At 68.8% G+C, this 55558-nt stretch carries 49 protein-coding genes and 5 pseudogenes (2 of these 54 only partly in view); 33 read left to right on the top strand and 21 right to left on the bottom strand.

The genetic code is table 11. The features are described 5' to 3' along the window. Positions 1-495, top strand: the 3' portion of a protein-coding gene (locus tag ACFVYF_RS16545) for a carbohydrate ABC transporter permease (protein ID WP_389455909.1). 375 nt of this gene lie to the left of the window's left edge; 495 of the gene's 870 nt are visible here — the last part of the coding sequence; its start codon lies beyond the left edge, outside the window; the stop codon is at positions 493-495. Positions 496-688: 193 nt separating this feature from the next. Here ACFVYF_RS16545 and ACFVYF_RS16540 read toward each other — a convergent pair whose 3' ends face one another. Next, entirely contained in the window at positions 689-1837 is a 1149-nt protein-coding gene (locus tag ACFVYF_RS16540; RefSeq protein ID WP_389455908.1) for an FAD-dependent oxidoreductase, read from the bottom strand. 164 nt (positions 1838-2001) lie between these two features. Here ACFVYF_RS16540 and ACFVYF_RS16535 point away from each other — a divergent pair, with 164 nt between their 5' ends. Further along, positions 2002-2610, top strand: a complete 609-nt coding sequence (locus ACFVYF_RS16535; RefSeq protein ID WP_389455907.1) for a TetR/AcrR family transcriptional regulator — start codon at positions 2002-2004, stop codon at positions 2608-2610. A 100-nt stretch (positions 2611-2710) separates the two neighbouring features. Here the strand turns inward: ACFVYF_RS16535 and paaK are convergent, their stop codons facing one another. Further along, on the bottom strand, positions 2711-4057 hold the full coding sequence (paaK, locus tag ACFVYF_RS16530; protein WP_389455906.1) for a phenylacetate--CoA ligase PaaK: 1347 nt from the start codon (positions 4055-4057) through the stop codon (positions 2711-2713). Then, positions 4054-4488: a hydroxyphenylacetyl-CoA thioesterase PaaI gene (gene paaI / locus ACFVYF_RS16525; RefSeq protein WP_389455905.1), complete on the bottom strand. Its 435-nt coding sequence runs from the start codon at positions 4486-4488 to the stop codon at positions 4054-4056. The genes paaK and paaI overlap by 4 nt, the downstream gene beginning before the upstream one ends. A gap of 93 nt (positions 4489-4581) precedes the next feature. On the opposite strand from paaI, the gene ACFVYF_RS16520 reads away from it, so the two are divergent. From ACFVYF_RS16520 to ACFVYF_RS16465, 12 genes and pseudogenes are all read left to right on the top strand, one after another. Next, the gene (locus tag ACFVYF_RS16520) at positions 4582-4707 is read left to right on the top strand and encodes a hypothetical protein (protein WP_389455904.1); all 126 of its coding nucleotides are present in this window, start codon (positions 4582-4584) and stop codon (positions 4705-4707) included. Next, positions 4707-5930: a thiolase family protein gene (locus tag ACFVYF_RS16515; protein WP_389455903.1), complete on the top strand. Its 1224-nt coding sequence runs from the start codon at positions 4707-4709 to the stop codon at positions 5928-5930. The genes ACFVYF_RS16520 and ACFVYF_RS16515 overlap by 1 nt, the downstream gene beginning before the upstream one ends. Continuing rightward, positions 5927-6688 (top strand): enoyl-CoA hydratase/isomerase family protein, encoded by a 762-nt coding sequence (locus ACFVYF_RS16510; RefSeq protein ID WP_389455902.1) that lies wholly within the window; start codon positions 5927-5929, stop codon positions 6686-6688. The genes ACFVYF_RS16515 and ACFVYF_RS16510 overlap by 4 nt, the downstream gene beginning before the upstream one ends. Then, a complete protein-coding gene (locus tag ACFVYF_RS16505) occupies positions 6685-7536 on the top strand; it encodes a 3-hydroxyacyl-CoA dehydrogenase family protein (protein ID WP_389455901.1) in 852 nt (283 codons plus the stop codon). Before ACFVYF_RS16510 ends, ACFVYF_RS16505 begins: the two co-directional genes overlap by 4 nt. 177 nt (positions 7537-7713) lie before the next feature. Then, positions 7714-8700 carry a 1,2-phenylacetyl-CoA epoxidase subunit PaaA gene (paaA, locus tag ACFVYF_RS16500; protein ID WP_389455900.1) on the top strand — a complete coding sequence of 329 codons (987 nt, stop codon included), beginning with the start codon at positions 7714-7716 and terminating at the stop codon, positions 8698-8700. Beyond that, positions 8697-8999, top strand: a complete 303-nt coding sequence (gene paaB, locus ACFVYF_RS16495; RefSeq protein ID WP_389455899.1) for a 1,2-phenylacetyl-CoA epoxidase subunit PaaB — start codon at positions 8697-8699, stop codon at positions 8997-8999. Before paaA ends, paaB begins: the two co-directional genes overlap by 4 nt. 9 nt (positions 9000-9008) lie before the next feature. Beyond that, the gene (gene paaC, locus ACFVYF_RS16490) at positions 9009-9839 is read left to right on the top strand and encodes a 1,2-phenylacetyl-CoA epoxidase subunit PaaC (RefSeq protein WP_389455898.1); all 831 of its coding nucleotides are present in this window, start codon (positions 9009-9011) and stop codon (positions 9837-9839) included. Next, on the top strand, positions 9833-10348 hold the full coding sequence (gene paaD, locus ACFVYF_RS16485; protein ID WP_389455897.1) for a 1,2-phenylacetyl-CoA epoxidase subunit PaaD: 516 nt from the start codon (positions 9833-9835) through the stop codon (positions 10346-10348). The genes paaC and paaD overlap by 7 nt, the downstream gene beginning before the upstream one ends. Beyond that, the gene (paaE, locus tag ACFVYF_RS16480; RefSeq protein WP_389455896.1) at positions 10348-11457 is read left to right on the top strand and encodes a 1,2-phenylacetyl-CoA epoxidase subunit PaaE; all 1110 of its coding nucleotides are present in this window, start codon (positions 10348-10350) and stop codon (positions 11455-11457) included. Before paaD ends, paaE begins: the two co-directional genes overlap by 1 nt. 111 nt (positions 11458-11568) lie before the next feature. Next, entirely contained in the window at positions 11569-12423 is an 855-nt protein-coding gene (locus tag ACFVYF_RS16475) for an alpha/beta fold hydrolase (protein ID WP_389455895.1), read from the top strand. Between the two features lie 81 nt (positions 12424-12504). Then, a pseudogene (locus tag ACFVYF_RS16470) lies at positions 12505-12833 on the top strand (M20/M25/M40 family metallo-hydrolase); the annotation flags it as partial. A gap of 265 nt (positions 12834-13098) precedes the next feature. Then, positions 13099-13689 (top strand): DUF6461 domain-containing protein, encoded by a 591-nt coding sequence (locus tag ACFVYF_RS16465; RefSeq protein ID WP_389455894.1) that lies wholly within the window; start codon positions 13099-13101, stop codon positions 13687-13689. 291 nt (positions 13690-13980) lie between these two features. On the opposite strand, the gene ACFVYF_RS16460 is transcribed toward ACFVYF_RS16465, so the two are convergent. Both ACFVYF_RS16460 and ACFVYF_RS16455 read right to left on the bottom strand, forming a co-directional pair. Continuing rightward, a complete protein-coding gene (locus tag ACFVYF_RS16460) occupies positions 13981-15126 on the bottom strand; it encodes an RNA polymerase sigma factor (protein ID WP_389456244.1) in 1146 nt (381 codons plus the stop codon). Between the two features lie 8 nt (positions 15127-15134). Continuing rightward, positions 15135-15542: a YciI family protein gene (locus tag ACFVYF_RS16455; protein ID WP_389455893.1), complete on the bottom strand. Its 408-nt coding sequence runs from the start codon at positions 15540-15542 to the stop codon at positions 15135-15137. A 172-nt stretch (positions 15543-15714) separates the two neighbouring features. Here ACFVYF_RS16455 and ACFVYF_RS16450 point away from each other — a divergent pair, with 172 nt between their 5' ends. Then, positions 15715-16389 carry a class I SAM-dependent methyltransferase gene (locus tag ACFVYF_RS16450; protein ID WP_389455892.1) on the top strand — a complete coding sequence of 225 codons (675 nt, stop codon included), beginning with the start codon at positions 15715-15717 and terminating at the stop codon, positions 16387-16389. A 91-nt stretch (positions 16390-16480) separates the two neighbouring features. On the opposite strand, the gene ACFVYF_RS16445 is transcribed toward ACFVYF_RS16450, so the two are convergent. From ACFVYF_RS16445 to ACFVYF_RS16435, 3 genes are all read right to left on the bottom strand, one after another. Continuing rightward, the gene (locus tag ACFVYF_RS16445) at positions 16481-17311 is read right to left on the bottom strand and encodes a class I SAM-dependent methyltransferase (protein WP_389455891.1); all 831 of its coding nucleotides are present in this window, start codon (positions 17309-17311) and stop codon (positions 16481-16483) included. Next, positions 17308-17508, bottom strand: coding sequence for a hypothetical protein (locus ACFVYF_RS16440; protein ID WP_389455890.1), 201 nt, complete (start codon positions 17506-17508; stop codon positions 17308-17310). The genes ACFVYF_RS16445 and ACFVYF_RS16440 overlap by 4 nt, the downstream gene beginning before the upstream one ends. Before the next feature lie 246 nt (positions 17509-17754). Beyond that, positions 17755-19002, bottom strand: coding sequence for an MFS transporter (locus ACFVYF_RS16435; protein ID WP_389455889.1), 1248 nt, complete (start codon positions 19000-19002; stop codon positions 17755-17757). Positions 19003-19125: 123 nt separating this feature from the next. Here ACFVYF_RS16435 and ACFVYF_RS16430 point away from each other — a divergent pair, with 123 nt between their 5' ends. The 6 genes from ACFVYF_RS16430 to rph all read left to right on the top strand — a co-directional run bounded on the left by ACFVYF_RS16430 (position 19126) and on the right by rph (position 27357). After that, entirely contained in the window at positions 19126-20142 is a 1017-nt protein-coding gene (locus tag ACFVYF_RS16430; RefSeq protein WP_389455888.1) for a LysR family transcriptional regulator, read from the top strand. A gap of 203 nt (positions 20143-20345) precedes the next feature. Then, positions 20346-21011, top strand: coding sequence for a GntR family transcriptional regulator (locus ACFVYF_RS16425; RefSeq protein ID WP_389455887.1), 666 nt, complete (start codon positions 20346-20348; stop codon positions 21009-21011). Positions 21012-21203: 192 nt separating this feature from the next. Beyond that, positions 21204-22388: a Gfo/Idh/MocA family protein gene (locus ACFVYF_RS16420; RefSeq protein WP_389455886.1), complete on the top strand. Its 1185-nt coding sequence runs from the start codon at positions 21204-21206 to the stop codon at positions 22386-22388. Continuing rightward, positions 22385-23344 (top strand): PmoA family protein, encoded by a 960-nt coding sequence (locus ACFVYF_RS16415; RefSeq protein ID WP_389455885.1) that lies wholly within the window; start codon positions 22385-22387, stop codon positions 23342-23344. The genes ACFVYF_RS16420 and ACFVYF_RS16415 overlap by 4 nt, the downstream gene beginning before the upstream one ends. A 12-nt stretch (positions 23345-23356) precedes the next feature. Further along, entirely contained in the window at positions 23357-24073 is a 717-nt protein-coding gene (locus ACFVYF_RS16410; RefSeq protein WP_389455884.1) for a cupin, read from the top strand. Positions 24074-24753: 680 nt separating this feature from the next. Next, the gene (gene rph / locus ACFVYF_RS16405) at positions 24754-27357 is read left to right on the top strand and encodes a rifamycin-inactivating phosphotransferase (RefSeq protein WP_389456243.1); all 2604 of its coding nucleotides are present in this window, start codon (positions 24754-24756) and stop codon (positions 27355-27357) included. A 165-nt stretch (positions 27358-27522) separates the two neighbouring features. Here rph and ACFVYF_RS16400 read toward each other — a convergent pair whose 3' ends face one another. Continuing rightward, positions 27523-28308 carry a TioE family transcriptional regulator gene (locus tag ACFVYF_RS16400; protein WP_389455883.1) on the bottom strand — a complete coding sequence of 262 codons (786 nt, stop codon included), beginning with the start codon at positions 28306-28308 and terminating at the stop codon, positions 27523-27525. A 58-nt stretch (positions 28309-28366) separates the two neighbouring features. On the opposite strand from ACFVYF_RS16400, the gene ACFVYF_RS16395 reads away from it, so the two are divergent. Next, entirely contained in the window at positions 28367-29569 is a 1203-nt protein-coding gene (locus ACFVYF_RS16395) for an erythromycin esterase family protein (protein ID WP_389455882.1), read from the top strand. A gap of 222 nt (positions 29570-29791) precedes the next feature. On the opposite strand, the gene ACFVYF_RS16390 is transcribed toward ACFVYF_RS16395, so the two are convergent. Beyond that, the gene (locus ACFVYF_RS16390; protein ID WP_389455881.1) at positions 29792-30571 is read right to left on the bottom strand and encodes an NAD(P)H-dependent oxidoreductase; all 780 of its coding nucleotides are present in this window, start codon (positions 30569-30571) and stop codon (positions 29792-29794) included. Between the two features lie 153 nt (positions 30572-30724). Between ACFVYF_RS16390 and ACFVYF_RS16385 the strand changes: the two genes are divergently transcribed. Further along, on the top strand, positions 30725-31573 hold the full coding sequence (locus ACFVYF_RS16385; RefSeq protein WP_389455880.1) for a helix-turn-helix transcriptional regulator: 849 nt from the start codon (positions 30725-30727) through the stop codon (positions 31571-31573). Between the two features lie 48 nt (positions 31574-31621). Continuing rightward, a pseudogene (locus tag ACFVYF_RS16380) lies at positions 31622-31841 on the top strand (IS701 family transposase); the annotation flags it as partial. Positions 31842-31850: 9 nt separating this feature from the next. Here ACFVYF_RS16380 and ACFVYF_RS16375 read toward each other — a convergent pair. Further along, positions 31851-32789, bottom strand: coding sequence for a serine protein kinase RIO (locus tag ACFVYF_RS16375; protein WP_389455879.1), 939 nt, complete (start codon positions 32787-32789; stop codon positions 31851-31853). 476 nt (positions 32790-33265) lie between these two features. Beyond that, complete coding sequence (locus ACFVYF_RS16370) at positions 33266-35005, bottom strand: glycoside hydrolase family 6 protein (RefSeq protein ID WP_389455878.1); 1740 nt, start codon at positions 35003-35005, stop codon at positions 33266-33268. An 845-nt stretch (positions 35006-35850) separates the two neighbouring features. Here ACFVYF_RS16370 and ACFVYF_RS16365 point away from each other — a divergent pair. From ACFVYF_RS16365 to ACFVYF_RS16355, 3 genes are all read left to right on the top strand, one after another. Next, positions 35851-38769, top strand: coding sequence for a glycoside hydrolase family 48 protein (locus tag ACFVYF_RS16365; RefSeq protein WP_389455877.1), 2919 nt, complete (start codon positions 35851-35853; stop codon positions 38767-38769). Between the two features lie 234 nt (positions 38770-39003). After that, complete coding sequence (locus tag ACFVYF_RS16360) at positions 39004-40137, top strand: cellulose binding domain-containing protein (RefSeq protein WP_389455876.1); 1134 nt, start codon at positions 39004-39006, stop codon at positions 40135-40137. Between the two features lie 343 nt (positions 40138-40480). After that, positions 40481-41503, top strand: coding sequence for a LacI family DNA-binding transcriptional regulator (locus ACFVYF_RS16355; RefSeq protein ID WP_389455875.1), 1023 nt, complete (start codon positions 40481-40483; stop codon positions 41501-41503). A 173-nt stretch (positions 41504-41676) separates the two neighbouring features. On the opposite strand, the gene ACFVYF_RS16350 is transcribed toward ACFVYF_RS16355, so the two are convergent. Both ACFVYF_RS16350 and ACFVYF_RS16345 read right to left on the bottom strand, forming a co-directional pair. Further along, positions 41677-42240: a YcxB family protein gene (locus ACFVYF_RS16350; RefSeq protein ID WP_389455874.1), complete on the bottom strand. Its 564-nt coding sequence runs from the start codon at positions 42238-42240 to the stop codon at positions 41677-41679. A 582-nt stretch (positions 42241-42822) separates the two neighbouring features. Then, complete coding sequence (locus ACFVYF_RS16345) at positions 42823-43290, bottom strand: hypothetical protein (protein ID WP_389455873.1); 468 nt, start codon at positions 43288-43290, stop codon at positions 42823-42825. Between the two features lie 228 nt (positions 43291-43518). On the opposite strand from ACFVYF_RS16345, the pseudogene ACFVYF_RS16340 reads away from it, so the two are divergent. Next, positions 43519-43698: pseudogene (locus ACFVYF_RS16340) on the top strand (hypothetical protein); the annotation flags it as partial. A 794-nt stretch (positions 43699-44492) separates the two neighbouring features. Here ACFVYF_RS16340 and ACFVYF_RS16335 read toward each other — a convergent pair. Then, positions 44493-45029, bottom strand: coding sequence for a dihydrofolate reductase family protein (locus ACFVYF_RS16335; RefSeq protein WP_389455872.1), 537 nt, complete (start codon positions 45027-45029; stop codon positions 44493-44495). A gap of 46 nt (positions 45030-45075) precedes the next feature. Here ACFVYF_RS16335 and ACFVYF_RS16330 point away from each other — a divergent pair, with 46 nt between their 5' ends. After that, a complete protein-coding gene (locus ACFVYF_RS16330) occupies positions 45076-45573 on the top strand; it encodes a hypothetical protein (protein WP_389455871.1) in 498 nt (165 codons plus the stop codon). A 64-nt stretch (positions 45574-45637) separates the two neighbouring features. After that, positions 45638-45830, top strand: a pseudogene (locus tag ACFVYF_RS16325) (transposase); the annotation flags it as partial. Positions 45831-46385: 555 nt separating this feature from the next. Here ACFVYF_RS16325 and ACFVYF_RS16320 read toward each other — a convergent pair. Continuing rightward, entirely contained in the window at positions 46386-46859 is a 474-nt protein-coding gene (locus tag ACFVYF_RS16320; RefSeq protein WP_389455870.1) for an ATP-binding protein, read from the bottom strand. A 521-nt stretch (positions 46860-47380) separates the two neighbouring features. On the opposite strand from ACFVYF_RS16320, the gene ACFVYF_RS16315 reads away from it, so the two are divergent. The 3 genes and pseudogenes from ACFVYF_RS16315 (at position 47381) to ACFVYF_RS16305 (ending at position 49442) form a co-directional block, all read left to right on the top strand. Then, a complete protein-coding gene (locus ACFVYF_RS16315) occupies positions 47381-48595 on the top strand; it encodes a PP2C family protein-serine/threonine phosphatase (protein ID WP_389455869.1) in 1215 nt (404 codons plus the stop codon). Positions 48596-48619: 24 nt separating this feature from the next. Next, positions 48620-48835 (top strand): annotated as a pseudogene (locus tag ACFVYF_RS16310) (LysR family transcriptional regulator); the annotation flags it as partial. Positions 48836-49058: 223 nt separating this feature from the next. Next, positions 49059-49442 carry a hypothetical protein gene (locus tag ACFVYF_RS16305; protein ID WP_389455868.1) on the top strand — a complete coding sequence of 128 codons (384 nt, stop codon included), beginning with the start codon at positions 49059-49061 and terminating at the stop codon, positions 49440-49442. A gap of 325 nt (positions 49443-49767) precedes the next feature. On the opposite strand, the gene ACFVYF_RS16300 is transcribed toward ACFVYF_RS16305, so the two are convergent. From ACFVYF_RS16300 to ACFVYF_RS16280, 5 genes are all read right to left on the bottom strand, one after another. After that, positions 49768-52050 carry a catalase gene (locus ACFVYF_RS16300; RefSeq protein ID WP_389455867.1) on the bottom strand — a complete coding sequence of 761 codons (2283 nt, stop codon included), beginning with the start codon at positions 52048-52050 and terminating at the stop codon, positions 49768-49770. A gap of 348 nt (positions 52051-52398) precedes the next feature. Beyond that, positions 52399-53583, bottom strand: a complete 1185-nt coding sequence (locus tag ACFVYF_RS16295) for a zinc-dependent alcohol dehydrogenase (protein ID WP_389455866.1) — start codon at positions 53581-53583, stop codon at positions 52399-52401. 29 nt (positions 53584-53612) lie between these two features. Next, positions 53613-54404 carry an SDR family oxidoreductase gene (locus tag ACFVYF_RS16290; protein WP_389455865.1) on the bottom strand — a complete coding sequence of 264 codons (792 nt, stop codon included), beginning with the start codon at positions 54402-54404 and terminating at the stop codon, positions 53613-53615. Between the two features lie 388 nt (positions 54405-54792). Then, positions 54793-55098, bottom strand: a complete 306-nt coding sequence (locus tag ACFVYF_RS16285) for a helix-turn-helix domain-containing protein (RefSeq protein ID WP_389455864.1) — start codon at positions 55096-55098, stop codon at positions 54793-54795. 218 nt (positions 55099-55316) lie between these two features. Further along, positions 55317-55558 carry the 3' portion of a DUF1360 domain-containing protein gene (locus tag ACFVYF_RS16280; protein WP_389455863.1) on the bottom strand. The gene runs 160 nt beyond the window's last position, so only the last 242 of its 402 coding nucleotides appear in the window; its start codon lies off the right edge, out of view — the gene reads right to left on this strand; the stop codon is at positions 55317-55319.

Raw genomic sequence — 55558 nt, 5'->3', positions numbered from 1 at the left:
ACGCTCTTCCTGCCGCACGGCTACACGATCATCCCGGTCTTCGACCTGATCCAGCGGCTCCATCTCCTCAACACCCTCTGGTCGGTGGTCATCGTCCAGTCGGCGGGCGGGATGGTCTTCGGCACCTTCCTCTTCATGGGGTATTTCACGACGATCGACCGGGGTCTCGAGGACGCGGCCCGGGTGGACGGGGCGAGCTTCCACCAGATCTTCTGGCGGATCATGTTGCCGCTGTCCGGGCCGATGCTGGCGACCGTGGGCCTGTTCGCCTGCATCAACGCCTGGAACAGCTTCTTCATCCCGCTGGTCTTCACCCTCTCCCGCCCCGAACTGCACACCTTGTCGGTGGGCATGTTCAACTTCATCGGCCAGAACTCCACCGCCTGGACCCTGGTGTGCGCGGGGTCGGTCATCACCCTGCTGCCCATTGTCCTGATCTTCATCGTGCTGCAGCGGTTCTTCATCAACGGGCTGGCCGGGGCGGTCAAGCAGTAGGGAGGAGCAGCTGCCGGCCGGGTGGCCGAGCCGACGGAGGTGCCTGTGAGCACCCCGTCGTACGCCGCTCCGACCGCATGCTTCCCCTGATCTCGGCGCGGGCTCGCCACCAGCCACCGTTGACGGGAAGGGCAACACCGGAAGTGCTCCCGCCACCTGCACGACCGCAGATCGCGGTGCACGCTGAACGTGTTCAGGAGCGGCCCTGACCGGACCGCGCGATCTCGTCGGAGTCGGACACCGACAGGAGATGCTCAGCTCCGCCCTCGAGCGTCTGGGCCGTCGCGACCGAGCGCGGCACCATCGTCTTCTCGTAACTGAGGACAGCGTCGTTGATGGTGACTGCGTGGACGAGGGCGAGCGCGAGTTCGCCGGCGTCGAGCATGGCGAGGTTGACGCCGACGCCGAGCGGTGGCATGAGGTGGGCGGCGTCTCCCAGGAGTGTCACCGTGGGGGAGTGCTCCCATGTGTGCGGCACCGGCAGGGCGAAGAGGGGACGGTCGACGTAGGGGCCGTCGTTGTCGGTGATCATCCGGAGTGTCTGCGGTGACCAGCCCGCGTACTCGTTCAGCAGATGCGCGCGGATGCCCTCGGTGTCCTCGGGGCGCAGCCCGTTCGCCGTGATCCAGTCCACCGGGACGCGCTGCATGAGGTAGACGCGCATGTGGTCGCCGCTGTTGCGCTGCGCGAAGAGACCGCGCTCGCCGTCGGCGATATGGGCGCTGCCCTTGCCGACCAGCTCGGAGAGCTCGGGGTGCGCGGTCTCCATGTCGTCGAACCAGGCCTCGAGAAAACTGACCCCGGTGTAGCGCGGTGTCGCGGGCGACAGGGCGGTGCGGACCCGGGAGGAGGCGCCGTCCGCACCGATCACGAGATCCGCTTCGACGGTCGTCCCGTCGGTGAACGTCAGCGTGCGCGGCCCGTCGGCAGGTCCGCTCACTGATGCGAGAGTGCGCCCCCACTGAACCGTCCCGGCCGCGAGTGAGCCCAGCAGGAGCTCGCGAAGCTGTCCGCGGTCGATCTCGGGGCAGGCCGTTTCACCCTCGTCCGGCAGGTGGTGGGCAAGGACGCGCCCTGCGGGGTCCAGGCGGCGCATCTCCTGACCCTCCAGCCTGGCGAGCGCGAAGAACTCCTTCAGCAGGCCCGCTTCGCGGAGTGCGAGCTGGCCGTCTTCCTCGTGCAGGTCGAGTGAGCCTCCCTGGTTGCGGGAGCTCCCGTCCGGATCGCGGTCGTACACCGTCACCGGAATGCCGTGCTGCTGCAGGATGCGGGCGCACGTAAGCCCGCCCGGGCCGGCTCCGATGATGCTGATCCGAGCGTTTGCGGGCGTCGGAGAGTCCACGGTGGGTTCCTTTCGTCGGTGGGGTCCCGGTGACGCCACGGCATGGCGGTGCCCGGTGCCGCGCCTCTGGGGGCGGCATCCCTGGACCACCAAAGCAGAAGCGAGTCCATAAGTGCAACTGTTACAGTTTCTGCTTCAGTTCACCTATGGGGTAGAGTGGCGTCATGCCCGAGACCCCGACTGTTGGCCGCCGCGAGCGCAAGAAGGCCGCGACTCGGCAGGCCATCGCCGACGCCGCCCTGGAGCTCTTCCTGGAGCACGGTTTCGAACGAGTGAGCGTTCGTGACATCGCCGAGAAGGCCGATGTGTCGACGACGACCCTCTTCGCGCACTTCCCGAGCAAGGAGGCGTTGGTCTTCGACCGCGAGGAGGAAGTCGAGGCGGCGCTGACCGCCGCCGTCCGCGAACGGCCCAAGGGGCAGGGTGTGGTCGAGGCGTTGCGCGCCCACGCACTGACGTCCTGGGTGGCGATCGCGTCGGACCCGCGTCTGGACCGGTTCACCGCACTGGTGGACCGAACGCCCGCGCTGCGCGAGTACGGCGAGCGTATGTGGATGCGGCACGCGGACGCCCTCAGCGCCGTCCTCGCGGAGGAACTCGGCCGGGAGGCGGACGATCTCGCATGCTCGGCACTCGCGCGCTTCGTCCTGGAAGTCCCGATCTTGGCCAAGGGCCGGCACGATCCACGCGCGACCGTGGAAACAGTGTTCGACCTCCTGATCCACGGTTGGCAATCACAGCATGATGCCAAAAACGCCGGCACCGGCTCGTAGGCGAGCTGACCCGTTGAGTTAGGTCGACCCGGCCGAAAAGGGGCGGGCGCCGGGACCCGGCGACCGCCCCTTTTCGGCGACTACGGAGAGTCCTCGCGACTCAGTGCCGGCGCGTGTCCTTGACCCGGCGGAGCTTTCCCAGCGATCGCTCCAAGGTCTCCGGATCCACGATGGCGACTTCGACGGTTACCCCGACACCGTCCTTGACGCCCTGCGTGATGATCCTCGCGGCCGCCTCGCGCTGGCCGGGGCCGGTGTCAGGCTTGGCCTCCACCTGGACCGTCATGTGATCCATCCGTCCCCGCTGACTGAGCTGGATCTGGAAATGAGGAGCCACGCCAGGCGTGCGCAGCACGATCTCCTCGATCTGGCTCGGGAAGACGTTCACGCCACGGAGGATGATCATGTCGTCGCAGCGGCCGGTGATCTTCTCGATCCGGCGGAAGCCGGGGCGGGCGGTCCCGGGCAGCAGCCGAGTCAAGTCGCGCGTGCGGTAGCGGATGATCGGCAGGGCTTCCTTGGTCAGCGAGGTGAAGACCAGTTCGCCGCTCTCGCCCTCGGCCGGCGGCTCGTCGGTGAGCGGATCGACGACCTCTGGATAGAAGTGGTCCTCCCACACGTGCAGTCCGTCCTTGGTCTCCACGCACTCCTGTGCGACGCCGGGGCCGATCACCTCGGACAGGCCGTAGATGTCGACGGCGTGGATGTCCAGGCGCTCCTCGATCTCGCGGCGCATCTCCTCCGTCCACGGCTCGGCGCCGAAGATCCCGATCTTGAGCGAGGTGGACCGGGGATCAACGCCCTGGCGCTCGAACTCGTCGAGCAGGGTGAGCATGTAGGACGGGGTGACCATGATGATCTCAGGCTGGAAATCCTGGATGATCTGCACCTGACGTGCGGTCATGCCGCCCGATGCGGGGACGACGGTGCAGCCGGCCCGTTCGGCGCCGTAGTGCGCGCCGAGTCCGCCGGTGAACAGGCCGTAGCCGTAGGAGATGTGGACCTTGTGCCCCGGGCGGCCGCCGGCGGCCCGGATGGAACGGGCCACGACGTCGGCCCACATGGACAGGTCGTTGTCCGTGTAACCGACGACCGTGGGACGGCCGGTGGTCCCGCTGGAGGCGTGTACGCGCCGCACCTCGGACATCGGGACGGCGAACATGCCGAAGGGATAGCTGTCGCGCAGGTCGGCCTTGGTGGTGAAGGGGAAACGGGACAGATCCTCGAGGCTGCGGCAGTCATCGGGCCCGACCCCGGCCTCGTCGAACTTGCGCCGGTACAACTCGACGTTCTCGTAAGCGTGTTGGAGTGTGCTGCGCAGCCTGGTCAGCTGGAGAGATCTGATCTCCTCACGTGACATCCGTTCGGCGTCATCCAGCAATGCCTCGGGAAGCGGGTCTCCCCGGCGGGCTTCCAGGCGCTCGGGCACGATGACTTCGCTGCTCATTGCGGCTCCTCATGTTGCGTGCTGCGGAGCGTCCGGCTGCGGCCGCGGAACTCCGCGATCACTTCGTCGCCGCGCAGGACACTCGCGTCGTAGATGCCGCTGCGGCCGAACCGGGTGCGCTCGCGTGCGGTGGCCACCAGGACATCGCCTTCGTGCGCGGGAGCGACGAAGTCAATGTCTGCGGCCGCGGCGACCGTCACGGGTCCGTGGCTGTTGCAGGCGCAGGCGAATGCCGTGTCCGCGAGGAGGAACAGGTAACCGCCATGGGCGATCCGGTGGCCGTTGACCATGGCAGGGGTCACGGTCATCCGGACCACGGCTGTCCCTTCGCCGTACTGCAGCAGCTCGATGCCAAGCCGTCGCGAGGCCTCGTCAGCGGCGAACATCTTCTCGACAGGGCCCGGAGTCATGCCGGGCAGCTGGGTCGTCATTCCCACCACCTTGTGGACCGACCGAACATTCGGTTAGCGTGCGGCACGGCCAAGTAATCCAGCAAGACCCCTGCCTGTCAAGAGGTGGCCCGCATGCCGCAGAAGAACCCCAAGAATCTCGACTGCTTCGCACGTCACCGCACCTTGCTCGCCTTCGTCGCCGACCGCTTCGCGATCCTGCCGTCGCGCCGGCCCGCCCCTGTTGAGGAGTCTGTCTGATGTCGGACGAGGTCTACCTGATCGACGGCGCCCGGACCCCGCAGGGTCGCTACGGCGGCGCCCTGGCCTCCGTACGCCCTGACGACCTGGCGGCCCTCGTCGTCGGCGAGGCTGTGCGCCGCTCCGCCGTCCCGGGTGAAGCCGTGGACGAAGTCATCCTGGGAGCCGCCAACCAAGCGGGCGAGGACAACCGGGACGTGGCACGGATGGCCGTGCTGCTCGCCGGGCTGCCGCACTCCGTGCCCGGCTACACCGTCAACCGGCTGTGCGCCTCGGGCCTGACAGCCGTCGCGGCAGCCGCACAGAGCATCCGCGCGGGAGAAGCGGATCTCGTGGTCGCCGGGGGAGTGGAATCCATGACCCGGGCTCCCTGGGTCATGGCGAAGCCCGGTACGCCCTGGGCCAAGCCGGGGCAGGTGCACGACACCGCCCTGGGCTGGCGGTTCACCAATCCGCGCTTCGCCGCCGCCGACAGTGGTGTAGCCGAGGGCGCCGGACCCCAGGCAGCCAAGATCACGCTGTCCATGGGGGAGACCGCTGAGGAGGTCGCAGCCCTGGACGGCATCACCCGAGCCGAGTCCGACGCGTTCGCCCTGCGCAGCCATCAGCGTGCCCTGGCCGCCCAGGAAGCGGGCCGCTTCGACCGCGAGATCGTGCCCGTCCCGGTGGGAGATGGTGAGGTGAGCCGGGACGAGGGTCCGCGCCCCTCCACCACCCTGGAGAAGCTGGGTTCCCTGCGGACCGTCTTCCGTAAGGACGGCATCGTCACGGCGGGCTCGTCCTCACCGTTGTCCGACGGGGCCGCGGCCCTGGTGATAGCGGGCAAGGAGGCCGTGGACCGCTACGGGCTCACGCCGCGGGCGCGGATCGTTGCCTCCGCCTCCGCGGGTGTGCAGCCCAACCTCATGGGGCTGGGCCCGGTTCCCGCCAGTGAAAAGGCTCTGGCCAGGGCCGGATGGCAGGCAGGTGATCTGGACGCCGTCGAACTCAACGAGGCGTTCGCCGCCCAGGCGCTGGCCGTCATCCGCCGTCTCAAGCTGGACGAGGCCAAGGTCAACGCCGATGGCGGCGCCATCGCCCTGGGGCACCCGCTCGGCTGCTCCGGTGCCCGCATTCTGCTGACCCTGGTCGGCCGGCTCGAACGCGAGAACGGCCGCCGCGGCCTGGCCACGCTGTGCGTGGGCGTGGGCCAGGGTGTCGCACTGCTGGTCGAGCGCATATGACTGCCCCTACTGATCACCTGCCGTACGACACCTTGCTGGTGGAGGAACGAGCCGACCGGGTCGTCGTCACGCTGCACCGCCCCGAGGCCCGCAACGCCATCAGCGGCCGCATGATCAGCGAGCTGCACCAGGTGTGTGAACTGCTGGAGCGCGAGCCCAAGTTGTTGCTGCTGACCGGTCATGGCGGCGTTTTCGCAGGCGGCGCCGATATCGCCGAACTGCTCGAGCGCGGCCGGGACCAGGCACTGCAGGGCATCAACAGCCGTCTGTTCGAACGGGTCCGGCGGCTGCCCATGCCCACGCTCGCCGCGGTGGAGGGCTGGGCCCTGGGCGGCGGTGCCGAGCTGGCCTACGCCTGCGACCTGCGCATGGCCGGCCCCGGTGCCGTTTTCGGCAATCCCGAACCAGGCCTCGGCATCCTCGCGGCGGCCGGCGCCTGCTGGCGTCTGCCGGAACTGGTCGGCGAGTCGGTCGCCAAGCAGATCCTCCTGGCCGGCCGCAATCTCGATGCCCGGGAAGCGCACGCCGTGGGCCTGGTCATCGATGTCGTCCCTGCCGAGCAGCTGCTGGAGCAAGCCCACGCACTGCTCGATCGCATGGCGCGCTCGTCGGCCACGGCCCTGCGGCTGACGAAGCTCGTCGTCGACTCGCCCGGAGCCCACCCCGTCGCCGACGACCTGGCACAGGCGGTGCTGTTCGAGGGTGAGGACAAGAGGGACCGCATGACACGCTTTCTTGAGAAGAGGAGCCGGGTATGACGTCGTCGCCCAGGACCGTCGCAGTCATCGGGGGCGGCCGCATGGGCGCGGGCATCGCCCAGTCCTTCGCCGCCGCCGGCTCGGTCGTGACCGTGGTGGAGAGCGGGGGAGAGGCTGCCGCCGCAGCGATGGACCGCATCGCCGCCGGCCTGAAGCGCGCCGAGGAGCGAGGCCATCTCGGTGAGTCCGCCGGGGACGTGGCCCGCCGCGTGGCCGTCGTCCACACGGTGGATGCCCTGTCCGCGGACACCGAGCTGGTCGTGGAAGCCGTACCGGAGGACCCCGCGCTCAAGTCCCGCGTGCTGAAGGCCGTCGAGGAAGCAGTGGACGATACGACGGTCCTGGCCACCAACACCAGTTCGCTGTCCGTCACTGACCTCGCCGCCGTCCTCCGCCGCCCGGACCGCTTCCTGGGCATGCACTTCTTCAACCCGGTGCCCGCCTCGGCGCTGGTCGAGATCGTGGTCGCCCCTGAGACCGCTCCGCAGACCGTCCAATCCGCTCTGGAATGGACCAAGGCGCTCGGCAAGCAGGACGTCGTCGTCAAGGATTCCCCCGGCTTCGCCAGCAGCCGTCTCGGTCTGGCCCTGGGTCTGGAGGCCATGCGCATGGTCGAAGAAGGCGTCGCCGCGCCCGAGGCCATCGACGACGCGATGCGGCTCGGCTACAAGCACCCCATGGGACCGCTGCGCCTCACAGACCTAGTGGGCCTCGACGTACGGCTCGCCATCGCCGAGTACCTCCACGCCACCCTCGGTGACCGCTTCGCGCCACCGCAGCTCCTGCGGGACAAGGTGGCGCGCGGCGAACTCGGACACAAGACGGGACAGGGCTTCTACACATGGTGACCCGCGGCACAGGAGCACCTGGCTGCCACGGAGGGCCACCGCAATGCCGTACGCGCTTTCCTCGCCGGACAGCCGCCGTACTTCGCCGGGCACTGATGCTTGCTCGGTGCTTGCCAGACAGGGGAGCACTCGCCGTATGATGGACCGAACGAATGGTCGGTAGGGAAGGTGGCAGAGATGACCACGGCACGCCCCGCGGTACCACCCGACGGTGACGCCGCACAGGAACTGAAGTCCGACTTCGAGGCGACGATCGCTCGTGACCAGCGGATCGAGCCGCGCGACTGGATGCCGGAGGGCTACCGCAAGACGCTGATCCGGCAGATCGCCCAGCACGCCCACTCCGAGATCATCGGCATGCAGCCCGAGGGCGAATGGATCACCAGGGCCCCGTCGCTGCGCCGCAAGGCGATCCTGTTCGCGAAGGTCCAGGACGAGGCCGGCCACGGGCTGTATCTGTACTCGGCCGCCGAAACCCTGGGAGCCGACCGGGAAGACCTGACGCAGCGGCTGATCGAAGGCCGCCAGAAGTACTCCTCGATCTTCAACTACCCGACCCCCAGCTTCGCCGACATCGGCGTCATCGGCTGGTTCGTGGACGGCGCGGCGATCTGCAATCAGGTCCCTCTCTGCCGCAGTTCGTACGGGCCCTACGCCCGCGCGATGGTCCGGATCTGCAAGGAGGAGTCCTTCCACCAGCGTCAGGGCTACGAGCTGCTGATGACGATGATGCGCGGCACCGAGGAACAGCGGGAGATGGTGCAGGACGCGGTGAACCGCTGGTGGTGGCCGTCCCTGATGATGTTCGGCCCACCCGACGACGACTCACCCAACTCCGAGCAGTCGATGGCCTGGAAGATCAAGCGGCACAGCAACGACGAACTGCGCCGGCGCTTCGTCGACATGACGGTGCCGCAGGCGGCCAAGCTCGGTGTGACCCTGCCCGACCCCGAGCTGCGCTGGAACGAAGAGCGCGGTCACCACGACTTCGGAACTCCCGACTACTCCGAGCTCAAGGAAGTGATCAGCGGCAACGGCCCGTGCAACACGCAGCGGATGCAACGCCGCCGCGCCGCCCACGAAGAAGGCACGTGGGTGCGTGAAGCCGCCGGCGTCCACGCCGCCAAGGTGGCCGCCCGAGTTCGTGAGGAGGCAGCAGTATGAGCAGCCCGGAGAAGGACACCCGCAGCTGGCCTCTGTACGAGGTGTTCATCCGCGGGAAGCGCGGTCTCAACCACGTCCATGTCGGCTCACTGCACGCGGCGGACGACCGGATGGCGCTCACCCACGCCCGCGACCTGTACACGCGGCGCAATGAAGGCGTCAGCATCTGGGCCGTGCGCTCGGAGCACATCGCCGCCTCCACACGGGACGAGAAGGACCCCTTCTTCGCGCCCAGCGCCGACAAGGTCTACCGGCATCCGACCTTCTACGACATCCCCGACGATGTCCCGCACATCTAGGAGCTGGGGATGAGTGACGACCACGTCTACATGACCCTGGCCGAAGGGCACGACGACAGCGACTCGCGCTGGGCGTTCGGCACCGGCTTCGAAGACCCTCTGTACGGGGTGGACACCGCCGTCCCCGAGGACATCGACGCAGCCGAACTGGCTGCCTGCTGCATGGCGCTCGGCGATGACGCCCTGGTGCTTGCCCAGAGGCTCGCCGAATGGGTCACCAGGGCCCCCGAACTGGAAGAGGAGGTGGCGCTCGCGAACATCGGGCTCGACCTGCTGGGCCAGGCCCGACTGCTGTACGCCCGCTGCGGCATGGCGGACGGCACGGGACGCGGGGAGGACGCGTACGCCTACTTCCGCGACGCCGACGACTTCCGCAACGTACGCCTCGCCGAACTCCCCAACGGCGACTTCGCGTTCTCCGTCGCGCGGCTGCTCGTGCTCTCCAGCTGGCGCCTCGCCCACTTCGCCGAGCTGACCTCCTCGCCTGACCCGGTGCTCGCCGCCATCGCGGCCAAAGGAGTCATGGAACTCACCTATCACCGGCAGTACGCCGCCGAGTGGACCGTGCGCCTGGGAGACGGCACGGACGAGTCCCACGCACGCATTCAGGTGGCCCTGGACGCTCTGGCTCCCTACTGGGAAGAGCTGTTCGCGGCACACGACGCGCGGAGCGACGTACTCGCGGACCTTCGGAAAGTCCTTGAAGCTGCCGGACTGCCCATGCCGGAAGCCTCGCCCCTTCCCGGAAACGGCAGGCAGGGTGGGCACACGGAACACCTCGCCCCGCTCCTGACCGAACTGCAGAGTGTCGCCCGCGCTCACCCGGAGGCGACATGGTGACCACCTTGGCCGACACCCGGCGCGCCCAGCACATCGCCGAACGGGTTCCTGACCCCGAGCTGCCCATGCTCACCCTGGCCGACCTCGGCGTCCTGCGCGCCGTCACCATCGCGGCCGACGGGACCGTGGTCGCCAGCCTCACCCCCACCTACTCGGGATGTCCGGCCATGGCCGAGATGCGCGCCGGCGTCGCAGCGCGCCTGCGCGAAGCCGGCTTTGACCGCGTCGCGATCCGCACGGTCCTGGACCCTCCGTGGACGAGTGACTGGATCACCGCCACCGGGCGGCGCAAGCTGGCCGAACACGGCATCGCACCACCGCTGGCGGCACCGATGCGCCCAGGGGGACCTGTTCCCCTGAACCTGTCGCCGACCCGGCGCACCGTTGCGTGTCCGCGCTGCGCCTCGGTCGACACCGAAGAGACCTCCCGTTTCGCGGCCACCTCCTGCAAGGCATTGTGGCGATGCCTCACCTGCCGCGAGCCGTTCGAGTACGTCAAGGAGATCTGATGGCAGAGGTGATGGCACCGACCGCCGGTGCCCCGGCGACAGCACGCCGGCGCCGCCCGGCCTTCCATCCGTTGCGTGTTGCCGCGGTGGAGCGTCTTTGCGAGGACGCCGTCGCTGTCCGTTTCGACATCCCCGACGCTCTGGCCGAAGAGTTCGTCTTCAGCCCTGGCCAGTCACTCACCCTGCGACGCGACATCGAGGGGCGCGACGAAAGGCGCTCCTATTCGATCTGTTCGCCGGCGGGGGCCCCGCCACGCATCGGGGTCCGCGAAGTCTCCGGCGGGCTCTTCTCCTCGTGGCTGGTTCATGAGGTGAGAGCAGGGGACACCATCGAAGTCATGGCCCCGACCGGAGCCTTCACGCCCAATACCGCGGTGCCCGGCCACCATGTGCTCATCGCGGCCGGCTCCGGCATCACACCCATGATGTCCATCGCCGAGTCGGTGCTGGCGGCGGACGACCGCACCGAGGTCACGCTCTTCTACGGCAACCGCCGCACCGACACCGTGATGTTCGCCGACGAACTGGCCGACCTGAAGGACGAGTACCGCACCCGGTTCCAGCTGGCGCACGTCCTCTCGCGCGAACCCCGCGAGGCCGATCTCCTCTCCGGCCGGCTCGACGGCGACCGTCTCGGCGCCCTCATCGACGGACTGATCGACGTCCCGGCCGCCGACCACTGGTGGCTGTGCGGTCCCCACGGCATGGTGCGTGATGCCAAACAGGTACTTGACCGGCTCAAAGTCCCCGCCGAGCGAGTCCACCAAGAACTGTTCTACGCCGACGAAGGCGCGCAGCCCGTCCGCCGCGAAGAGGCAGCAGCCGACGGACCGGTCAGCCAGGTCACCGTCACTCTCGACGGCCGCTCCACCACCGACGGACTGCCGCGCGACACCACGCTCCTCGACGCCGCCGCACGGATCCGTCCCGATCTCCCGTTCGCCTGCAAGGGAGGCGTGTGCGGCACCTGCCGAGCCCGGATCACCGACGGCGAAGCGGACATGCGCCGCAACTACGCCCTCGAACCGGCCGAGGTCGAAGCCGGCTACGTGCTGACCTGCCAGACGTATCCCGTATCCGAGAAGTTGACGGTCGATTACGACAGTTGACGGTCCGACTGCCGGCACGTCCCGCCCGTGCGCCGGTCTCTGAACCTCGCGTTCGACGGAGATCTTTAATCGGTGTTCGAGCGGGTGTGTGCCGCCCTACAGTGACGTCCAATGACACTCCTGCACGCTCATGACTACGGGGGCGATGGCCCTCAACTGGTTCTCCTGCACGGTTACGGACGGTCGTTCGCCGACTGGGACGCCGCGGCCGCCTTCCTCACCGCCGGACACCGTGTCCTCGCCGTCGATCTTCCGGGGCACGGCCGCTCTCCCGGTATCTCCCCCTGGAATATCCCCACCGTGGTGGGGCACATCGCGGACACGCTCGACGCGCATGGCGTGCCGGAGGCCGTGGTGGTGGGCCATTCCCTCGGCGGAGTGGTCGCGGTCGAGTACACCCGGGTGAACCCGCGACGCGTCCGTGCCGCCGTGAATCTCGACGGCTTCTGGTGGGGACGCGAGTACCCCGGCGCCGACCGGGTGAGGGAGACGTTGCTGGCTTCGGCCGGGGCCATCGCGCCACCCGAGTACATCGAGGAGAAGGTCGTCAATTCCGTCCGGTTCGGCATTCCCGCCGATCATGCGGAGGCCGCTGCGCGTGCGGCCGTACGCCCGTTGCCCGACGGCAAGTGGCAGACGCTGCCGGAACGCGCGGAGGCGCTGGAGCTCTTCGACGAACTCCACAGGACTTTCGCGCTCGGTGTCACGGCATGGCTGGAGGGGGTCGACTCCCCGCTCCTGCTGGTACAGGCCGGCCGACAGCTTCCGCCTGCGCCTGGCATGGAGTGGTTCGGCGACTTCAGCGCCCGGTTCGCACAAGGGGTCCTTGAGGAGCTGGCCCTGCTCTCCAGCGCCCGGCCGACGGTCAGCGTCAACCGGATTGACGCCACCCACCTCATGAACATGGAGACTCCGGAAGCGGTGGCGACGCTGGTCGCCGGGTTCGTTCGAGGACTGCCCCGCTAAGGGTTCCGGCTCAGCTCACGAACTCCGGTTCGCACCGCGCGAATGCGGACTTGAAGAAGCCCCGTCGATCGGTTCGTACGAAGGATGCGCGACCCCCGCGTCCGCATCGAGTTCGACCACGACGGGAACCGGCCGCCGATGACCCTCAACGCCGCCTCCGTCCCCCTGCTCGGCCTCGTCCGCGCGGTCGCGCAGGAGAAGGGCCGCGACGAACGCCCGACGCCGCCGTCGGCGGCGCGAGCGACGCCAACTTCGTCGCCGCCCTCGGCCTGCCCGTGCTGTGCGGCATGGGCGCAGTCGGCGACGGCGCGCACGCCCGTGCCGAGTTCATCTACCCCGACGCCGTACCTGCCCAGACCGCCCTGGTCGCGGGGTCGCCGGCACGACTGGCGGCACCGCTGCGGGGCTGACGCGTGGTGTCCTGGCGCGCAACACAGGATCTCGCCGGGGCTGACGGCCGAGGGGCCGTCGGGCAGGCGGCCGCCGTGGTGGTCGGGGTGGCAGGCCGCGCCGACACGGCCGAACCGGGAGACGATCCGCCCGCTTTGTGGACTGCTTCGGTGACCTTCGCCCAGCCGGACTGATGCGGCTCAGAGCGTTGCGGTTTTTCGCCTGTACGGGACAGAACGACCACGCCCGATAGGGATGTCAGTGGTGTGTGGCAGCATCCGCGGCATGACGACTAGAGACGCAGGCGCCGGCCTGGACATGTTCCGGGATGGGGACTTCCCCATCTACACCCTGACCTTCGTGCGGGACCTGCCCCCTGCCGAGCTGCTCACCCGCATGGGGGTAGATCCGGAAACCCTGGCCCTTCGCGACGAGATCGACCTGTCGGACGACTTCGACGACGACCTTCTCGACGATGAAGAACCCGTCGTCACCACCGGCATCGAGGGCTCGTGGACGTGGGCGTGGGAACGGGGCGGCATGCACGGACTCGATGAGCGGATCTTGAGGGCCGCCTCCGTGGGGACTGAGGCCGTCGTCCTCCACTACAACGAGAAGCCGATGCACTGGTTCAAGTACGCGGTCGGCGGCGAGATCGTCGTCGACTTTCACACGCTCCAGGCGATCGAGCCGACCGGGCAGGACCCGTCAAGGCTCGATGACTCCATGAGACCGCTCGGGCTCGTCCCCGGTCAAGTCGCACCTCTTCACAGCGTCTTGGCGCTGGCAGAGAGCGCTTTTGGCATCCGCCTGAGGGAACCCGGCGGGGTCGACGACGAGCGTTGGAGCGGCAGGCTGCGACCCCTGCCGGACTGAATGCCTCAAGTGGCACATGCGGCTCTTCCTCGTCCTGACCGGCTGCGCACTCCCGCGTACCGCCCGTTCGGAGGGGCCCTGGACGGGCACCCTGCGCTTTCGCACTCCCGCGTACCGCCCGTTCGGAGGGGCACTGACGCGCACCTTGCGCTGATATCGGCTGCCGCCGGCTGGCGGACCGCAGGGGAGTACGCGCGCGAGTGCTGAGCCAGTGCCTGCTCACTTTGCGGCGACCGCTCCGGCCACGGGGCCGCGCCAAGTGCTGCGGGCGGCAGATTCGAGCGCGCCCCGTCAATGACGCCGGCCGGCGTTGAGGCGGGCGGCCTGGCGGGTCAGGTGGTCGCGCTCGGCGAGGTTGGGTGCCTTCTGGGCCGCCTCGGCGTAGAGCCGTGCGGCGGTCGTCAGGTCGCCGTCGCGCTCATGGAGGTAAGCGGCCACCGCGGTGTGGCGGGGCAGTGAGTCCTCCAGTGCCGCGAGTGCTGTAAGGCCGGCGCGTGGTCCATCCGCCTCGCCGACGGCGACCGCACGGTTGAGCCGGACGACGGGGCTGTCGGTCAGGCGGGCGAGTTCGTCGTACCACTCGACGATCTGCACCCAGTCGGTCTCCTCGGCGGTGGGCGCGTCGGCGTGCAGCGCCGCGATGGCGGCCTGGGCCTGAAACTCGCCCAGCCTGTCGCGGGCAAGGGCCGCCTGCAGGATCTCTACGCCCTCGCGGATCGACTTGGTGTCCCACTGGCCGCGGTCCTGCTCGGCGAGCGGCACCAGGCTGCCGTCGGGCGCGGTCCGGGCGGCGCGCCGGGCGTGGTGGAGCAGCATGAGGGCGAGCAGCCCCGCCACCTCGGGGTGGTCGATCGTGGCCGCGAGCTGCCGGGTGAGCCGGATGGCCTCGGAGGCGAGGTCCACGTCGCCGGAGTAGCCCTCGTTGAAGACCAGGTAGAGGACGCGCAGCACGGTGGCGACATCGCCGGGCTGGTCGAACCGTATGCCGGAGACGGTGCGCTTGGCCCGGCTGATGCGCTGGGCCATCGTCGCCTCGGGCACCAGGTAGGCCTGGGCGATCTGGCGGGTGGTCAGCCCGCCGACGGCGCGCAGCGTGAGTGCGACGGCGGACGACGGTGTCAACGACGGGTGGGCACACAGGAAGTAGAGCTGGAGCGTGTCGTCCACCGCGGTCGCGGGCCCGGTCGCCGGCTCCTCGTCGACGAGGTCCTCACGTCGGCGGCGGGCGGTGTCCGCCCGGGTCGCGTCGAGGAACTTGCGCCAGGCGGCGGTGATCAGCCAGGCCTTCGCATCCCGTGGCGGGTCGGCCGGCCATACGCGAACTGCCTCGACGAGCGCGTCCTGTACGGCGTCCTCGGCCGCCGCGAAGTCGGCTCCGCGGCGGACGAGGATGGCGAGGACGCTGGGTGTGAGGCTGCGGAGCAGGGTCTCGTTCACTTCGGGGGTCATTCCGTGACGGTGGGCTGCACGCCGTAGAAGGGGCGCAGTTCGAGCCACTCGTGGATTGTTTCCCCGCCCTTGCCGGGAGCGGCCGACAGTTCCCCGGCCAGTTCGACGGCGCGCTCGTAGCTGTCGACGTCGATCACCATCCAGCCGGCGATGAGGTCCTTGGTCTCGGCGAACGGTCCGTCGGTGACCGGCGGCCGCCCCTCGCCGTCGTAGCGCACGAACGTCCCCTCGGGAGCGAGCGCCTGCTCGTCGACGAACTCACCTGTCCCCTTGAGCCGGTCGGCGAAGTCGCGCATGTACTGCAGGTGGGCCGAGATCTCCTCCGGCGTCCACTGCTCCATCGGCACGTCGTTGACCGAGGCCGGAGCGCCACGGTAGTGCTTGAGCAACAGGTACTTGGCCATGCTGGTTCTCCTCGGTACTGGTGTGACCCATTGTGGTCGCGTTCACCACGGGGACGGAGCCGGCCACGGGTTCTCGACATCACCGCCCGAATTTCGTGGCTCTTTTTTCCACGTCAGGGCCATAGGCCGAGAGGGAACTCTCGCCTCAGCGCCAGGAACTACAGTCGCGAGCATGGTCGAACACGATGCCCTCGACGCCACCCGCGAGGCCTACGACGCGGCTGCCTCCACCTATGCGCAGCTGTTCCGCGACACGTTGCGTGACAGTCCCCTGGACCGCGCGATCTTGGGTGCCTTCGCCGAGGCGGTACGGGCGAGTGGGGCCGGCCAGGTCGCGGACCTGGGGTGTGGGCCCGGATATGTCACTGCTTATATGGAAGAGCTGGGGCTGACAGCGTTTGGTGTTGATGCCTCTCCTGCGATGATCGAGTTGGCTCGACAGGCCTGTCCGGGCCTGCGGTTCGACGTGGGCTCGATGGCCGCGTTGGACATCGCTGACGGCGCGTTGGGCGGCGTACTCTCGCGTTGGTCCATCATCCACACTCCGCCGGACGAACTCCCCTTCATCCTGGCGGAGTTCCATCGTGTGCTGGCACCTGGTGGCCACCTTCTGGTCGGCTTTTCGGCAACCGATGGTCCGTCTCATCCGACGCAGGTCTTTGATCACGCGGTCGCACCGGCCTATCGGTGGTGGCCTGATCACCTCGCCGCGATGCTGCGCGAGTCCGGATTGGCCGAGGTGGCCCGGCTGGTGCGCGAGCCTCAGCCCACCGACCGTCGGCAGTTCCAGGAGATTCACCTGCTCGCCCGCAAGGCCTGGGCAAGGACTGTCGGGCCGGAGACATAACTCGCGGGCAGTGCGCCCAGCGCCCGTGGCCTCCGGACTGGCGAAGCCGCGGTCGGGGGCGGGCGGGGGCGGCGGCGGGGGCGGGGACGGGTCAGCGTGGGGCGGCGGCGTCCCCGGGTTTCCATCCCCAGACGGTGAGCATGCCGGCTGACAACGCGGCGCATTCGTCCGAGTCCAGGTACCGGATCGCCGCGTCGATGTCCGCGTCGTCGACCAAACCGGTGGCGAGCATCGCCGCTCTGCTCCGCTCCCAGGTGTCCCCCCAGAAGCGGCTGATGGGACTGCCGGGCAGCAGCGGCGGCACATGGATCTCGGCGGCGACGGGCACGAGCCCCGCCCCACGCAGCAGGTGGGGGTACGACGGTACCCAGGAGATATCGGTGCCGATGGTGGCCTGCAGGCCCTGCCACATCGCCCGCATCGCCGCGGTGTACGGCGTGTTGGGCGCCCGGTCGCTCGTCAGGTCGACGGCGTCGCTGAGCACCAGCACACCGCCGGGCGCGACGAGTTCGGCGAGTTGCGTGATCAGACGGTCGTGCTCGGGCAGGTGCATCAGCACGAAGCGCGCGTGGACGAGCTGGAACCGGCCGGGGACGACGTCTGGGGCTGTGATGTCGGCCTCCAGCACGTCGAGCCCGGGGACGACCCGCTCGGCGAGGAACCGTACGTCGCGGTCCACGGCGAGAACGCTCGTCACCCCGGCCTCGTCCAGCAGCCGGCGGGAGACCGTGCCCGTGCCGGCACCCACATCGAGGCAACGCCACCCCGGGCCGGCCCCGAGTGCCCGCAGTCGCGCCATGGTGATGTCGTCGTAGGCGAGGGCGCCGAAGTCGATGCGCTCTCCCTCGCCGGCCTGTTCGGGACGGAACACGGCCTCGCCGTAGCGGCCGCCCGGCTCGTCCCCGCGCGGCGTGGCGGTCACGTTGCCGCCGGCGCGACGCCGCGGGTGTCGTCGGACCAGACGAACATGCGCCGGCCGAACAGGGAACGATCTCGTGTCGAGTGGTGACCCGGTTGTCCGTACTCGGCAAGCCGGAACGCGAGCTCTGCCGGGCACGTGAACCTGTCGACGAGGAGCTGAGCCTGACGGGCGAGGGGGTCGTCGTCGAACGGTTTCATGGCCGAACCTCTCACGCGGTGGGGCGGTGCCGGTTGGCGGTCCCGAGACCGTCTCCCCTCCGATCCTCCACCGGCGGCACGACCGGGGTGCAGCGCGCCTGAGCCAATCGGCCCAAGGGGTGCGGCACCCGAAGCCGGCCACCTTCGACTCGGTCGGCGTCGTCTCGCCACCTGGGCTTCCTGTCCGGCGCGTGCGAGTTTCAGCCCATGAGGGAGTCGGCCTCGTGCCGGCGGCGTGGCGGTGAGTCATGCGGCCCGGGCGTCTGCGGCCGCCGCGGCGGGCTCAAGTGCGGACAGGTGCGCCCGTTTGGGCAGCAGGAGCGGGGTGGCGAGCAGGAGCACGCCGGACAGGGTGATCGCGGCGAGTGGGCTGGTCAGTGTGGCGAGTACGCCCCAGATCACCATCAGGGCAGCCTGTACGAGCTTGCTGCTGGCGCTCCATGTACTGAGGACTCGGGCGGCATGATCCGCGGGAGTCCGTTGCAGGCGTTCTGTTGCGTAGATCGGATTGAAGATGCCCATGCAGGTGATCAGCAGGCCTTCGACGATGATCACGGTGAGCAGTCCGGGGATGCCCGGGCGGACGAACGCGAGGCCGAGGGGGAAGAGCGATCGCAGCCGGCCGGAGACGGTCATGACCCGGTGCCGGCCGTAGCGGGTCACGAGCCGCGCGGAGAGACGGGCACCCACGAAGCCGCCGAGTGCCGGGATACCGAAGGCAAGACCGTACTGCCAGGCCGGGAAGTGGTACTGGCCGAGCAGGAGGACGGACAGGAGCGGGAGGGTGGCCATGATGAGGCCGCCGACCAGGATGGAGTTGAGGAACAGGCGCCGTAGCGCGGGGTCGCGGAGGATGAACTGCCAGCCGCCGAGAAGGTCGGCTCCGCGCAGCCTGATGGCCTGGTCGCGGGGTGCCGCGACATCGCCGCCCCGGATGCGGAGGACCCCGAGCGCGGACAGCAGATAGCTGAGGGCGTCGGCCATGACGGTGATCACCGGGCCGAGCAACCCTATGAGTGCGCCACCCAGGGGCGGCCCCACCGCGGTCGCCACCCAGCTCGTGCCCTCGAACCTTCCGTTCGCCACAAGGAGGTGATCGCTACGGACGAGATATTTCAGATACGCGCCGGACGCGGCGGTGAAGGCGATGCTCGCGGTTCCGGAGACGACCGAGACGACCAGCAGTTGGCCGTAGGACAGCAGGCCGAGGACGTACGCGATCGGGACACTGGCCATCGCGACGAACCGGACGAGGTCCGTGGCGATCATCACCGGACGCTTGGCCCGGTGCTCGACCCACGGCCCGAGCGAGAACGCCACCATCGCCGCGACGGCAAGCCCGGCCGCCTCCAGGAGCGACACGGCGAACGCCGGCGAGTGCAGCACGCGAACCGCGATCAACGGGAACGCGCCGAAGGCAATCCACGTACCGTACGTACTGACGGCGTAGGCCGACCACAGCCAGCCGAAGCTGCGCCCCAACTGCACGCGCATGCGACTCCCTCGTGACAACGGATGTTTGGATCTCCTCATCACACCGTCCGCGCTGCTGCGGGATCAAACAACCGACTCCCGGGCGAGCCACAACCATCAGTTGGGCACACTTATGCTGGATCAATGGATACCGAGGCGGTGCGATCGTTCGTCCGCGCGGCCGAGCTCGGACAGCTGCAACACGCGGCCGACGAGCTCGGTGTGACGCAACAGGCCGTGTCGAAGCGGATCGCCGGCCTTGAGCGCGAACTCGACGTGCGGTTGTTCACCCGCACGGCCCGAGGGGTCGAGCTGACACTCGACGGCCAGGCCTTCCTCCCGCACGCCCGGAACATCGTCACGGGTGTCGATCGCGCCATCACCGCGATCAGACCGGGCTCGCGGGCTCTTCGGATCGACGTTCTCGGACTGCGATCCGCGCAGGCCGTCGTTCTGCACGACTATTGGCGGTCGCATCCCGAAACCGACCTCGACGTGGTGACGCTCAGGGTCAACGACCCGCGCCTGGCGGTCGCCGCCGTCCAGGCAGGCGAAATCGACGCCTCGTTCCGCTCGGTCACCGACCCGGCGACACTGCCGCGGGACGTGCAAATGATCCACGCCTTCGACTCCCCGCTGGAACTCCTCGTCGGGCCGCGGCACCCGCTGGCCGCCGCGCGCACCCTGACGCCGACCCAGCTGCGGGGGCACCGGATCTGGGTGCCGGGTATCGCGCCGCGAAGCGAATGGGCGGAGTTCTACGATCAGCTCGCCACCGACTTCGACCTCCGCATCGACGCCGCGGGCCCGAACTTCGGCAACGAGGTACTCCTCGACATTCTCGCGGACTCCGCGGACGTGGCCACCCTCGTAGGCTCGCGCGACCGTTACATCTGGCCGACCAACCACGACCTGCGCCGCATCCCGGTCGTGAATCCGACCCTCGCCTACCCGCTCTCGCTCATCCTCCCCCGAGCGAACCCACACCCAGGGCTCCGCGCAATCATCAACCACTTCGGAAGCCTGGCACCGCTCCCCGAGCCGGCCTGGCACCCATCCTGGGCATCGGCATCGGCATCGGCATCGGCATCGCGCCGCAGCGACGGAGACACCACCAGCCGCCCTGGACCTGACCGCGCCCCTGACTCCGTCGAGCAGTAGAGGCCGGCTCCGCCACTGCATCCGGGCCGCGGTGCCCGTTCGACGAAGGCGTGGCAGCCCGGTGCCTGAGGCGTGCCGGCGAGTTGGTCGTGCCCAGCGGACGAAACGGGGCTGCCGACAGTCCAGTTCCCGTGTTCGATCCTCTCCCGCACGCCGAGTGAGGCCCGTAGATTGAGGGCTACGAGAGGTCATCGGAGGCCAAGATGCTGTTCAACGGGCTGCCGCGAGAATCAGTGCCCAAGCTGGAGCGCCCGGCGTCGCTGCGCGAGCAGGTGTACGAGGCGCTGCTGGACCTCATCAGTTCACGGTCGCTGCACCCTGGCCAGCACCTGGTGGAGAGCGAACTCGCGGGCCACCTCGGGGTCTCCCGGCAGCCAGTACGCGAGGCGTTGCAACAGCTGAACACCGAAGGGTGGGTGGACCTTCGCCCTGCCCAGGGCGCCTTCGTCCACGAGCCGACCGAGGACGAGACCGACCAGCTCTTCGTCGTCCGCACCCTGCTGGAGACCGAGGCGGCGCGCCTCGCCGCGATCGGCTCCTCGGGCCAGGGACTCGACCGGCTGGACGAACTGTGCGCGAACGGCGAGGCCGCGGTCGCCGCCGACGACGTCGGCGCGGTCGTGATCGCCAACGCCACGTTCCACGCCTGTGTCATGGAACTGGCCGGAAACGCGGTACTCGCGGAGCTGGCCGCCCATGTCGAGCAAAGGGTCCGCCGGTATTTCACACCCAACGTCCGCCAGGCCTGGGTGGAGCATCGCGAGCTGATCTCGGCCATCGCCGACCGCGACGACGCACGCGCCCAGCAGGTCATGCACGCCCACACTGTGGACGCCAGGACACGGTTTCCGGCGAGGCCGGGTAGTTGACGTATTCAGGCTGATGGAAGGCGAGTTGGAGAGCCTGGGGAAGTCGCCGTCGGCCTACTGGGTGCATTGATCACGAAGTCGCCGACGCGAGGGCGACGCCTGGGCCCTTTTATGGGTTCTCACCCTTGTCCTGTCATCAGTGCCAAGTCTACGGTCGCCAGCAAGCGCTTTCCGTAGCGAGGAGCTCTGTCCATGGCAGCAGTCAGCAGCCGTCCCGTCCGGACGGCGGTCGTCGGTACCGGCGGGATCGCCACCAGCAGCCATCTGGCCGCACTCCGGGCCCAAGGCCACCGGGTCGACCTGGTCGCGGCGGTCGACCCGGACGCCACGCGGTTGGACGCCTTCCGTGCCGCCGCCGCCCTGCCCGCCGAGCCCGGGTCTCCCGCGGAGGCAGCCCCCGCCTGGAACGTCACCGGCTACCGCAACCTTGCCGACATGCTCGCCGCCGAGCGCCCCGACCTCGTGCTCATCGGAACCCCGCCCGCCCTGCACCGCGCCCAGGCCGTGGCCGCCCTAAGGGCCGGCGCCTGGGTCCTCTGCGAGAAGCCGTACTGCCTCTCGCTCGCCGAGTACGACGAGATCGCCGCCGCCGAACAGGACCCGGCCGGTCCCTACGCCTCCGTCGTCTTCCAGCACCGCTACGGCTCCGGCGCCGTGCATGCCCGCGAACAGCTGTCCACCGGCGCGCTCGGCCGTCCGCTGGTCGCCCACTGCCAGACCACCTGGTACCGCGACACGGTGTACTACGCGGTGCCCTGGCGCGGACGCTGGGCCACCGAGGGCGGCGGCCCCTCCATGGGCCACGGCATCCATCAGATGGACCTGCTGCTCCACTTACTGGGCGACTGGACCGAGGTCCGGGCGATGGCCGGCCGGCTGGTGCACGAGGTGGAGAGCGAGGACGTCTCGACCGCGCTGGTCAGGTTCCGCTCCGGCGCCCTGGCCACCGTCGTCAACAGCGTTCTGTCGCCCGACGAGGTCAGCAGGATCAGGATCGACTGCGCCGACGCCACCGTGGAGCTCACCCATCTCTACGGCCACCGCAACGAGGACTGGGTCTACACGGCCGCCCCGCAACTGCGTGAGGACCCGGCCGCCGCGGACCGCGTCCGGCAGTGGCGTACTCCCGCGGCCGACCAGCCCAGTTCGCACGCCGCTCAGCTCACCGCGGTCCTGGACGCCATGCAGGCCGGCACACGGCCACCGGGCGGCGACCAGGACGCTCGCCGGACCGTGGAGTTCATCGCCGCGCTCTACAAGGCGGCATTCACCGGCCGGCCCGTGCACGCGGGCGAGATCACCCCCGCCGACCCGTACTACTCGGCCATGCACGGCGACCACCCGGACTGGGCCCCGCGGACAGAGGCGAACGCATGAGCCGGCGGATCACCGTCACCCACGTCCACGGCGAGCGGATCACCGTCGCCGCCGGCGGAGTCGAGCTACTGGCTTACGTATACGCGCCGGACCCCGAACCCTTCGAGGCGCCCAAACCGTATGTGCATCCGTTGCGCACCCCGGCCGGCCACCTGGTCAGCGGCTACCGGCCCACCGACCACCGCTGGCACAAGGGCCTTCAGATGACCGCCAGTCATCTGTCCGGACAGAACTTCTGGGGCGGCAACTCCTACCTGGGCCCTGAGGCGCAGTACCAGGCGGTGCCCGAGCTGGTCGGCTCGCTGCGGCACGACGCCTTCGAGAGCTTCGAGGCGGACACGGACCGCCTGCGCTTCACGGAACTGCTGACCTGGCTGGCGCACGGTGGCCGGGAATGGGCGCGCGAGCGCCGTACGGTCGTGCTGCACCCGGCCGATGCGGACGCCGGCTGCTACGCCCTCGACTGGTCGGTCGAGCTGACCAACACCCGGGGCGGACCCCTGCGTTTCGGCTCCCCGACCACCGCGGGCCGCGAAGCCGCCGGCTACACCTCGCTCGCCTGGCGCGGCCCCCGCGACTTCACCGGCGGCGATGTCCTCGGCCCCGGTACGCGCGGCGGCCGGGGCGAGGCGGGGGCGGCGGACCTGATGGGCGCGCCGGCCACCGAGGCGCCCTGGATCGCGTTCACCGGGGAGCATGACGGGGTCGACGCGCACTCCACACTGGTCTTCGCGCACGCCCCGGAGAACGCCAACGCCATCCACCCCTCGCACTGGTTCGTACGCTCCGAGCCGCTGCCCTCGGTCGCCTTCTCCTGGTCCTTCCACCAGGAGTTCGAGCTGCCGGCCGGGGAGAGCTTCCGGTACCGCTACCGGGTCGTGGTCGCGGACGGGGCCTGGGACCGGCCACGGGTGGAGAGCTACCTCAAGGAACTTGGCTGGGGGACCGGCTCATGAGCGGAGACCGCGATGCAGCACAGTGATCCCCTTCCCGGCGGGGTGAGCCTCTCCCACGTCAGCGCGTACGAGTGGGAGGCGGCCGACGGAGTGTGCGGGGGCAGCCCGCACCTCCACCTGGCCTGTACCGAGGCATATGTGGTGACCGGCGGCACCGGCGCGGTGCAGACCCTGAACCTGGTCGACGGCTACGCCGAGACCGCGCTGGCGCCCGGATCGGTGGTCTGGTTCAGCCCCGGGACCGTGCACCGCATGATCCAGCGTGCCGGGCTGCGGGTCACCGTGCTGATGCAGAACAGCGGGCTGCCGGAGGCCGGGGACGCGGTCTTCACCTTCCCCCCGCAGATACTCGCCGACCCTGATGCGTACGCGGCAGCGGTCGAACTACCGGACGGGCCCGAGGCGGAAGTCGCCGCGCACCGCCGCCGTGACCTGGCCGTCGAGGGCTACCTGCGGCTGCGTACCGCCCTGCTCAACGGCGACCACGAGCCCCTGCGCGCCTTCCACGCCGCGGCCGTTCGGCTGGTGGCGCCCCGCATCGCCGCATGGGAGTCGCGCTGGCGAGCCGGTGCGCTGGCCGCCGCCGAGCACACCGGCGAGCAGCTCGCAGCGCTGGCCGCGGGCGACGCCGGCCACCTCGCCCGCGGCCGGACCCACGTCGCCGAGCCCAGCCGGCTTGCCGGCTACGGGATGTGCGGGCGGCGTGACGCGTACGAAGCGCCCGGCTGACACAAACCTGACGGCACCTGAAGCACCGGGACGTCGGTCATTACATCAACTCACGCACACATCAAGGAGGTCAGCTGCGGCATGCGCACCGGCAGGGCTCTCAAGACAAGGGCGTCTCTCGCCCTGGCGCCGGCGCTGGCCATCACGCTCCGTGGCGCCCTTTGCCGCGTCCAGGTGCCGCAGGAGCAGGTCGCGCCGGCGACTCGACGATCCGCCTGGGCCGGAGTCGCGTACTGCCGTACACGGCGCGTCGCCGCTTCGCGAGAAACTCGGCAATTCCAGCGGACGGCAAAAGACAAAGGCAAGGAGATGTCTCTCCTTGCCCTTCCCAACTTATAGCGCACCGGGGGGCTTGCGGCAAGGCCCGGGTGGTGCCGCAGAATCGTCGGCCGAGGCCGCAACCTGCGGAAACGAGGGCACGACGCGCGTGTGCTGTTGCCGACGCATGGGGGACACCGCGACCTCGAACCAGCGGTGGGACTGGCAGTGCAGTCACAGGCAGCTCAGGGCGGAAGTGCGGGTGTGCGCGCCGCCCGACTGGGCGGAGCGGCCGGCCGGCCAGAGGGAAGACAACCAGAGACGAGGACATGCCCGACAAGAAGTTCGACAGAGCTGCAGGCGCCGGTGATTCGATCGGCCAGTGCAGTGCAACGGAGCAGGACCGTCTCGGAGGAATCGCCATGACCGCGCAGTATGTGCTGGATCTTCAAGAGGTCGACGAGATGCAGGGCGCGGTCGTTGGCGGCAAGGGCGCGCACCTGGGCGCGCTGTCGCGGATCGCAGGTATTCAAGTGCCTGCCGGTTTTTGCGTGACGACGGACGCCTTCCGCCGGGTCATGGCGGAAGCACCGTCGATCGGCGATCGGCTCGATCAGCTGTCGCGCGTGAACCCGGACGACCGGGAGGCGATCCGCACACTCAGCGCGGAGATCCGCCGGACCATCGAAGGGATTGCCATCCCGGGCGGTATCGCGACGGCGATCACCCACGCGGTCGGCCACCTGGGCGAGCAAGTCGCCTACGCCGTCCGGTCCAGCGCGACGGCAGAGGACCTGCCGACGGCCTCGTTCGCCGGCCAGCAGGACACGTACCTGAACGTCGTGGGGCCGGCGGCGGTCCTCCGGCACGTCAGCCGGTGCTGGGCCTCACTGTTCACCGAGCGGGCCGTGACCTACCGCCGGCGCAACGGCATCGACCACCGTACGGTTCGCATGGCCGTGGTCGTGCAGCAGATGGTCTCCCCGCATGCGGCCGGCATCCTGTTCACGGCCGACCCCGTCTCGGGCAACCGGAAGGTCGCCACCGTGGAGGCCGGCTTCGGCCTCGGCGAGGCCCTGGTCTCCGGCCTGGTGAACCCGGACGTCTTCAAGGTGCGGGACGGCGAGGTCGTCGCCAAGGCCATCGCCGTAAAACAGCGTGCCGTTCACGCCCTGCCGGATGGCGGTACGCAGGAAGTGGCGATCGACTCGCAGCGGCAGGAGCAGCCGGCGCTGACGGATGCGCAGGTCGTGCGGCTCGTGCAGCTCGGGCGGCGGATCGAAGCGCACTTCGGCCGTCCGCAGGACATCGAATGGTGCCTGGCCGACGATGACTTCCAGATCGTTCAGAGCCGGCCGATCACCACGCTGTTCCCCATCCCCGAGGCCGGCGACGAGGACAATCACGTCTACGTCTCCGTCGGTCATCAGCAGATGATGACCGACCCCATGAAACCCCTGGGGTTCTCCATGTGGCAGCTGACGGCCATGGTGCCGATGCACGAGGCCGGAGGGAGGCTGTTCGTCGACGTCACCCAGCGCCTGGCCTCGCCCGCGAGCCGCGCCGCTTTGCTGGACGTCATGGGGAAGGGCGATCCCCTGTTCAGAGACGCTCTGGAGACCGTCCTCGACCGCGACGACTTCGTCCCATCGCTCCCGGACGCCGGTCCGGGTCCCGGCGGGCCGCCGGTTGGCGGTGCGCCCGCCCCGGTCGGGGCCGATCCGGCCATCGTCACCGAGTTGATCGAGCGCAGCCGGGCGTCCATCGCCGCCCTGGGGCGCGACATCCGGAACAAGACCGGACCGGCGTTGTTCGACTTCCTTCTGGAGGCCTTCGAGGAGCACAAGCGAGTCCTCGGTGATCCGCTGAACCTCAAGGCGATCATGGCGGGGATGGAGGCCACCTGGTGGCTCAACGACAAGTTGCAGGAATGGCTGGGCGAGAAGAACGCGGCCGACAAACTCACGCTGTCCGCCCCCGACAACGTCACGTCGGAGATGGGACTGGCGCTACTGGACGTTGCGGACGTGATCCGTCCGTATCCAGAGGTGGTGGCGTTCCTGCAAGGCGTCGAGGACGAGGGCTTCCTGGACGACCTGACGAAGCTCACGGGCGGGACAGAAGCGCGTGACGCCATCGAGACCTACCTCGACCGGTACGGCATGCGCTGCGTCGGCGAGATCGACATTACGAGGCCGCGTTGGAGCGAGCGCCCCACCACCCTCGTACCCCTGATCCTCGACAACATCAGGAACTTCGAGCCGGGCGCCGCCGAACGGCGCTTCGAGCAAGGGCGGCAGGAGGCGCAGCAGAAGGAACAGGACGTGCTGTCACGCCTGCGGGCCCTGCCGGACGGGGAACAGAAGGCCGCCGAGACCAAGCGGATGATCGACCAGGTCCGGTCCTTCGCCGGGTACCGGGAGTTTCCGAAGTACGCCATCATCAGCCGCTACTTCATCTACAAGCAGGCCATGCTGGAGGAGGCGGAGCGCCTCGCGCAGGCAGGCGTACTCGCTGAGAAGGAGGACGTCTTCCACCTCACCTTCCAGGAGTTCCACCAGGTCGTGCGCTCGAACCAGGTGGATGGCCAGCTCATCCAGCAGCGCAAGGAGGCGTTCCGGTCGTACGAGGCGCTGACACCGCCCCGGGTGCTCACATCGGATGGCGAGGCCGTTGCCGGGTCCTACCGGCGCGACGACGTGCCGACCGGTGCCCTGGTCGGCTTGGCAGTCTCCGCCGGAACGATCGAGGGCAGAGCCCGCGTCATCCTTGACATGGCGGAGGCCGATCTCGAGGCGGGCGACATTCTGGTCACGACCTTCACCGACCCCAGCTGGTCGCCGCTGTTCGTCGGAATCGCGGGCCTGGTGACGGAGGTGGGCGGCCTGATGACCCATGGCGCAGTGATCGCCCGGGAGTACGGCTTGCCGGCCGTCGTGGGCGTGGAGCAGGCCACCCGGTTGATCCGGGACGGGCAGCGGATCCGCGTGCACGGGACCGACGGGTACGTCGAGATCCTGTCTTGACCGACCGCACCGAGAAGCCACGATCGACGCCTTTGTCGGCCCGATCGTCTACCGCGGTCACGCGAGCAGGCGCAGCCAGGGCGCCTCGCCCCGGCTCGCTTCCGAACGGGGGCTCAGAAACCTCCACCCGAAGGCCGCTTCAGGGGATCTGGACAGAACTCAAGCTCAGCTCAGCGGGTGTTCTTCAGCCTCGAGGGCGCGCTCAGGCCCTGGTTGGTCCCTTCTCGCGAGGTACGCCTCCAGCTCCGCGGCCCCCGCCAGCATCGCCCGCCCGCGGGCGGACAACCGACCGTGCCAGTCAGTCAGCGCGGCCTCCAGGGGCTCCAGCCCGCCGGCCGTCCGTACTTGGTCGATCAGCGGCGCGATCTGCCCCAGCAGGTAGCCGCCCCGTCTGAGCTGGTGGGCCAGCCGGGCATCTCGTACGTCGGCCTCGTCGTAGACGCGGTAGCCGGTCCCCGGGTCGCGGCGTGGCCGCACGAGCCCGGCGCGCTCCCATTTGCGCAGCGTCGCGGGCCGGATCCCGAGCTTTCCTGCCAGTGGCCCGATGAACGTGCCGTCGGCCGCAGGCACCGCGGTCGGCTCAGGCTCGTACACCCCTGTGGGTTCCAGGTCGCGAAGGGCGCTCTCCACGGCCTGGAGGGTCCGGCGGTCGTCGAGGAGCTGGGTGTGGCTCTCGTCGATGAGGTGGAACGCCTCATCGACCGCGCCCTGGTTCACGGCCCGCATGATCGACGCCGCCGTTCGGTGTCCGTGGCCCGGCACCAGGGCAAGGAATGCGCGCAAGGCTCCGGCGTGCAGCGAGGTATAGGTGCGGTAACCGTGGGGTGTGCGACCTGCGGCCGGAAGGATGCCCGCCTCCTCGTAATTCCTGATCGCCTGCGTGGACAGACCGTGCCCGCGCGCCAGGTCGACGGGCCTGAGCCGCTCACCGCTTTGAAGGTTTCGCCCCATGATCCTGACGATATCGTGGAAAAGCTTCAATCGAAGGTTCAGCGATAGCGTTGAAGGCATGGCTACTGACATCAAGGACAGCGCCCATGCCGTCGAGGCTGCTGCCGTAATGCGGCTGTTCCCGGCCCGGCCTCGGCTGCTCGCCCTGGGCGAGCCCACCCACGGTGAGGAGTCGCTGCTCGACCTGCGCAACGAGCTCTTCCGGCAACTCGTCGAGGAGGAGGACTACGGGACGATCGCGATCGAGAGCGACTGCATGATGGGCCTTGTGGTGGACGACTACGTGACCTCGGGCACGGGCAGTCTCGACAAGGTCATGCAGCACGGATTCAGCCACGGCTGGGGCACCTCCGCGGCCAACCGCGAGCTCGTGCGGTGGATGCGTGCGTACAACGATGGCCGGCCCGCGTCCGAGCGGCTCCGTTTCGCCGGTCTCGACGGCCCGCTGGAGATCACCGGCGCGGCGAGCCCCCGCCAGGCCCTCAGCGCACTCCACGGCTACCTCTCGACCCGGGTGGACGCAGACCTGCTTCCCTGCGCCGTGGAAACACTCGACCACCTGCTCGGCGCCGACGACCAGTGGACCAATCCCGCCGCGATGATGGACCCGGCCCAGTCCATGGGCCAGTCGCCCGAGGCACGCCAACTGCGGCTGCTCGCCGACGATCTGGTGGCGCTGCTCGACGCACAGACGCCGCACCTGATCACGGCCACCTCGCGTGACGACCTGGACCGCGCGCGGCTGTACGGGCGCACCGCGACCGGCCTGCTGCGCTACCACTACTGGATGGCCGACACCTCACCGGCCCGCATGACGCGGCTGTGCGCGCTGCGGGATGTGATGATGTCCCACAATCTCCTTGCCGTCGCGGCTCGGGGCCCGGCACTCGTCCACGCCCACAACTCCCATCTCCAGCGGGAGAAGAGCACGATGCAGATGTGGCAGGGGCCGGTGGAGTGGTGGAGCGCCGGTGCGCTCGTGAGCGCCCAACTCGGCGAGGAGTACGCCTTCGTGGCCACGGCCCTCGGCACGATCCGGCACCAGGGAGTGGACACGCCGCCGCCGGACACCCTCGAAGGACTTCTGTACGCGCTCCCGGAGGACCGCTGCGTCGTCGACGCCCCGCGACTCGCCACCGCCCTCGGCGATACGCGGCCCGCGCACCGCGTATCCCCGTGGTTCGGCTACTCCCCGCTCGACCCGGCCCACTTGGCGGGGAGTGACGGGATCGTGTTCCTCAAGGACGTGCTGCCGAGTTAGCACTGGCCAGGCAGGGGAACGGAGCGAGCTGACACCGGTGTTGTTCCAGGTCAGCTCCGTTGCTGCCCTACCCTCGTCATCGTCCACGACAGAGGCGCGGCCGGCCTGGGGAGGACGGCGCGACACGTCTTCGCTGCGCCTCTCCTTCGTGCGCCGAACGGGAAGCGCACCTCGGGCTGCTCCTCGGGTTCGCCCCCGGTTCGTCCCGTTCGTCGCCGGCGGTCAGCCGCGTACGTGCAGTCCGAATCCCGTGCGGCCCGCGGGCTCCAGTCCCTCCTTGAGGTGCAGCGAGGGGATCTCGTAGTCACCGAAGTTCTGCCGCCGGAACGCGATCGGCTCGGTCGACTCCAGGGTGAGCAGGCGCTGTTCCCAGGCCTTGGCGACGTCCGGGTAGTCCTCGCCGGTCATGCGGTCGGCGCCGTACAGCACGAACGGCGGCAGCACCTCCATGCCGGGGAAGTAAAGGATGCCGTGGTGGATCGGGAACAGCAGATCGTCGATGGGACCGTTGATCCCGCGAGGGGCGTAATGCGACTCCGGGCCGCCGGTGGTCACCGACAGCAGAGCTTTCCTGCCCACGAGGGTGCCTTCGCCGAAGCGCTCGCCGTACTTGGTGTCGCTGTGCTCGCCGACGCCGTAAGCGAAGTGGTAGGTGAACACCCGGTCCACCCAGCCTTTGAGGATCGCGGGCATCGTGTACCACCACAGCGGGAACTGGAGGATGACCGTGTCGGCCCACAGCAGTTTCTCCTGCTCGGCGCGGACGTCCGGGGTGAGCGTCCCGGCGTCGAAGGCCCGGCCCGAGTCCGGGGCGACCTTCAGCGGACTTGAGGCGTGGGGGCCGTAGTCCGCGGCGTCCACGACCGCCTTCCAGTTCATCGCGTACAGATCGCTCACCCGTACCTCGTGCCCGGCGGTCTCCAATGTGGACACCGCGAGGTCCTTCAGCGAGCTGTTGAGCGACGTCGGCTCCGGGTGGGCGTGGACGATCAGCGTCTTCATGGGAACTCCTTCGGATCGTGTGCCTTCGATCCTGGGCGCCGAGGCGCCCGGCGTTCAGGGGCGCCTCTTCCGTAGGACGGGACTTCCTGGTGTCGGACTTCCTGGTAATGGCAGGACCACCATCACGGGCACCACCGCGGCCATACTGAGGACATGGACGATCTCGCGGGCTTCCTGCGGACCCGGCGTTCCCGGGTCGACCCGGCGGCCATCGGCATCCCCACCGACAGCCGCCGCCGGGTCGAAGGTCTGCGCCGCGAAGAGGTCGCGCACCTGTCCGGAGTCAGCGTCGACTACTACGTACGCCTGGAGCAGGGCCGCGCGACCCAGCCCTCCCAGCAGGTCCTCGACGCGCTCGCCCGTGTCCTCGGCCTCGACGAGACCGAACGCGAACACCTCTGCCGGCTCACCCAGCAGCGCCGCCGCCCCGCGAAGGCACCGAGCGGGCGGGTCCGGCCGGAGCTGCTGCGCGTCCTGGACCTGGTCGCCGACGCACCGGCGCTGATCATGGACCACCGCCTGGACGTACTTGCCGGGAACCGCCTCGGCCGGCTCCTCTACGGCCGGCCGATACCGGGCCTCAACACCGCCCGGCACATCTTCCTCGAGGAGGCCGAGCGCGGCCTCTACGCGGACTGGGAGACATGCACCCTCGACGTGGTCGGGCATCTGCGCCTGGCCGCCGGCAAGTACCCCGAGGACCCCCGTCTGGCCTCGCTCATCGGCGAGCTGGCGATGGGCAGCGAGCGCTTTCGCCGCCTCTGGGCCCGCGCGGACGTGCGCGCCCGCGCACATGGACGCAAGGCGTACCGGCACCCCCTGGTCGGACTGCTGGAACTGCACCAGGAGAACTTCGCGCTCCCGGATGAGTCGGACATGGAGTTGCTGGTGCTGTCCGCGGCCCCCGGCAGCCCCGCCGAGGACGGGCTGCGTCTGCTCGCGGGCCTGGGCGCGGACAGCGCTGACGCGCATCCCACGGTCAACGCCCAGGTCCGCGAGTAACTCAACGGCGCCCGGCCACCGCCTGGAATGCCGCGGTGCCGCACGCCCCCGCCCTGGTCGGACAACGGCCGCAAGCCCGCGCCGCACTACCGCCGACCGACCGGCCGCCGTCGCCAGCCTGGCCGAGGCCGCCGGCCGGGACGCCCTCACCGAGGTGACCTGGCGCAAGTGCTCCGGCGGACCGCTGCGCTCGCATATCCGCGCGCTGCGGTTCCGGCCCGCCGGAGTGAAGGTCCGCCGCCAAGTCCACCTGGCGGAGCCCCGCGAGCGGCCCCGTTCAGAAGGCGTGCGCCATCAGCTCCGCGAACAGCGCGTGCTCGTCGGCATCGAGGCCCCGCGAGCGGAACCAGCCGCAGATGTTGGCGCAGTCGCGCTGGAGGAAGTTCATCCCGTTGAGGTTGCCGACCAGGTCGACGATCTGTGGCAGGTCGATGATGACCAGCCGCTCGCCCGCCGCCAGGATGTTGTACGCCGAGAGGTCGCCGTGGACGAAGCCGTTCTGCACCAGCGTCGCGAGCGCATCGGTGAGCTGTTCGAAGTACGCCGCCAGCAGCTCGGGGGAGGGCCGAGTCTGGGCGAGCCGGGGCGCGGTCTCGACGGCGCCGTCCGCGTCGACGACGGTGATCCACTCCATCAGGATCTCGGTGCCGTCGATCTGGACCGGGTAGGGGACCGGCAGCCCGAGGTTCCAGAGCCGCACCAGCGCGCCCCACTCGGACACCGCCCACTCGCCCGCCGCGATCTGCCGGCCGAACGTGCTCTTCCGCTTCAGGGCCCGCTCGTCACGTGAGCGCTTCATCGAGCGGCCCTCGGTGTAGGACGCGGAGCGGTGGAAGGTCCGGTGCTCGGGGGAGCGGTACCGCTTGGCCGCCATCACCACGCCGGCGGCGGGGTCGAGCGGGTCGGAGCGCTCGACGAGGTGGACGTCGGCCTCCTTGCCGGTCTTGAGGACGCCGAGCTCGGTGTCGATCGCGCCCTGCGAGGTCACCACCCAGTCCGGGAGCGGCTCAGGGCCCCGGCAGAGGGGTTCGACGCTGAGCCAGGTCGACCAGCGCTGGCCGTCCTCGAGGTCGTCGTAGGAACGGAAGTCGAAGACGAACCGGTCGTCGACGTCGCCCAGGTCGTCCGGCGGCGGGACGTAGCGGTAGGGGTCGGTGATGAAGGCGTCAGAAAATGCCGGGTGCTGAGGGTGCTGCGAGAGATCGTCGTGAGACATCGCTGGAGGTGCTCCATGAGGTGAGAGAGAGGCGGTCTGCGGGCAGGCCGAGGACAGTCGTAGTCACGGTCGTGCCTCCTCTCGTGGAGCACCGGGCAGCTCCCGGTGTCTCGCCCATGGTGAAGGGCGGACACGGGGAGCGGCAACCGAATAACGTCGACCCGCGTCGAGCGGCCAAGGGCCCGGGGCCGAGTCTCCGGCGATTCGAGGTCAGGATGCCTACCGACCATGGGCGCGTCCGACTTACACCTCGGTGACCTGACACGTCAGCAACTCGGGCCCCGCAGTCACCGGTTCAATGCAGCGCGGCGCGCGGCAGAAGCGCGGCCTTCGCACGGCGCGGCCGAGCCGCGCCGGTCCAGCCTTCTGCCAAGTTCTGCCCGACACCGTTCCACCGGCCGCTCGCAGGCCGCGATTCCGCCGGGGCCCGCGCTCAGCGAGCGCGGACTCCGGCGGACACTCACCGCGTCAGGGGGCTACGGCAGCGGCGGGTAGGCGTTCTGCATCAGCTGCTGGAACTGGGCGGAGAACCAGTGGCCGGCCAGCGGTGAGTTCGGCAGGGCTCCTGTGGGGTTGTTGCCGTTGCGGGCGTTGCCGCCGTAGGTGGGGTCGCACATGCGGTCGAACCCCTTGCCCTCGTCGTTGGGAACGGCGGCGCTGTTGCCGTCCGACTCACCCGGCGGCTTCACCCACACGTAGGCGTCGACGCCGGCGGCGGGGGCGGCGGTGGGTCGCTGACCGAGTCCGGCGCCGCTCTGGTTGCACCAGTTGCCGGCGTGGATGCGCCGGTCGACGCGGCTGCCGTTGACGAAGGCGTCGACGGAGGACGTCGGGCCGGGGCCGCTGGGCCTCGCGGAGCCGCCCCAGCCGTTGCGGGACGTGTCGATCAGCATGCCGAGACCGGCGTCGAATCCGGCGGCCACCAGCTTGTCCCGCAGCCCGAGCGCGAACGACTGCTCGTCCACGTACTGGTTCCAGTCGACCCACTTCGACTGGCGCACGGTCTGACCGTTCACCGTGTCGGTGACCTTGAAGTTGGGTTCCTTGACGGGGCTGTAGTTGGCGGTGTTGACGATGAACCCGGCCACGTCGTGCACGCTCGCGCCGTTGGTCGTGGCGACCTTGGCGAACTCCTGTACTGCCGGAGCGAGGTTGCTGTCCCAGCCGAGCCAGCCGTGGTGACCGGCGTCGATGTAGTTGTAGACGTTCGCGATGGCGCCGAGCTTGTCGAGGGCGTAGGAGACGCCCTTCTCGTAGTTGCCGTTGCTCTTCATCGTCACGCAGGCGTCGGTGGTGGTGTTGGTGCCGCCGGCGTTGGTGACCAGGTTGGGCAGTGAGTCGGGCTCGATGACGGTGGCGATGCGCAGGCCCGCGTACTTCGGGTCGGAAAGGATCGACGTGATGGGGTCGATGTACTGGGACTTGTACTTGTCGAGGTCGCCCGGCCCCAGTTCGCCGTTGGAGGCGAGGGCGGCGCAGTCGCGGCCGGGCAGGTCGTAGATGACGAGCTGGACGACGAGATCGCCGGAGCCCTTCTGCTTCAGGGCCTCGTCGAGGTGGGCGCGCAGGCCCATGCCGCCGCCCACACCGTTGATGGCGGCGATGCGGTCCAGCCAGACGGCGGTGGGCTGGTCGGCGATGCGGCTGCCGCCCGGTTCCGCGGCGGCCTTGGCGGACCACTCGGGGTTCACGTACACCTTGGCGCCCGTGTAGGGGTTGTCGGCACGGCTGCCGGTGTCGCCACCTCCGCCGCCACCGCCCGTACCGCCACCGGTGCCGCCGCCGGAACCGCCACCGTTGTCGGTGTTGCAGGTGACGCCGTTGAGCGTGAACGTGGCGGGCACGTTGTTGGTGCCGCTGTAGGAGCCGTTGAAGCCGAAGCTGACCGAACCACCGCTCGTGAGAGTGCCGTTGTAGCTCTCATTGGCGGCGGTGACGTCGGCACCGTTCTGGCTGAGCTTCGCGTTCCAGGCGTTGGTGACCTTCTGGTTGCCGGCGTACGCCCACTTCACGGACCAACTCGACTTGGCGGCGGCGTTGTTGGTGATGGTCACGGCGGCGGTGAAGCCGGTGTCCCACTGGCTCTGCACCTTGTAGTCGACGGTGCAGGGGATGGACGAGGTGGCAGCGCCGGCCTGGCCGACGACGAGCGCGGTCCCGCTCGTCCCGGCGACCAGCGTCAGGGCGGCGAGAAGCGATGTTCTGGTGTGACTCATGAGTGCGGGTTTCCTTCTCTGGATGGGGAGTTACGGACGGAGACCGGGCAGACGGTCACGCGAGCCGACGTCTGGGCCACACACCTGAGGCAGGCGTGGCGTTCCAGTGGTCGGTGCGTCGGTGCGTCGGTGCGTCGGTGCGTCGGTGCGTCGGTGCGTCCGGCGCGTCCGGCGTCGACTCGAAGGCGCGGCCGTCATGCCGGCGCTTCGAGCCTCGTCATGCTGGGGGTCGCCCGGTCAGGCGCGGGGTCGCCCGGTGGCCTTCGTAGGCACCGACCGCCGACCCCGAACCCCTGCGGTGCGAGCGCGGACTTGATGCCGTGGGACCCGGTGTGAGCGACCGAGAGCTCGGCGATGTCGCCGCGGTTCGGGCTGCCGTTCCAGGGCTTGCGGACCGTCGTGACGCGGGAGATGCGCAGAGCGGTCGCCATCCGGCTCGGCGATCGCGCACCGGTCGACGGCGCCGCTGCGGAGTTCGTGTCCACGGCGCGAGCGGCCGTGGCTCCCCGGGCCGATGGCACCGGGCAGGACAGTGCTGGTGATTGCGTCGCTGACTAAAAGAACTGAATGCGGGGGGTGTCGCATGAGCGAGTCCTTACAGCTTCGCGCGCCGCTACGGACGCGTCGTCTGATGGAACCGCTCCCACTGGTGGGGAGGAAGTTAGCGTCAACTGACGGTGTTTCATAGGGTCCTTGCGAAACTTTTCGCCGGATTGGCTCACTTCGAACTTTGAACGCCCAGCATCTTGACCGCGCTCGCCTTCATCCCCACGATGGGAGCGCTCCCACTGGATTCAGGCCCTGGCACCTCTCCGTGAGTCGCGTGACGCAAGGAGGAACAGCACATGGATCCCGGACGCAAACGCAGAGCCGTACGGCGGGTGTGGACCGCCGTCGCCGCCGCGTTCGCCCTGCCCCTGTCCATGCTCGCCACCGGAACGACCACCGCGAACGCGGCGACCGTGCAGTGCAGCGTGGACTACAAGACCAACGACTGGGGTTCCGGCTTCACCGCCGACCTCACCCTCACCAACCGCGGCACCGCCGCGATCGACGGCTGGACCCTGACCTACGGCTACACGGGCAACCAGAAGCTCTCGAACGGGTGGAACGGAACCTGGTCGCAGGCCGGTCAGGCCATCACCGTCAAGAATGCCTCGTACAACGGCACCATCGCCCCCGGCGGCGCCGTCTCCGCGGGAGCGCAGTTCAGCTACAGCGGCAGCAACACCGCGCCGGCCAACTTCGCGGTCAACGGCACCAGTTGCGTCGGTGCCCACCAGCCGCCGATCACCGTGCTGACCAGCCCGGCCGCCGGGGCGGTCTACTCGCGCGGTGACGCCGTGCCGCTCGCGGCCACAGCGGCGGCCGCGGAGGGCGCGACGATCGGCAAGGTCGAGTTCTACGACGACACCACGCTCCTCGGCACCGACACGAGCGCGCCCTACACGTACTCCGCCTCTGGTTTGACCGTGGGCAGTCATTCCTTGGTGGCGAAGGCGTACGACAGCCTGGGCGCGTCCGCGGAGTCCACCCCCGTCGGCATCACCGTCGCCGCGGGTCCCGCCGTGGTCGCCTCGACCACTCAACTCGCCGTCCCGCAGGGCAAGACGGGCACCTACGAGGTGAAGCTCTCGACCCAGCCCTCGGCCAACGTGACCGTGACGACCGCCCGGACCGGCGGCAACTCGGGCCTGTCGCTCACCGGCGGGGCCTCGCTCACCTTCACCCCGTCGAACTGGAACACCGCGCAGAAGGTGACCGTCACGGCGGACTCCACCGGCACGGGGGCGGCGACCTTCGAGTCGACGGCCGCAGGACACGGCAAGGCGACGGTGACCGTCACCCAGATCGCGGCGACGGGCACGTACAACGCCCGCTTCCTGGATCTGTACGGCAAGATCACCAACCCGGCCAACGGCTACTTCTCACCCGAGGGCATCCCCTACCACTCGGTCGAGACGCTGATCGTCGAGGCCCCGGACCAGGGCCACGAGACCACCTCGGAGGCGTACAGCTACCTCCTGTGGCTGCAGGCCATGTACGGGAAGGTCACCGGCGACTGGAACAAGTTCAACGGCGCCTGGGACGTCATGGAGAAGTACATGATCCCCACGCACGCGGACCAGCCGACCAACTCCTTCTACAACGCCTCCAGGCCGGCCACCTACGCGCCCGAGGAGGACACTCCGAACCAGTACCCGACCGGCCTCGACCCGTCCGTGGCCGCCGGCTCGGACCCGCTGGCCGGTGAACTGAAGTCGGCCTACAACACCGACGACGTCTACGGCATGCACTGGATCCAGGACGTCGACAACACCTACGGGTTCGGCAACACCCCGGGCGGCACGTGCGAGGCCGGCCCGAGCGCCACCGGACCGTCGTACCTCAACACCTTCCAGCGAGGCCCGCAGGAATCGGTGTGGGAGACGGTGCCCCAGCCGACCTGCGACGCCTTCAAGTTCGGCGGCAAGAACGGCTACCTGGACCTGTTCACCGGGGACAAGTCGTACGCCAAGCAGTGGAAGTACACCACCGCCCCGGACGCCGACGCGCGCGCGGTGCAGGCCGCCTACTGGGCTGACCAGTGGGCGAAGCGGCAGGGAAAGGGCTCGGCCGTCTCGGGTACGGTCGCCAAGGCGGCCAAGATGGGCGACTACCTGCGCTACGCCATGTACGACAAGTACTTCAAGAAAATCGGCAACTGCGTCGGCCCGTCGACCTGCCCGGCCGGCACCGGCAAGGACGCCTCGCACTACCTGCTCTCCTGGTACTACGCCTGGGGCGGCTCCACCGACACCGGTGGAGGCTGGGCCTGGCGCATCGGCTCCAGCTACGCCCACAGCGGCTACCAGAATCCGCTCGCAGCGTACGCACTCAGCGCCGACACCGACCTGAAGCCCAAGTCCCCGTCAGGCGCGGCCGACTGGGGCAAGTCGCTCCAGCGTCAACTGGAGTTCTACCGCTGGCTGCAGTCGAGTGAGGGCGCCATCGCCGGCGGTTCGACCAACAGCTGGGCGGGCCGCTACGCGACCCCGCCGGCCGGGACGCCGACCTTCTACGGCATGTACTACGACCAGCAGCCCGTCTACCACGACCCGCCGTCCAACCAGTGGTTCGGCTTCCAGGCGTGGTCGATGGAGCGGGTCGCCGAGTACTACCAGCAGACGGGGGACCCGCAGGCCAAGACGGTCCTGGACAAATGGGTCAAGTGGGCTCTGTCGAAGACGACCATCAACCCGGACGGCACCTACCAGATTCCCTCCACACTCCAGTGGTCGGGCCAGCCCGACACCTGGAACACCTCAAGTCCCGGCGCCAACAACGGGCTTCACGTCACCGTCGCCGACTACACCAACGACGTCGGTGTGGCGGCCGCGTACGCCAAGACCCTCACGTACTACGGCGCCAAGTCCGGGGACGCGAAGGCGAAGTCGACGGCAAGGGCGCTGCTGGACGGAATGTGGAGCAACTATCAGGACAGCCTCGGTATCGCTGTTCCGGAAACCCGCACCGACTACAGCCGGTTCAACGACCCGGTCTACGTGCCGAGCGGCTGGACGGGCACGATGCCGAACGGCGAAGCGATCAACTCGTCCTCGACGTTCGCCTCGATCCGGTCCTTCTACAAGAACGACCCGGCCTGGTCGAAGGTCGAGGCCTACCTCAAGGGCGGCGCCGCGCCCGTCTTCACCTACCACCGGTTCTGGGCCCAGGCGGACATTGCCCTGGCCATGGGCTCGTACGCGGAACTCCTCGAGTAGCCCCCGCTGAGGCTCCGTGTGCGCGACCCCGTCGCAGGGAGACGGGGTCACTCCACCGGGCGGTTCCGATGGGGCCGCCCGGTGAACACCCCCTCATCCCGCCGCTCGAGTCCCAGACGTCTCATCTCGTCAGGGCATGAACAACTCCTGCAGTCCCGGCGGAGAACCGAACGGGAGCGCTCCCAACCGCAACGGCGCGCCCCTGCACCCCCACACCCATCGCGGAGGACCCGCATGCAACCGTCACCTCACCAAGTCCGCAGAGTGCGCGCCCTGGCCGGTGCGCTGCTCACCTCACTCGTCGCGCTGGCCGCGCTTCTCACCGGTGCTTCGGCGTCCCATGCCGATACGACGATCTGCGAGGCGTTCGGCTCCACGACCATCAAGGGCCGTTACGTCGTGCAGAACAACCGCTGGGGCACGAGCGCACCCCAGTGCATCGCCGTTACGGACTCGGGCTTCAGGATCGCCCAGGCCGACGGTTCCGTCCCCACGAACGGCGCTCCGAAGTCCTACCCGTCCGTGTACAACGGCTGCCACTACACCAACTGTTCGCCCGGCACGAGCCTCCCGGCCCGGCTCAACACCATCTCCGACGCCCCCACAAGCGTCTCCTACAGCTACGTGAGCGGTGCGGCCTACGACGCCGCCTACGACATCTGGCTGGACCCGACGCCCCGCACCGACGGTGTGAACCGCACCGAGATCATGATCTGGTTCAACCGCGTGGGTGCGGTACAGCCGGTGGGTTCGCCGGTAGGTTCCGCCACCGTCGCCGGACGACAGTGGCAGGTGTGGTCGGGCAACAACGGCACCAACGACGTCCTGTCGTTCGTGGCGCCATCGGCGATCGACAGCTGGAGCTTCGACGTGATGGACTTCGCCCGGAACGCCGTCTCCCGCGGACTCGCCCAGAACAACTGGTACCTGACGAGCGTTCAGGCCGGCTTCGAGCCCTGGCAGAACGGCGCGGGACTGGCGGTGACCTCGTTCTCCTCCACCGTGAGCCTCGGCGGCAATACCCCCGGCCCGGGCGGCCCCGGCGGTCCCGCGGCGTGCAAGGTGACCTACGGTACGAGTGTGTGGCAGGGCGGCTTCACCGCCGACGTCACCGTGGCCAATACGGGTTCCTCCCCGGTCAACGGCTGGAATCTCGCTTTCGCGTTGCCCGCCGGACAACGGATCACCAACGCGTGGAACGCCGGGATCTCGCCGTCGTCGGGCGCGGTGACGGCCGCCAACGCGGCGCACAACGCGTACCTCGCGCCGGGCGGCCAGGCCTCCTTCGGATTCCAGGCCTCCTACGACGGCAGTTTCGTCAAGCCGACCGCATTCAGCCTGAACGGCACTCCCTGCACCACCGCCTGACGGATTCGGCACGGCGCCCCGAGCCCTGACGCCGGCCGGTCAACCGCCGAGCACTCACGGGACTCCAGCCGTGCCATGTCCGTCCACCCGGGACCCGCCCCACCGGCCTCCGCGCCGACGGGCGGGTCCCGCTCTCTTCCCCCTGGACGCCCGGGCGTTGGACCGTGGCGGTGGACGTTGGATGGCTGCAAGGCCCGCACCAGGCGATGGGCGTGCAGCGCAACCGCTCATGAACCACGCGAACCAGGCGCCCCCTTGACCGACGATGCGCGGGCCACGTGCGGAAGCCGTGTGCGCGGTCCCTTCGGTCCGTAAGATCGGTGATCTCTTGGGGGAGGTGGTCATGGGCAGGCGACGCCTCGGCACACCGACGCTGGAAGAGGTGGCCGCTCACGCCGGGGTGGGGCGGGGCACGGTCTCCCGCGTCATCAACAACTCGGCCGGCGTGAAGGACTCGACGCGCCGATCCGTGCAGCGAGCCATCGAGGAACTGGGTTACGTCCCCAATCTCGCGGCCCGCTCCCTGGCCGGGCGGCGAACCGATGCCGTCGCCCTCGTGCTGACGGAGCCCGACTGGAGAGTGTTCGCGGAGCCGTTCTTCTCCGAGATCGTCGGCTCGCTCGGCGACGTGCTGGCGGATACCGGAATGCAGTTGATGCTCACCCTGGTCCGCTCGGACGCCGATCGCCGGCGCTTCCTGGAGTATGCGCGCGGCGGCCGGGTCGACGGGGTCCTGCTGATGTCCGTGCACGCGGCGGACCGCCTCCCGGACATGCTCGCCGAGGTGCGCGTACCGACCGTGATGCTGGGGCGCCGCTCGGGCGACGAGTACGTCAGCTACGTGGACGTCGACAACGTCGGCGGCGCGCGCAGCGCCGTCTCCCACCTGCTGTCCCGAGGTCGCACGGTGATCGCCACCATCACCGGGCCGTTGGACATGTACGTCGCGCAGTGCCGGCTGCGCGGCTACCAGGATGCCCTGGCCCTGGCCGGCCTCGAGCGCGAGCAGTCCCTGGTCGCCGAAAGCGACTTCACGCAGGACAGCGGGCGCCGCGCCATGACGGAACTGCTGGAGCGGCACCCAGAGATCGACGGCGTCCTTGCCGCGTCGGACACCACAGCGGCGGGAGCCCTGGAAGCGCTGCGTGCCGCGGGACGGCGTTTGCCCAAGGACGTCTCCGTGATCGGTTTTGACGACTTCCCGCTGGCTCAGCGCACCGAGCCACGCCTGACCACGGTTCGTCAGCCCCTGGAGGAGATGGGCCGGGCCATGATCCGACTTCTACTGGAGGACATGGAGGAGCCGTCCGTGGCCTACCGCCACGTCATCCTCCGGACGGAGCTGACGGTCCGAGACTCAGCCTGACGAGGCCGAAGCGGCCGCCCGATGACGCCGTGCGGCCTGAGGGCCTGAGGGCCTGAGGGCCTGAGGGAGAAGGCTGCCGGGCGGGCCGTACCGGCGCGATGCGGACGATTCGGGAGCGCTCCCCAATACTGGCCACCTCCGCTGTGTCCGGGCGCTGGGGCGCGTCAGAGTTGTCACACGCGAGGGGTGTACTGGTCCAGGATCGCCCGTAGGCGCTCGAGGTCTCCAGCCTCATGCACGCCCCGCTTGGGCAAGACGTCGAGGCACAGCATGTTGGGATCCCGGCTGAGCAGGACAAAGTGATCTGCCGTTTCCCGGTAACCCTGGAAAACGGACCACTTCTGGATCAGTGTGACGTGGTCGGTACGGCAGGTGATCCCGGCCGGAGACACGTTGGCGCGGTAGTCGCCCTGCCATCCGACGAGCCGCTGCGTCTGGGCGGCTTGCAGCCGCGGGTACCCCCACACCAGCAGGACGACCAGCAAGAACAGAACCGTCGAGACCACGTCGACACCCCCGCGGACCACGGCGGAGACCAGCCATTGCCCTACCCACAGGAGGAGGAACACGCTTCGCAGCAGTAGCCCGGTCCGCTTGATCCGCTCGCGGACCCGCAGACCGACCAGGATGTCGGCAGACTGGGGCTGGTACGTGAGTTCAACTGCGGTCCGCTCGTCCACGACATGGTCAGAGGCTTCCGCATGATTGGCGCCTTGGTTGCTGTGGCCTTCGGCCATGGTCCCTCCCGGTAAAAGACATGTGGATCATTACGAAATTGAAGTTCGCCCTCATCCCGGGTCGAAGACCTTCGCTCATCCATGAGGGACTGCATGCGCCGGAGCCGGTGACCACCACCGTGTTTCGCGCAGTTCTGGTGACTTGAGCCCGCCGATCCGGGGACCGCCGATGTGTTTTGCTGATCGAGCCGCAGATCCGCGGACACCAGTGGTGACAACTACCGTGGGCGGGCCCAACTGTGGTGCTTAATTTGGCGACGGGAGCCCACGAGTCGGTGGCTGGTGAGACCAATTCGTTTTCGCTGGTGAGTTTCACGTTCGGCGTGACCAGTCCGCACCGACCTCGGTCCGGCCGTCACCAGGAAGCGGGCTGGGGAGGGCCCGGCTATGAGTCCTCTGAACTCACCCTGACCGACCCGACCAAGGGCTTCGCCCCCTTCGTCCGCCACACCGAAACGGGCACCAGTATCGCGACGCCTGGAACGCCCCCGTCACCATCGAACGGCGGGTGGATGCGGCCGCCTCGTCGGAGAAGACCAGTGGGCCAGAGGGGCCGACCCACCGGAGTCCTGGCTGCGCCGGTCAGTCGGCGTACACCCGGCCTTCCTTCACCAGGTAGTTCACCGGGTCCGAGCAACCGATGGACGGCGTGACCAGCAGGCTCACCGTGAGCGGCGCGGGCTCCGTGCTCGCGGTCGAGAACTCGCAGACAGAGCCGCTGCCCGTGAGCGGGTACCAGAACCACCCGTTCACATCGCCTACGGTGACCAGGTCGGTCTCCTTCCAGGCACCGCCGCTCTGCTTGTAGACCCGGAGTTCCACGGTGGCGGCGTACTGGTCCTCCGGTGACTGCAGGGCGGTGAGGGTGATCTTGTAGTCGCTCCCGAGGACGGACGAGGCGATCTGCTTCTTCTGCTGCGCCCGTGCCGACGTGTCGGCACTGGACGCCCCGGCGGTCCCCAGGATCCCCGCCATCAGGAGAGCGAGGGTCGCGGTGGAAGCACGGCGTGTGCGGACGCGGTTGCGGATGCCCTTGCGGACCGAGCTCATGTGTTTCCCCCGTTGGAACCAGTATGCGGTGAATGGTCATGGTGCGTCGTACGGTAGTTATGACGACTCGCCAGGCCCAAGGGTTGTACGGCAGTACGGCAGTACGGTCTCGCGCTCGGTTTCATGTGGCAGCTCCGACCTGTGCCTTCCGCGCAGTCTCAGGCTGCTTCATCGGTGGGCGGTCTCAACTCCACTGCACGCCCCGTGGTTCACCAGGCCACCGACGAGGAACGCCGCGGCCGCTCCGTCATCTACACCCTGTACGACAACAACCACGTCGCCGAACTCCTCGAACAGGCCCTCTACTACGTGGAGCACCTGCGGTTCGGTCTGTGCAACGCCCCGACGACACCAGCATGGCCGCGGCCGCGCCCTGACCACCTCCACCGGCGGAAGCGGTACCTCTGAGGCGCGTTCACCGCAGCGACCCGAGGGAGCCCGTGACGGGCCACGGGGTTCAGACAGCGTGTGTACAGTGGGCGGCTGCGAAGGGGAGTAGCGTCGTCCTGTTCACCGGAATGTGCAACAGGCAGACGCGGTAGATCTCGCCGCTGTCGGGTCGGTGGCCTGGTCCCAGCGGACGCATTCGAGTTCGAGTCGACGGATCTCGTCCATCCGTAGACCGCCGAACAACCACACCCCGATCAGGGCACGGATCATTTCGATCGGGTAGTAGTTCGCGTGCCACCCGGCAGCCTTCGCCCGCGGTGTCCCGTAGGCGCGCAAGTCGTCGGTGGTCAGTGTCAGCCCGGCGGCCATCAGCTTGGCCCAGGCGGCATCGTCGATGATCCGGGGGGCTGGGGCGCGGCCGGCCCGGACCGACAGCGGTAAGGCGGGAACGCGGCGGGGATCGAACCTCGGGGTAATCCATTCCCATTCATGCCGCGTCGTTCGTTGGGGTAGGCCAAGAACAGCTGAGACGAGGTGACGCCGAAGGCGACTTCCCTGGCCCTCTGGAACTCGGCCGTCTCTGCCCGCAGATGGATCAGGCGCTGCGCGTGCTCGAAGTCCCCGACTTCGAGTTGGACCAACTCCTCTCGGTGCAAGGCACCGTCATAGGCGAGCGTGGCCATGAGCCGGTTGCCCGACCGATGTTCGCCATGAACTGCAGCCACCGTCGGGCCAGTTGATGTCCAGCAGGAGTGGGGAACTTGCCCCACGGGATGGGGGCCATGACAGCAGGCCAGTAGTTGCGACCGTGCCTACTTGCGCACGTGGAAGCGCAGCATGGTGACCCCGCCCGACTGGACGTTGCTGAACGGTTCCAGGTCGATCCGGTCGAGGCCCGGCGGCGCGAAGCGGATGCCGTCGCCGAGCAGCACCGGCAGCACGTACACCAGGATCTCGTCGACGAGGCCGCGCTGCAGGCACTGGGCGGCCACGTCGGCGCCGAGGATCTCCAGGTTCCTGTCCCCGGCGGCGCGGCGTGCCGTGGCCACGGCTACCTCGATGTCACAGGTGAGGAAGGTGACGTTGGGGTCCGGCTCGTCGGGCGGGCGGTGGGTGAGCACGAACTGCGCCCCGCCGTCGTAGGCGGTGTTCTCGTCGGACATGCGCTTGCCGACCTCGTACGTGCCCCGGCCGATGAGCATGGCGCCCGTGGCCGCCATGACCTCCGGGAACGTCGCCGACGTCATGTGCTCGAAGATCCAGTCCATCGTGTGGCCGGGACCGGCGATGAACCCATCGAGGGACATCACCCTGTTCACGACCACTTTGCCGGTGCTCGCAACCGTCATGCGTCTTCTCCAAGCAGGTGGAGGGCCGGGATCGCATCATAGGTCGGTGAGCAACATCTTCTCCGACGGTAACCACGACCTGGACCTGTCCAATGGCGCCACCGCGGTGTTCATCGACGTGCTGATGCTGGCCGTGTCCGATCTCGCCTCCGAGGACTGGGACTTCCGCTTCGCGGCGCTGCTGACCCTGCAGGACCAGGACGTCATGGGGCGCGGTGCTGTCGGGTTCGACCTGGCGGAGTTCGACTGGGGTGCGACGGAGCGGGAACGCGCCCGAGCGAAGGACTTCGTGCTGCGTGCCACATCACTCGCGGCGAGCGGACATCGCTGGAGTGAGCTGGACTACCACCCGCCCCGCGTGCATGACTACCTGCACCGCTTCACGACCATGGTGGAGTCCTGCACCCCGCCCGCCGACAGCAGCGCCGCACGCGGCTTCCCCGGCCGGGACGAGGCAGCGATGGCCTCGTGCGTGCGCCACCGCGTCCTCAACGCGCTCCCGCTCTGGGACGGCTGCTTCCTCTGCAATCGGCCGCACGATTAGCCCGGCTCGATTCCACATAAGGAGAGCCCTACCGGTCCCGGCCGCCGCCCCCCGGGCCATGAAGCCCCAGACCGTGTGCCATGGTAGGAGTTCCGCTGCCGTGAAAGCGGCCTCGACCGTTGGCAAGGACTCCCGCGGTTACGACGCAGGCAAAATGTCAATGGCCGCAAGCGGCACATGGTGGTCGATACGCGCGGACAGCCGCTGTCGTCTTCGGCCTCCGTCTAATGCACCCCGAGATCACCATCGTCTGGGCGAGTAGACGGTGAAGTGAGGGGCGCGAGGTCCTGGCGTCGGCAGGTGCGGCCATGGCGAGCCCCATGGGCAAGGCCCGCGGACTTCGACCGCACCAAGGGCCTCGATACCTATGTTCTCCAGCCGGTAGGGGCGGGCGCGGCGCAAGTCGGCCACTGCGGGCACGGCGGTGCAGGTGTCCCAGAACGCGCTTACGGTGAACTGAGCCGTCCCGGACTCCGCGGCAACAGCCACGGGCTCGATCTTCCAGTCGAGACCCGGACTGGGTGGCGTTGTGCCGCAGGACGGCCACGTTCTGCGGGATCGGCTCCACGGTCAGCAAAGTGCGGGGGCGGTAGCGGGCGGTGGAGTAGGACGCGGCAAGACCCGTGTTGCTACCCAGGTCGACGATCGTGTCGAGGGTGCCGATGTCCTCCTCGAGCCGGTAGTGGACGCCCAGTTCGTAGAAGCCCTTCAGGAAGCCCTGCCACAGGATGAGTAGATCGCTCTGGTTCCTGCGGATGCGGATGCGGACACGGGCCCGCCCGCCCGAGGCGTGAGGAAGTTCACCGGCAACGTCACGGCTGGAGTCCGGCGGTGTCTCCGCCCGGGTCGTCCGCGAGCATCACCGCGGCAGTCGTGCGTTTGCCGACCGGCTCGCGGTGCACCTCGAAACTCTGGCACACGGCCATCACGATCTCCAGGCCGTGCTGCCCGACCCGGCCCGGGTCGGCGGCCCTGGCCACCGGCAGTACTGGATCGCTGTCCCAGACCGTCACCTCGACCCGGCCGCCCGCCAGTTCAAGGTCAAGCAGGCATGGGCCGGAGGCGTACTTGCAGGCGTTCGTCAGCAACTCGCTGACCACCAGCTGGACCACGTCCATCACACGCGCGGACACCGGGAGACCGTGAACGGACTGCAAGCGCGTCAGGAAGACCCGGGCCACCTCACGCCCCTGCGCAATGTCGCCTGGACTGCCCTCATACGCCTGCGACGCCTTGACCAGCCCTTCATTCAGTTGCCCAACCCTGTTCTGGCCAGCCCCATCCATGCCGATCCGCCCGCTTCCTGAGCCTTGACCGTTCAGGCCACGCGTCTACCCCCAAATCCGAAAGAGAACAGAACGATCATGCTCGGGTTCGAAAACAGCCACCACAGAGGGCTTTAGCTCCTGAACCGCGTTGTTTGCGCTGCTATCGGGTGGAGCTGCTGGGTTGAAGCTTGCAGGAGCAGACGGGCATCAGGATGCCGCGAGCGTTGTCGGCGATGGGACGACTCTTCATCGTCCTTCTGAGGTGCTGGGCTTCCCTGCGCCACAGCTCTATCTGGGGAGGCGGCGGTCGGCGGCCATCACGTCCGGAGCCGAAGGTCAGCTCGTATGGGACGGGCAGGTATGAGAAAGGGGCAGCGGGCTCCCAGCGCTCCCGTCTGCCCGATGATGTCGATCGCGCCACGGCCGAGAAAGAACGTCCCGTGCTCCTTGGCCTGCTGCTCTGACCAGGCACGATGGGGACAGTAGGTGATGTTGCGGAGACTCGGGGAAGAAGGTGCGGCAACCGATAGGAGGCTGCCATGGAGAGTGGAGATCTGGAACTGGGCGAGTTGCTGACCGCTGCGGAGGCGGCTTCGCCCGGTGAGTCCGTCGACGTGGTGGCACACGATCTGCAAAAGCGGTTCGGTGCCGCCCATGTGTCCTTCCTCTTCGTCGACCTCATCGGCCAGCGGCTGGTACGGCTCGCCGCGGCCGGCGGTGAGGTCGACGATCATGCCGAACCGGTCGACCTGCACGGCAGCATCTACGACAGCGTTCTGCAGAGCCAGCGCCAGCATGTGGAACCGGACAGCCAGGGCGAACAGCGCGTCATCACGCCGGTCACCAACCGCGGCGACTGCATCGGCCTCCTGGAGGTGACCTTGCAGTGCGCCGACGACACCGTGCTGCGGCAGGTCCGCGACGCGGCCCACGCGCTGGCTTACATCATCGTCACGGACCGCCGCTTCACCGATCTGTACCATTTGGGACGGCGCACCACCGAGACGAGCCTGGCCGCGGAGATCCAACACCAGCTGCTCCCCTCAGCCCCCTGCTGCGAGGCGCCCCAGTTCACCCTCGCTGCCGGGCTGGTCCCGGCCGACGACATCGGCGGCGACACCTACGACTACACCCTTGACCGCGACACACTGCACCTGTCCATCACGGACGCCATGGGCCACGACACGAACTCCGCGCTGCTGGCCACCCTGCTGGTCGGCGCACTGCGCCGGGCCCGCCGCAGTGGCTGTGACGCTCTCAAGCAAGCCCGCCATGCCCACCAGGCCTTGATGAGCCACGGCCGCGGCTTGGCCACCGGCCAGTTGCTGTGCGTCGACCTTGAAACAGGTCGGTGTGAACTGGTCAACGCCGGACACCCTCGGCCGCTGCGGCTGCGCGACGGCATCGTCGAAGAGGTGGAACTCGCCGTCAACCTGCCGTTCGGTGTGGCGGCACCGACCTCCTATCGCCTACAGGAACTGCAACTGCGTCCAGACGACCGCCTGATCCTGCTCACCGACGGAATGCAGGAGCGTGGTGCCGCGGCCGTCGACCTGGCCTCGATCATTCACGAGACCCGCGCGCTGCATCCGCGAGAAGCCGTCCGAAGCCTGACCGCCGCGGTGTTCGACGCCTGCCGTGGCGATCTCCGCGACGACGCCACGGTCCTCATACTGGATTGGCACGGCAACCGCCGCCCCTCGCCGGAATCCAGGACGCCCAGCAGAGACAAGAGGGAGCGGTTCACTCCTTGAGTCGATGTGCACCAACTCCCGCCGGACGAGCGTCCCGAGATCGCCCACACCGTCCGCGACTGGCTTGCCCAACTCCACCTCGTGGCCGCAGGGTGCGGAATGTCCACCCTTCCCGTCTCGCTCGTCTCCGCCGTACCTCCCGGGGTTCGCGTTCTCCGTCGCATCGCGTTGGTGCGCTTGATCAAGGTGCCACCGCGCCGGGACAGATGGGCGTCGAAGTCCGTCCGGAAGGGGACCTGAATTCGAATGTGGACGGGCGTGAAAACTCATCACCGGGGTCGATCGCCGTGCCTGAGTACGGCCTCGGTACTGGTGGCCTCCCCTGATCAGCTGTCGCTGGTTCCCGGGGTGCCCAGCCTGCTGGTGACCTTCCGTGATCTCCGGCGGCGTATCGGCTCCAGGTTCCTCCGGTCTGGTTGCGGAGGCGGCTGTTGGTCTTGCACTGGCGTGGTACGCGGCAACAGTGGAACCCATCGTTGAGTACCTAGTGATGCCGAAAGGGCCGACGTACTCGCTCAACTACGCCCAGGACGGGCTCGACTCGCTCGGAGCCCACGCGCTGCTCGCCGTCGCCTTCGTGCTGATCCTGGCCGGCAGCGCGGTGCTGCGCGGTGCTGCGCGGTGCAGCGCGGTGCTGCGCCGCAGGACCTCCGCGGCGAAGGGTCTGGTGATCGTCGGTACGGTCAGCTCGACGGTGGCCTGGCGTCGGAATGGGATTCCGCCCATGCAGTTCCTGGCCGGGGATATCGCCCTCTGCTACTTCGCAGCCACCCAGCCTCGGCGGAGCTCGCTCACCGCGCCGCCGCAGCGTTCGGCACACTCGCCGGCTACCTCGTCCTGCGGTTGATCACGGGCGACGATTCCAGCATCGCGCAGGAGCTGTTGGTGGCCCTGACCGTGGTCATCGCCTGGCTCATCGGTAATTCGTCGCATCAGGCCCGCGCCCACACCGCAGAGTTGCACGCCCGGGTCGCCGCCGAGGCCATCACCGCAGAACGGCTGCGCATCGCCCGCGAGATGCAGACACCGTCGCCCACAGCATCGGCATCATCGCCTGGCAGGCCGGCGCCGGGGCCCGGGTCATCGAAACCCAGCCCTCCAGAGCCCTCCTCTGTCGCCCCGTTCTGCACGGTCCCCAGCCGGGCAGGGCCGGAGACCGCACAGATAACGCGTCAGACCGAGGGGGTGAAGCGGTCCCAGGCGCGGTGGCGGGTCAGCAGTTCGGTGAGATGTTCCAATGTCGCTTCCGGGGTGTCAGCGCTCACCACGCCCGGAGCGTCGAGTGCGATTCCAGCGGCGGCCAGTGCTTCCACGCCATCGCTCCAACCACCGACGGCCTTTCCGTGGCGGTATGCCTCCGTTACCAGGAGCAGCACACGGGAGTCGATTCCGGCGACGATCGCGGCGTCGTCGTCGGCCTTGGCGTCACGGGCCCCGTAGCCGTCGGCTCCGACGGCCGGTGCGCCGGCGAGGAGAAGGGCATCGAACTCGGTGGAGCGGGCGTTGGCGAAGGTGCGTTGCACGGTGACGGGCTCGCCCTCGGGGTCGAGGACTCCGCCGGTGGGGGCGATGACCAGAGGCACCATGCCGGCGTCCAGGACGGCCTGGCGCACTGAGCGCACGCCCGTCAGGTCTTGATCGCCTTCCGTGATGATGCCGACGATCCTGCCGTCAAGCGGCCAGGTGCCGCCGAGCTGGGAGAGCGCCGGGCTGGGCAATGGGTCGCTCTGCTTCACAGTCGGCGCGGGGGCGGGCAGGCCGAGGCCGCTGGCGACCTGCGCGCACAGTTCGGCGTCGATGTTCGCCAGCACCGTCAGCGCGCGTTCCTTGATCGCCGTTTCCCAGCACTTGCTGAGTTCGAAGGTGTAGGCGGCGACGATGTGCTCGCGTTCGGTGGGCGTCATGCTCAGCCAGAACAGCCGTGGCTGGGTGTAGTGGTCGTCGAAGGAGGCTGCAGCGTCCCGGACCTTGCGGGAGGCGGGTACCTGCTCGGGAGCCTCGATGTAGGCGGCGTTGTCCGCGCCCGCCAGGAAGGGGCACCCGCCGTCGAGGGAGTTGGGCCGGTAGGGCGCGACCCCGCGGTGGACCGCCGTCTGGTGCATGCCGTCGCGGAGCATGTCGTTGACGGGGGTGTGGGGCCGGTTGATGGGCAGCTGGCCGAAGTTGGGGCCGCCGAGCCGGCTGATCTGGGTGTCGAGGTAGGAGAAGAGGCGTCCCTGGAGCAGCGGGTCATTGGTGACGTCGATGCCGGGCACGAGATGTCCGACGTGAAAGGCGACCTGTTCGGTCTCTGCGAAGTAGTTGGAGGGGTTCGCGTTCAGGGTGAGCAGTCCGATCGGCTGGACGGGGGCCAGCTCTTCCGGCACGATCTTGGTCGGGTCCAGGAGGTCGATGCCTTCGAACATCTGGTCGTCGGTGTCGGGGAAGGTCTGCACGCCGAGTTCCCACTGCGGGAAGGCTCCGGCCTCGATCGCGTCGGCCAGGTCCCGGCGGTGGAAGTCGGGATCCACACCTGCGGTGATCTGGGCTTCCTCCCACACCAGGGAGTGCACTCCGAGCTTCGGCTTCCAGTGGAACTTCACCAGCGTCGTCGCACCCTCGGAGTCGACGAAGCGGAAGGTGTGGACACCGAATCCCTCCATCATCCGGTAGGAGCGCGGGATTCCGCGGTCGGACATGTTCCACAGCGTGTGGTGAGTGGCCTCCGTGTGCAGGGTGACGAAGTCCCAGAACGTGTCGTGAGCGCTCTGCGCCTGCGGGATCTCCCGGTCCGGGTGCGGTTTGCCGGCGTGGATGACGTCGGGGAACTTGATCGCGTCCTGGATGAAGAACACCGGAATGTTGTTGCCGACCAGGTCGAAGACGCCCTCGCTGGTGTAGAACTTCGTCGCGAAGCCACGGGTGTCGCGAACGGTGTCGGCTGACCCGCGCGAGCCCAGCACTGTGGAGAAGCGCACGAACACCGGCGTCTCCACGTCTTTGCCCAGGAACGCGGCCTTGCTGATCCCTTCGGCTGTGCCGTAGCCCTGGAAGATGCCGTGGGCTGCGGCACCGCGGGCGTGCACGACGCGCTCCGGGATCCGTTCGTGGTCGAAGTGGGTGATCTTCTCGCGCAGGTGGTGGTCCTGCAGCAGCACCGGACCCCTCGGCCCTGCCTTGAGGGAATGGTCGGTGTCGTACAGTCGCGCGCCCTGCGCCGTGGTGAGGTACTCGCCGTCCTGTGCCACCTCCGCCTGCGGGATGCCCGTCTTCTGTCCGGTGGGGCTGTACGTGTCCGGGCCGCGCTGGTCGGGCTTGGGCGGCAGCGGACCGGCCGGGTCGGTCGGCTCATCGACCGGGGGCGGCACCGGGCTCGGCGCGCCGGGGATCTCGTTGCCGGGGTGGGCGAGTTCCTGAACCTTCTTGGCGACCTTGCCGGCCTTCGCCGTGACGGGATTCTTCTTCTTGGCAGTCACAGTGTTTTCCGATCACTGAGTGGGACGGGAGACAAGCACTGATTCAGTCAGGAGGGCCACGCGATCAGCTGAGCTGGAGTACCCGGTTCTGCCACCGGGACTCACGCCATCGTCCATCCAGATGAACACCTCCTTGGCCGGTCCGACGGCTGGCTGAGCCAAGCGGGTGGCAGGCCGGCGCAAGGCGGCCGCTGCTCTTCTTCGGCGCGCACCGCTGATGACCGTCCCTCCGGGGAGGGGAGTCGGGGTCCGAAAATGGCGGCAGCCGTTATGCCCCGCCGACGAGCGTGTCTGCTGAACTCGGACCGCCTGCGTGCCGTGGTCGTCCACGTAGGGAGGAGGGCGGTTTCAGGGACGCAAAAGGGTTTTGATCATGCCGTCCCGCTTCGCCTGGAAGGCGGCGTAGGCCTCCGGCGCGTCTTCCAGCGGCAGGTGGTGAGTGGCGAACCCGTCGACGCCCAGAGTGTCTTCATCGCTCAGCAACGGCAGGATCTCCGGGACCCACCGCCACACGTTCGCCTGTCCCATCCGGAACTGGATCTGCTTGTCGAACATGCGCAAGAGCGGCATCGGGTCCATGGCACCGCCATACACCCCGGACAGGGAGACAGTGCCGCCGCGGACTACCAGGTCGATCGCCGCGTAGAGCGCGCCGAGCCGGTCCAGGCCCGCCTTCTGCATGAACGGCTGGGCCAGCGCGTCGGGGAGCAGTCCGGTCGCCCACTGAGCGGCCTTGGCGGCCGGGTTGCCGTGCGCTTCCATGCCGACCGCATCGATGACCGCGTCGGTGCCGCGGCCACCGGTCAGCTCGCGGACCGCCTCGCCGAGGTCCTTCTCGTGGCGGCGCAGGTCCAGACAGGTGACCCCGTGCGCGGAGGCCCGATCCAGACGTTCGTTGACGAGGTCCACGCCGATGACCAGGCCCGCGCCGCGGTGCTGGGCGATGCGTGTGGCCATGTCTCCGATCGGACCGAGCCCGAGCACGGTGAGTGAGCCGCCGGGCGGGATCGCCGCGTACTCGACGGCCTGCCACGCGGTGGGCAGCACGTCGGAGAGGTAGACGAAGCGGTCGTCCGCCGGCCCTTCGGGGACCTTGATGGGCAGGTGGTTGCCGAACGGCACCCGCAGATACTCTGCCTGCCCCCCGGGCACCTGTCCGTACAACTTGGTGTAGCCGAACAGGGCGGCACCCGATCCGTACGCATGGACCTGTGTCGTCTCGCACTGCGAGTGCAGGCCCTGAGAGCACATGAAGCATGTACCGCAGGAGACATTGAACGGAATGACGACCCGGTCCCCGGGGGCGACCGCGTGAACGTCGGGGCCGACTTCCTCGACGACGCCCATCGCCTCGTGACCGAGGATGTCCCCCGGGTCGAGGAAGGGCCCAAGTACCTCGTAAAGGTGCAGGTCAGAGCCGCAGATTCCGGTGGATGTGATTCTTACGATCACATCGTCGGGCTGTTGCAGGACAGGGTCGGGGACCGTCTCCACCCGCACATCCCGTCGGCCTTGCCACGTCAGTGCGCGCATACTTTCCTCTTTCGTCCTGTCAGAGCGTGCTATCCGATGGGGGAGCCGCCCGTGGCGTTCACGATCTCTGCGGTGATGTAGCTCGACTCCGGGGAGGCGAGAAAGACATAGGCCGGTGCCATCTCTGCCGGCTGCGCCGGACGCCCCAGCGGCGACTGCTTACCGAACTCGGTGGTGTCCGGCATGGTCGCTGGGATCAGCGGCGTCCACACCGGACCAGGGGCCACAGCGTTGACGCGGATGCCGTCGGAGGCCACCATCTGAGCCAGCCCCTGGGTGAACGTGACGATGGCGCCCTTGGTCATGGCGTAGTCCAGAAGATGCGGGCTGGGCTGATAGGCCTGCACCGAGGTCGTGTTGATGATCGACCCGCCCTGCGGAATATGCGGCAGAGCCGTCTTCGACAGCCAGAACATGCCGTAGAGATTCGTTCGCATCACGCGGTCGAACTGCTCGGTGGTGATCGCTTGGATGCCATCAGGCTGAGACATCTGGTAGGCGGCGTTGTTGACCAGGATGTCGATGCGGCCCCACTCCTGCACCGCGCGCTCGATCAGACGCCGGCACTGTTCCTCCTCACGAATATCGCAAGGGACGGCTACAGCTGCGCGGCCCGCCTCACGGACAAGCCGTGCGGTCTCCTCGGCCTCCTTGCCTTCTTCGGGCAGGTAAGTGAACAGCACGTCGGCGCCCTCCCGGGCGAAGGCCAGTGCGACTGCTCGGCCGATGCCCGAGTCCCCGCCCGTGATGACGGCCTTGCGCTCGTGAAGCCGTCCGGCTCCGCGGTATGAGGTCTCACCGTGATCGGGAGGAGGATCCATGGGTCCCGTCCATCCCGGGTGCTGCTGGTCCTGCTGCGGGAAGTTCGGTTCGGGCCGTCGAGACTGGGGGGTGGGGGACACGGATCGTCCTTTCTCTGCGGGAGGGTCCCTGCTGCGCTGTACGGGCTGCCCTTCACCAGACGGCCCTCGCCGCGATGAAATGTGCTGTTCTGTGAGATCAAGGGCATTCTGTCCGTGCGGGCCGGGTGCCCATGGTGAGCTGATCCATTCACGGGCTCTCACCGATCTCGGGACGCCGACCACTGTGTTTGCGTGCAGGTTGCACTGGTTACCCGTGCGCCGCCGCCGGTGCGGGACAGGAAGTCGTAGGAGTGGGATTGCCGATATCGAGCGGTGAACCAGGTGACAAGCAATCCGCCGGTAGCTTTTAGGGCTTCGCCGCAGTGGTTTTCTTCGGCCGGCGGGGCACGGACTTGGTCTTGTCGAGGTGTCCGTAGACCGTGGAACGGGGCACGTTGAACATGTCGGCGATCTGCTGGACGGTCTTCTCCCGGGCGTCGTAGAGCTGCTGGGCGAGCTCGGCCTGGTCGGCCGTGAGCTTCGGCCGGCGCCCGCCGACCCGGCCGCGGCCCGCGCGGAGGCGAGCCCGTCGTTCGTGTTCGCCACGATCAGCTCTCGCTGGAGCTCCGCGAGCACGCTGAGCATCCCGAACATGGCCCGGACTCCTTCCCAAGATGCGTCTGGAGCTGCCGCCCGACGCGGTCGAGCATGTTGCCAAGCAGGTGTGCGTCGCCGCGTCCGAGCTGGCGTTCTATGTGAAGGGTCTGAAGCACCAGGACCCCTCTTCTCGGCGCGCAGCGCGACCAGATACTGCTTGTTCCGCATCACGAAGGTCGCGATCCCGACTACGCGGCGCGCGAGCCGTCGGGCCACGCCGTGATCGTCGTCATGTCATCCGTCGACCTGCTGCTGGGTGAAGCTCCATGCATACTGCAGCCAGTCAGAAATCACCACGGCACTCAGTCCGGCGGCGGCCAGACGGACGGCGCGTGGGGCGGCCACATATCCGCAGACCAGACCGGTGGCCGTCCAGGTCGACGCACAGAAGGGGCAGCACAGGAGTTCACCGATCGCCTGCCCCACCGTCCCCCGCCGACGCGGCTCGTCCGCGACCTCGCTGCCGCCCGCTGCCT

The organism is Streptomyces sp. NPDC058274 (assembly GCF_042881375.1).
In the GTDB taxonomy this organism is placed as follows: domain Bacteria; phylum Actinomycetota; class Actinomycetes; order Streptomycetales; family Streptomycetaceae; genus Streptomyces.
This window is presented reverse-complemented; position numbering and strand designations above follow the sequence as displayed.

What these genes read in the sequence shown, in the direction of transcription:
- ACFVYF_RS16400 (WP_389455883.1), bottom strand. Translation starts at nt 28,308, where the DNA reads ATGGGGCGAAACCTTCAAAGCGGTGAGCGGCTCAGGCCCGTCGACCTG.
- rph (WP_389456243.1), top strand. Translation starts at nt 24,754, where the DNA reads ATGACCGCGCAGTATGTGCTGGATCTTCAAGAGGTCGACGAGATGCAG.
- ACFVYF_RS16430 (WP_389455888.1), top strand. Translation starts at nt 19,126, where the DNA reads ATGGATACCGAGGCGGTGCGATCGTTCGTCCGCGCGGCCGAGCTCGGA.
- ACFVYF_RS16290 (WP_389455865.1), bottom strand. Translation starts at nt 54,404, where the DNA reads ATGGATCCTCCTCCCGATCACGGTGAGACCTCATACCGCGGAGCCGGA.
- paaD (WP_389455897.1), top strand. Translation starts at nt 9,833, where the DNA reads ATGGTGACCACCTTGGCCGACACCCGGCGCGCCCAGCACATCGCCGAA.
- ACFVYF_RS16320 (WP_389455870.1), bottom strand. Translation starts at nt 46,859, where the DNA reads ATGGATGGGGCTGGCCAGAACAGGGTTGGGCAACTGAATGAAGGGCTG.
- ACFVYF_RS16475 (WP_389455895.1), top strand. Translation starts at nt 11,569, where the DNA reads ATGACACTCCTGCACGCTCATGACTACGGGGGCGATGGCCCTCAACTG.
- paaE (WP_389455896.1), top strand. Translation starts at nt 10,348, where the DNA reads ATGGCAGAGGTGATGGCACCGACCGCCGGTGCCCCGGCGACAGCACGC.
- ACFVYF_RS16350 (WP_389455874.1), bottom strand. Translation starts at nt 42,240, where the DNA reads ATGGCCGAAGGCCACAGCAACCAAGGCGCCAATCATGCGGAAGCCTCT.
- ACFVYF_RS16505 (WP_389455901.1), top strand. Translation starts at nt 6,685, where the DNA reads ATGACGTCGTCGCCCAGGACCGTCGCAGTCATCGGGGGCGGCCGCATG.
- ACFVYF_RS16440 (WP_389455890.1), bottom strand. Translation starts at nt 17,508, where the DNA reads ATGAAACCGTTCGACGACGACCCCCTCGCCCGTCAGGCTCAGCTCCTC.
- paaI (WP_389455905.1), bottom strand. Translation starts at nt 4,488, where the DNA reads ATGACGACCCAGCTGCCCGGCATGACTCCGGGCCCTGTCGAGAAGATG.
- ACFVYF_RS16375 (WP_389455879.1), bottom strand. Translation starts at nt 32,789, where the DNA reads ATGTCTCACGACGATCTCTCGCAGCACCCTCAGCACCCGGCATTTTCT.
- ACFVYF_RS16390 (WP_389455881.1), bottom strand. Translation starts at nt 30,571, where the DNA reads ATGAAGACGCTGATCGTCCACGCCCACCCGGAGCCGACGTCGCTCAAC.
- ACFVYF_RS16415 (WP_389455885.1), top strand. Translation starts at nt 22,385, where the DNA reads ATGAGCCGGCGGATCACCGTCACCCACGTCCACGGCGAGCGGATCACC.
- ACFVYF_RS16315 (WP_389455869.1), top strand. Translation starts at nt 47,381, where the DNA reads ATGGAGAGTGGAGATCTGGAACTGGGCGAGTTGCTGACCGCTGCGGAG.
- ACFVYF_RS16535 (WP_389455907.1), top strand. Translation starts at nt 2,002, where the DNA reads ATGCCCGAGACCCCGACTGTTGGCCGCCGCGAGCGCAAGAAGGCCGCG.
- ACFVYF_RS16385 (WP_389455880.1), top strand. Translation starts at nt 30,725, where the DNA reads ATGGACGATCTCGCGGGCTTCCTGCGGACCCGGCGTTCCCGGGTCGAC.
- ACFVYF_RS16420 (WP_389455886.1), top strand. Translation starts at nt 21,204, where the DNA reads ATGGCAGCAGTCAGCAGCCGTCCCGTCCGGACGGCGGTCGTCGGTACC.
- paaA (WP_389455900.1), top strand. Translation starts at nt 7,714, where the DNA reads ATGACCACGGCACGCCCCGCGGTACCACCCGACGGTGACGCCGCACAG.
- paaK (WP_389455906.1), bottom strand. Translation starts at nt 4,057, where the DNA reads ATGAGCAGCGAAGTCATCGTGCCCGAGCGCCTGGAAGCCCGCCGGGGA.
- ACFVYF_RS16395 (WP_389455882.1), top strand. Translation starts at nt 28,367, where the DNA reads ATGGCTACTGACATCAAGGACAGCGCCCATGCCGTCGAGGCTGCTGCC.
- ACFVYF_RS16465 (WP_389455894.1), top strand. Translation starts at nt 13,099, where the DNA reads ATGACGACTAGAGACGCAGGCGCCGGCCTGGACATGTTCCGGGATGGG.
- ACFVYF_RS16410 (WP_389455884.1), top strand. Translation starts at nt 23,357, where the DNA reads ATGCAGCACAGTGATCCCCTTCCCGGCGGGGTGAGCCTCTCCCACGTC.
- ACFVYF_RS16455 (WP_389455893.1), bottom strand. Translation starts at nt 15,542, where the DNA reads ATGGCCAAGTACCTGTTGCTCAAGCACTACCGTGGCGCTCCGGCCTCG.
- ACFVYF_RS16450 (WP_389455892.1), top strand. Translation starts at nt 15,715, where the DNA reads ATGGTCGAACACGATGCCCTCGACGCCACCCGCGAGGCCTACGACGCG.
- paaC (WP_389455898.1), top strand. Translation starts at nt 9,009, where the DNA reads ATGAGTGACGACCACGTCTACATGACCCTGGCCGAAGGGCACGACGAC.
- ACFVYF_RS16355 (WP_389455875.1), top strand. Translation starts at nt 40,481, where the DNA reads ATGGGCAGGCGACGCCTCGGCACACCGACGCTGGAAGAGGTGGCCGCT.
- paaB (WP_389455899.1), top strand. Translation starts at nt 8,697, where the DNA reads ATGAGCAGCCCGGAGAAGGACACCCGCAGCTGGCCTCTGTACGAGGTG.
- ACFVYF_RS16345 (WP_389455873.1), bottom strand. Translation starts at nt 43,290, where the DNA reads ATGAGCTCGGTCCGCAAGGGCATCCGCAACCGCGTCCGCACACGCCGT.
- ACFVYF_RS16335 (WP_389455872.1), bottom strand. Translation starts at nt 45,029, where the DNA reads ATGACGGTTGCGAGCACCGGCAAAGTGGTCGTGAACAGGGTGATGTCC.
- ACFVYF_RS16510 (WP_389455902.1), top strand. Translation starts at nt 5,927, where the DNA reads ATGACTGCCCCTACTGATCACCTGCCGTACGACACCTTGCTGGTGGAG.
- ACFVYF_RS16515 (WP_389455903.1), top strand. Translation starts at nt 4,707, where the DNA reads ATGTCGGACGAGGTCTACCTGATCGACGGCGCCCGGACCCCGCAGGGT.
- ACFVYF_RS16435 (WP_389455889.1), bottom strand. Translation starts at nt 19,002, where the DNA reads ATGCGCGTGCAGTTGGGGCGCAGCTTCGGCTGGCTGTGGTCGGCCTAC.
- ACFVYF_RS16520 (WP_389455904.1), top strand. Translation starts at nt 4,582, where the DNA reads ATGCCGCAGAAGAACCCCAAGAATCTCGACTGCTTCGCACGTCACCGC.
- ACFVYF_RS16425 (WP_389455887.1), top strand. Translation starts at nt 20,346, where the DNA reads ATGCTGTTCAACGGGCTGCCGCGAGAATCAGTGCCCAAGCTGGAGCGC.
- ACFVYF_RS16365 (WP_389455877.1), top strand. Translation starts at nt 35,851, where the DNA reads ATGGATCCCGGACGCAAACGCAGAGCCGTACGGCGGGTGTGGACCGCC.
- ACFVYF_RS16360 (WP_389455876.1), top strand. Translation starts at nt 39,004, where the DNA reads ATGCAACCGTCACCTCACCAAGTCCGCAGAGTGCGCGCCCTGGCCGGT.
- ACFVYF_RS16370 (WP_389455878.1), bottom strand. Translation starts at nt 35,005, where the DNA reads ATGAGTCACACCAGAACATCGCTTCTCGCCGCCCTGACGCTGGTCGCC.
- ACFVYF_RS16295 (WP_389455866.1), bottom strand. Translation starts at nt 53,583, where the DNA reads ATGCGCGCACTGACGTGGCAAGGCCGACGGGATGTGCGGGTGGAGACG.